The organism is Nitrospirota bacterium, from assembly GCA_015233895.1.
Lineage (GTDB): Bacteria > Nitrospirota > Thermodesulfovibrionia > Thermodesulfovibrionales > Magnetobacteriaceae > Magnetomonas.
Genome location: JADFXG010000024.1, coordinates 1 through 45992, shown reverse-complemented (window position 1 = coordinate 45992; position 45992 = coordinate 1). Strand labels below are relative to the sequence as shown.

Here is a 45992-nt window from a genome sequence, read left to right as displayed (position 1 = left end):
TCAGTGTCCCTTGTGCCATAATACGTTCACCTCGTTGGTGTTAGTTTTTTGTCTGGTAACTTATTCTAACATCCCGTATCCACGGGTGCCAACGAGGTCTTTTACTTTTTTTGTCGGTGATTCAGGGACAGTTGTTAAGGAGGATTTAAATGATACGCGTAAAATCATTAGTTGTATCTGTGTTGTCGTTGTTTCTGGTTGTTATCATGGCATCATTAACAGAAGCAGATGGCGTCAAGGAGGAGACTATTCTTAGTGTGATGAATTCGGGTGGTGTTGGTAATGGGCCAACTCAGCAAACCGTATTCAACATATCAAAGTCCTATAAAATCACCTATGTGATGACATATCATTGGAATAATGGCAGGGGAACACCAGCAGGCGGAACTATTGCACTGCGGTCAGCAGACGGTAAAATGTTCGGGCCATGGGGTGTGAGTACCACGCCTGGTCAGGGTGGTGTGCCAAATGCAAACTGGATAGCAAACCCTAATGTGGTTATTCCTGCGGGGTCATATACCGTGATTGACTCCGACCCTGCAACATGGGCTCAGAATGGGCAATCGGGTGGAAGGGGAATGCTTGAAATCAAAGGAGTTGAAGCTGAAACATCGCCTCATAGCGTGAAAAAAGAATCGCCTCAAGGCCAGAAGGGGGCTTCTAAACAAATTATTGAATCTATAAGAAATTTCCGTCTTGAAGCTATAGAAGATCCCATTGCGGCGCTCAAAAAATATAGTTCAGTCTCCAACCTCAAGGAGTTTACTGACATTGAGAGCGCTTTGTTTACCGAGACGCCTCCTGGCGTTGGCTGGAAATATTACATTGCCACCGCTACATACACCGTTGTCCACCTTATGGAACAAACACATGTTGTCCTTTTTTATCATCCATGGAGCGACACCGCCATAATAACGCTCTGGGAATACGATAAAAATCGATTCGTTATAACCCGCGCCGAACTGATACTGGGCGACTATATCCGCCAATATGGTAAGACCCCCTTTGAGGCACAGCCGCTTTGGGAACGCAACTCTGTAACCATCACACCGCTTCTGGCCATCCAGATTGCCGTTGGTGAAACGTTGGTCGCTTTTGAAAACATATTCTCTAACAGCGGGAAGGTTGATAGGAATTCACCTTTTATAAAACAGGTGCGTAGCTTCGATAAAAATACGCAAAATAAGGAGGTGGCCAGAGCCATGATTGTGGCAGCCAATCTGCGTTTTGAGCGCGCCATCACAGCACTCGTTCGTTACGAGGATGACAAGAAGTTTGAGGTTTACCGTGATGCCGCCTCCTACCTGTTGAGCAGCATCAAAATGGGAGATTTTACTCAGCTGATTGCTACCATCCCTCAGACCTCTCAGGAGACATTTGATTTCATCAAGGCCAACAATAAAAAAATTGGAATGTTCAAGGTGGTTTCTGTTCTTAAAACTCCGAATGATTGTTTTATTTTTCTCAGCCACCCTATAGACCCTAACAATGTTCTTGTGCTCTGGTTGCAGACCAGCCAGGGTAAATACGGCCTGCGTCAGGCGCACTTTATAAACCACAGTTTCTCGGCGTCCTATATCGGTCAAATGAAGGAGCTGGTTAAGATAGGGAGGCAGTTATGATGCACATTAAGAAAATACGCAGCGTGAAACCTGTACATTTTAGTTTTCCATTTCTTTTCATTTGTGTTTGCTATGTGACATTGGCCGTCAGTTGCTTAACCTCACCTGCTATCGCCCATGCACAAGGTGATGCTGTTAACAGAATCAACAATTTCGCCAACGGCAACGTAGGCGGGTCAATGATCTCCCTGACCAGGGAGGTTACAGCACATGCAGTTGACAGTTCCTCACTTGCCCAGCATGCCGCCGCATGGCGTGCCGATAAAATGGGCGCATCATCCGCCACCATTGCCAGCCATTTGGAAATCCGAGACAATCTTAAAGGTGCCAGTAATACACTTGGGTTTGGCGGCAAACTCATCGATCACGCTGGTTATGCCTCCACGGCTGCAGGCGAAATGGCTGAAGGGTCTTATTCACAGGGTTTCATCACCATAGCGGATGGCGTCGGCAAATGGGCAGTGTCAACCGTTGCCTCTGCCGCTGGTGGCGTTTTAGGCACTTCATTAGGGCCTGCAGGTACTATTGCCGGCGGGGCTGCGGCCGGTTATCTTGCCAGCGAGGCCTGGGACGCAACTGCTGCCAAAGTTACCTCCGGTCTAAAAGACTGGCTTGGTGAAAGGGAGGCCAAGCAACAGTTCAAAGAAATGTCCACTCCTAAAATGCAAGGGATGACGGCGGAACAAATCCACGAAAAATGGCTTAAGTATAAGGAACAACTGGCGGCAGGAAAAAACACCGCCCCGACGGCGAAACCCCAGGCCGCGAAAACTGATACAGCAAAAACTAACATCGTGCCAGCTCCCACCGACACTAAAAAGCCTAAAAAAGATGAGACTACGAATACACAGACATCGGGCACCGCAGACGAAGGGAAAAAGGATGCGCTTAGTGGAAACGCTCCAACTGGCTCCGGTTCAGGTCAGATTAGCGGTACCTTTCCTAATAGTCCTTTCAACGGCCTGCAGATTACTTACAGCGTAAGCGGAGCCACTGCTACTGCAAGCAAGGATTCAGACGGTTTCACGAATTCTCGCAGCATTTCTGGACGTCTTGGGACAGGACCACTCAGTGTCAAATGGACGGTAAAGGCTACAAAACCTATTTGTAACTCACAATATGGCAGTTTTTATTCAACACTTAAAGTTACGGTCTGGGTAGGTGACGTCAGAAAAGAGTTTTCCTCACCAACTAATGATGACTGTGGAAAAGCTGCTGAGTCCTATTCCGGAGAACTTTCTGTGCCATTTGCAGCAGGGGCAAAATCCGGTGGGTTCAGTATTGAAGAGACTTATTTGAATCCACGTTTTGGTAGTCGAGGATTAGTTGTCTCAGGACAACTAGAAAATAAATAGGTCTTTATTATTTTGTAGCACCACCGCTTTGTGGTGGTGCTACAGTTACCTCAAGGGGATCAGGTATAACTCTAACATCTTACTAATACGGCTCAGCCTCGCTCATCTCTTGTTTTCTGCCCTTCATTCACTATACTTATAAAAAAATTTTATAAAAAATAAAATATACTTGAATTAAAAGATAAATATTTGTTACTATAACTAATTGTAAGGAAGGGATTGGATGGTATGGATAACAATTTATTAACACCTTTAAGAGAGAAAATAGATGTAATTGACGAAAGGATTTTGGAGCTTCTAAATGACAGAGCCAGGATAGCGCTTGAAATTGCTGAAATAAAGAAAAACCATAAACTTGAATTCTATAATCCCCAAAGGGAAAGAGAGATTATTGAGCGTCTTGTAAAGACAAACAAGGGAATTTTCCCAAACGACACACTAAAGATAATATTCAAAGAGGTATTCTGCGCAACTCTTTCTCTGGAAAAGCCGCTAACTGTCGCATATTTCGGGCCACAGGCAACCTACACACATATGGCCACGATGAGATACTTCAGCTCCTCGTGCTCGTACCTGCCCACGGGCAGCATAAGAGAGGTATTTGAACACGTAGCCACAGGAACGGCCGTCTTTGGTGTCGTGCCAATAGAAAATTCCAATGAGGGCGCTATAAATTACACTCTTGACATGTTTATTGATTATGACCTCAGTGTCTATGCTGAGATTCTTTTGTCCGTTCACCACCACCTGCTCTCTAAGTGCTGTGAACGGTCTGAGATAAAGAAAATTTACTCATTTCCTCTGGTGACAGCACAGTGCAGAAAGTGGCTTGAGGAAAATATGTTAGGAATTCCGATTTTCGATGCCACAAGTACAGCACAGGCTGCCGATACTGCCTCAAGGGAGGAATGTGCTGCCGCAATTAGCAGTGATCTTGCCGCTAAAATCTATAATTTAAACTTTATCGAAAGAAATATCGAAAATATTAAAGGCAATGTGACAAGGTTTCTTGTGATTTCAAAAGATTCACAGGAGCGTTCCGGCCACGACAAGTCACTTATCATGTTTTCCGCTAAGGACCAGCCGGGCTCCCTCTACGATATTCTTACCCCGTTTAAAAAACAAAACATAAATCTCACTATGATAGAATCCAGGCCATCTAAAAGGAAGGCGTGGGAGTACATATTTTTTGCTGAATTTGAGGGACATATTGAGGATAAGAAAGTCAAAAAAGCACTCATTGCCGTTAAAAAGAAAAGCACTTTTTTAAAGATTTTAGGGTCGTATCCCCAGGTGGATACGATTGAAAAATAGACACCTTTTCAAACCATTATTTTTAAGCCGTCAATTCAGGATGAAATATTACTGTGGTAAATGGGGATCTTTAGGGTTTTGATTAAAGCACCGAAACATATAACAGATATTAATCCCTACGTGCCGGGAAAGCCCATTGAGGAGCTGGAAAGGGAACTGGGAATCAAAGGCTCCATAAAACTGGCTTCAAACGAAAACCCCCTTGGGCCCTCACCCCTTGCAATAGCAGAGGCACAGAGAGTTATTGCCACTGTAAACCGCTATCCGGACGGTGGTAGTTACCGCTTGATTTCTGCCCTGTCTCTTCACTTAAATGTCCGCCACGAGGAGATAATAATTGGACATGGCTCAAACGAACTACTGGATATAGCGGCGCGAACCTTTATGCAGCCAGGCGATGAGGCCGTAATGGGGCATCCGTCCTTTGTCGTGTATCATAATTCCACTCAGAAGGTTAACGGCGTGCCGGTTGCTGTTGCTCTCACTGCCGACAAACGCCATGATCTTAAGTCAATGGCCGCTAAAATCACAAAAAAAACAAAAATTTTATTTATAGCTAACCCCAATAACCCTACCGGCACTATTGTAACAAGAGAGGAGTTTGATGGCTTTATGGAACAAGTCAGAGACGACATCCTTGTGGTGGTTGATGAGGCCTATTTTGAGTACGTAGCGGACAGTTTTTATGCTGACAGCATAAAGCATTTTAAGAGCGGCAAGGCCATTTTAATACTGAGGACTTTCTCAAAGATATATGGGCTGGCGGGACTCAGAATCGGCTACGGCATAGCAAATCCAGAGATAATAAACGAGATGAACAAAGTCAGAGAGCCCTTTAATACCAACTCACTCGCACAGGCTGCAGCCATTGCAGCCCTTACCGATACTCAACACGTTACCGGCTCAGTTGCCATAAATGAGGCAGGGAAAGCGTTTCTTTATAGTGAACTATCTAAAATGAATGTGGATTTCACTAAGACTCAAACCAACTTTATATATATAGATGTAAAAAAAGATGCGAACGGGATATATAAAAAAATGCTGCAAAAAGGTATGATAGTACGCCCTATGGGTGAAAACGCACTAAGGGTAACTGTGGGATTACCAGAGGAAAATGAATCTTTCATTAGAATTTTCAAGGAGGTTATATAAAAGATGGATATAATAGTATTAAAACAGAGTGCTTCACAGGATTCCATAGACAACTTAGTTAAGAAAGTTGAAAGTAAGGGGCTGACAGTGAACATCTCAAAAGGTACCGAGCGAACAGTGATAGGAGTCATAGGGGATACGTCGAAATTTTCCGACGATGAGGTTAACGCTATCCGCTCTATGCACGGAGTTGAGGATGTTATGCGCATCGTTAAACCCTATAAGCTTGCCAGCCGTGACTTTAAGAAAGAAAACACAGTAATAGACGTGCGAGGGATAAAAATCGGCGGGAATAAAATACCGGTAATTGCCGGGCCTTGTGCCATAGAAGGCCGTGATATATTAATTTCGATAGCGCAACTGGTAAAGCAGGCCGGAGCCTCCTTTATAAGAGGGGGAGCATATAAGCCGCGCACATCACCATATACATTTCAGGGGATGGGTGAGGAGGGGCTTGAAATCTTAGCCGAGGCACGGGAAAAAACAGGTATGCCCATTGTGACAGAGCTAATGGATCCCAGGGACCTGCCCACTATGCTAAAGTACACAGATATAATACAAATAGGAACCAGGAATATGCAGAATTTCCGCCTCCTTCTTGAGGTTGGTTCTTGCGATAAACCTGTATTACTTAAACGCGGACTGAGTGCCACCATTAAGGAATGGCTGATGGCTGCCGAGTACATAATGTCACGCGGTAACCATAAAGTGATACTGTGTGAAAGAGGCATCAGAACGTTTGAGACTACTACAAGAAACACGCTGGATTTAAGTTGTGTTCCGGTGCTTAAGCAGTTAACCCATCTGCCGGTTATAGTGGATCCCTCACATGCTGTTGGACGCTGGGATCTTGTGCCTCCAATGTCTTTGGCTGCTGTAGCAGCTGGAACAGACGGACTTATTATAGAGGTTCATACAAATCCTGAGGAGGCATTCTCTGATGGTGAGCAATCACTAAAACCGGAGGTATTTAGTACCATGATGCAGCAGTTAAAACCAATAGCGGCAGCTGTTGGACGGGAAATATAAAGGTAAACAGGGGTTTTATTGTACTTTGAAAAGATAGCAATCCTTGGCGTAGGGCTTATGGGCGCGTCTTTTGCCAGAGCGGTCAGAACACTTGGCATCGCACGTAAGATATGCGGCTTTGGCAGAGATGAAGCCGCCCTGGTGTGGGCTACGAAAAATGGGATAATAGACTGTTATGATATGACCTTAAGCGGCCTGGCAAGTGGTGCTGACTTGATTATTCTTGCTACACCGGTTGGCACATTTGAGAGATTTGTTACAGAAATCAGTCCGCATTTAAGACAAGGCGCTATTTTGACAGATGTGGGCTCTGTAAAGGGCTCTTTAGTTTACACACTTGAAGGACTTATGCCAAAAGGTGTGCATTTTGTGGGAGCCCACCCAATTGCAGGCAAAGACCAATCCGGCATGAAAGCATCCTCCGGCAAGCTCTATAAAAATGCCCTCTGCATTGTAACTCCTACAGATAAAACCGACCTCACTGCCCTTGAAACTGTTAAAAATCTGTGGAGCAGTATAGGATGTTCGGTTAAAACACTGACTCCTGAAAAACACGACGAGATTTTCTCCTCCATAAGCCACCTGCCTCACATCGCCGCATACGCAATGGTCAATGTTGTCGCAGAAATTAATGACGGTTTTTTTGAATACGCCGGTAAGGGTTTTAAAGACACTACAAGGATAGCAGGGAGCTCTCCGGAAATCTGGAGTGACATATGTCTTCTAAACAACGAAAATATTACTTCTCACATCACTATATACATTGATAAACTAAACACAATATTAACTCATATAAAAAATTCAAGCAAAGACGGTCTCATTAAGGAATTTGACAATGCAAGAGCATTGAGAAAAAAAATGAATGACTCCTTACACACAAACATAGAGGATTGTATAGACAATGTCTGAGAACGTAACCTTGTCAAAAGCCGGCTGCTTAAAAGGAGAGCTTAGACCACCGCCGGATAAGTCCATATCACACAGGGCAGTGTTTATCTCATCTATTGCCAATGGCACCTCTTATGTTAAGAATTTCCTCAGTGCCCGTGACCCTGAGGCTACTCTAAATGCCTTCCGAGCGCTCGGAGTAGATATAACAGAGCGCAAAAATGAACTCGTTATTGCTGGACGGGACTTAAAAGGACTAAAAGAACCAGCTGATGTAATAGATTGCATGAACTCAGGAACGACGATGAGACTCTTACTGGGGGTACTTTCCGGGTGCAGTTTTTTTTCGGTGCTGACAGGGGACAGTTCCCTTAGAAACAGGCCAATGGCAAGAGTTACTCAACCGCTGAGACTGATGAAAGCTGAGTTTATGGGGCGGGAGGATGGCAGGTATCCTCCAATAGCAGTAAAAGGCGGCAAACTTACCGGAATAACATACAAAATGCCAATTTCCTCGGCACAGGTCAAGTCCTCATTGCTATTGGCTGGTTTAAATGCGGAAGGACGTACAACTGTCATTGAGTCAGTTAAGTCACGTGACCATACCGAACGTATGCTTAAAACTTTTGGGGCAAATATATCTGTTGACGGGCTTCGCATAAAAATTGATGGCACAAATAAATTAACCGGCTCTGAGATAACAGTGCCAGGGGATATATCCTCAGCCGCTTTTTTTCTTGCCGGAGCTGCTCTTGTTGCAGACTCCGAGGTAGTGGTAAGGGGTGTTGGGTTAAACAAGACAAGGACAGGGTTTCTTGATGCACTTAACAATATGGGAGCAAATGCAGCAGTTCAGATTGACGGCGACCACAGGGATGAGCCACAAGGGGATATATGTGTTAAATACACCGACGGCTTAAAGGCTATAACGCTCGGTCGCAGCGATATTCCCGCACTGATTGATGAATTCCCCATCCTGTGTGTGCTTGGACTCCGTGCTCATGGAGTTACAGAGGTACGGGGAGCTGAGGAGTTAAGAGTCAAAGAATCGGACAGAATAAAAGCGATGGTTGGTGAGTTAAGAAAAATGGGAGCCGTTATTGAGGAATACCCTGATGGAGTTGCAATAGAGGGTCCTCAGGAGCTTCATGGCGCAGTAGTTGAAAGCCACGGAGATCACCGCATAGCGATGGCTCTGTCCATAGCCGCTCTCATTGCAAAAGGAGAGACAACTATAAGTGGGATATCCTCTGTGGAAATATCGTATCCGGGTTTTTTTGAAAATTTAAGGAGATTAATCGTTTAAGCATTATGCCTAAAAAAGTGATAGCCATAGACGGCCCTGCCGGGGCCGGAAAAAGCACGGTAGCTAAGGAGCTAGCCAAACGTCTGGGGTATGATTATCTGGACTCTGGCGCTCTTTATAGAGCACTTGCCCTTAAACTTATGTTGGCAGGCCTTGACGGCGGAGCTTCTGATGATAAAATTATGAACATATTAAAAGACACACATATAGAGTTTTCTAATGGCAAAGTATATCTTGATAAGGCAGATGTCTCAGAGCGTATCAGAACACCGGAGACAGGGCATTATACGTCTGTGTTTTCATCAAAAAAGGTGGTTAGGGATTTTTTGCTGGTGTTGCAGAAAAAAGCCGGCAGCGGAGCAGACCTTGTGGCAGAGGGCAGGGATATGGCTACGGTTGTGTTTCCTGATGCCAGTAGTAAGTTCTTTATAACGGCAAATGAGGATATAAGAGCACAGAGGCGGTTCAATCAGTTAAACGGCAAAATAAGTTTTGCTGATGCCCTTAAAGATGTACAGGAGCGGGATAAGAGGGATTCAGAGCGTACGGTAGCGCCACTTATGAAAGCCCCCGATGCCATAGAGATAGACACATCCCATAAGGATATTGAGACAGTGCTAAGTGAAATAATGAGAGAACTTGCATGAAAGTAACTGTGGCAAAGCGCGCCGGTTTTTGCTTTGGCGTTAAGAGGGCGGTGGATATTGCCTTTGATATGGCTTCAAAGCGAGACGGGGTGTGCACCCTTGGCCCTATAATTCATAACCCGCAGGTGGTGGAGCGGTTAGCTGAAAAGGGGCTTAGGTGTGTGACAGAGCCTGAGCCCGGTGTAAAATCGCTGATAATCCGTACACACGGCATCCCGATTGACATGTATGAAAAGATTTCAACCACCGGACTTGAAATTGTGGATGCAACGTGTCCGTTTGTAAAAAAAGCTCAGCAATATGCTAAACTCTTAAGAGAAGAAAATTATCAGGTGATAGTGCTCGGAGACAGAGACCATCCGGAGGTAAAGTCAATCATGAGTTATGCCGGCACAGATGCTGTTGTGCTGAAAGAAGGCGAGATGCCAGGTAAACTGAAAATGAAAGTCGGTGTTGTCGTTCAAACGACTCAGCCGGTATCTGCACTGGAAAAATTACTCTCAAATATTGTAGACAAAGTCAAAGAGTTGAAAGTCTTTAATACAATATGTAACTCCACAGCGCTCAGACTTAAGGAGACAAGTGAAATATCCTCACAAGTTGACGTGATGATAATAGCCGGCGGCAAAAACAGTGCTAACACCACCCAACTTGCCAACCACTGCCGCGTTCTGGATGTAAAAACACACCACATAGAGACCTCTGACGAGCTTATACCGGAATGGTTTGACGGAGTTAAGCATGTTGGGATAACTGCCGGCGCTTCTACTCCGGATTGGATAATTAATGAGATAGTAGAAAGAATTAATCATATAGGGGGCATAACAGGTAATGGAATTACAGAATAACGACTTAGAACAGCTCTACGCCGGGACTTTTAAAAGCATAAGCCCAGGCATGATACTAACCGGCAAGGTGGTATCTAAAAAACACGACGCCATTATAGTGGATATCGGCTATAAATCGGAGGGGTTTATTCCGATAGACGACTTCACAGAGGATGAGCTTCAAGAGTTAAAGGAGGGCTGTGACATAGAAGTGCTGGTCTCCTCCATAAAAGACTCCGAGGGCACAATTACTCTTTCAAAGAGCAAAGCGAAGATTCTTAAAACCCAGAAGCGTCTTCAGCGTTCTTTAGAGGAGGGTACAGTCCTTGAGGGCAAAATTGTGGAGAAAACCAAGGGGGGCTTTTTTGTTGATATATCCGGCGTAAAGGCTTTTTTACCGGGGTCACAGTATGACGTAAAGCAGCTGAAATCGTATGACGACGCTATCGGGCAAAATTGCAGGTTTAAAGTACTCAAACTCAACAACAAACTCAACAACGTAATAGTGTCACGGCGTGCTGTGATAGAAGAGGAGAGACACAAAAAGAAAAGCACTACACTTGAGCTTATCAAAGAGGGTGAGATTCTCTCCGGTACGGTTAAAAACATAACCGATTACGGCGTGTTTGTTGATCTTGGAGAGGTGGATGGCCTTTTGCATATCTCAGACATATCATGGGGCAGGATAAACCATCCGTCGGATTATTTCAAAGTCGGCGACGTGATAGACGTCCTGGTGCTTAAGTATGAGCCGGAGACAGAGAAAGTCACACTGGGTTACAAGCAGAAAAAAGCCGACCCGTGGATAGACATTGATGCAAGATACACTGAGGGTAACACCGTTGAAGGCAAGGTTGTGGGGATAACAGATTACGGCGCTTTTGTAGAGCTTGAGGATGGAGTGGAGGGGCTTGTCCATGTCTCAGAGCTTGACTGGTCACCGAGACCCGGACATCCGTCAAAATATCTGGAGATAGGGCAAGAGGTCAGCGCTGTTATACTTAAGATAGAGAATGCTCAAAGGCGTATATCACTGGGCATTAAGCAGCTTAAACCCAAGCCGTGGGAGGTTGTAGCGCAGAAATATGCGGTTGGGCAGAAAGTAGTCGGAAAAGTCCGCACAATTACTGACTTTGGGGTTTTTGTCGGAATGCCTGAGGGTGTGGATGCTTTGATTCACATCTCTGACATATCGTGGACTAAGCACATAAAGCATCCGTCTGAGGTATTTAGGTTAAAACAGAAGGTGGAGGCTGTGGTGTTATCTCTGGAGCCTGAGAAAAAGCGGATGCTTCTGGGAATCAAACAGATGAAACCAGATCCGTGGGTAAGCGATATTCCGCAGAGATTTAAAGTCGGCGACAACGTCAACTGCAAGGTACTGCGAGTGACCGAGTTTGGCCTTTTTGTAGAAATAGAGGACAGTGTCGAGGGATTGGTGTATGCCTCAGAGGTGGTTAAAAACGGGGACGAGGATTACACTGAGGGCAGTTCCCTTGTGGCAACTATCATAAAGCTTGATTTTGAACAGAGAAAAATCGGCTTAAGTATGTTGGGGCTAAAGGGCAAGTAGCACAGAGGATGACTAAGAACAGAAAAATCATGCTGTTTTTTCTGGGACTCTTTATAACATTAGTGGCAGTGGCCTTTGTGCTTGCAACGCTTTCCAACGATGTACCGTTGGGTGAGAAGGTGGCGCTTGTTAAAGTTGAGGGGGTCATATTAAGTTCCAAAGAGACAGTTAAGGAGCTGAAAAAGTACAGGGAAGACTCATCAATAAAGGCCATAGTGGTGAGAGTAAACAGTCCAGGTGGAGCAGTGGTGCCGTCTCAGGAGATATACAGTGAGATAAAAAAGACCACTGGGAAAAAGAAAATCGTGGTGGTTTCAATGGGTTCCCTGGCAGCAAGCGGAGGCTACTACATATCTGCTCCGGCAACAAAAATCATAGCCAATCAGGGTACCATTACTGGCTCCATAGGGGTAATTATGGAGACATTAAATATCAGCGGGCTAATGTCAAAGGTTGGGGTAAACAGTGAGGTGGTAAAAAGCGGTAAGTTTAAAGACATTGCCTCCATGTACAGAGGAATTGGCAAAGAGGAGCGGGCAATTTTGCAGGGGGTACTTGATGACACACACAGCCAGTTCATAGAGGCCGTCTCTGAGGGACGCCATATGCCCATAGAGAAGGTCAGAGAGATAGCAGACGGCAGGATTTTTACCGGCAGACAGGCACTTGCCCTTGGTCTGGTTGACAAACTTGGCACTCTGCAGGACGCTATATACGAAGCCGCTAGAATGGCAGGAATTAAGGGAGAACCGCATGTTGTGTCAAAAAAGGAGGATTTCTCACTCACTGACCTGCTTTCCAGTAAGCTTAATTTAAACCTGCTGCCTGGTTTAAAGATAAATTACCTTATGAGTTTTTGATTTTTTTTGAGATAATGGCAAAGAGTGTTTTGAAATACTTGTATAGAGAAACAATGGGGGATGTATGACAAAGTCAGAGCTAATAAATGTGATTACTGAAAAAGCTCCGGGGTTGACCAGAGGTCAGACTGAAATTATCGTGGAAGCATTTTTTCAAAGCATGATGGATGCTCTGGGCAGGGGAGAAAAGATCGAAATAAGGGGTTTTGGGAATTTCAGGTTGAAAGAACGGTTGGCACGTAAAGCGAGAAATCCCAAAACTGGTGAAGTCGTTGACGTACCAGCTAAGAAAATACTACATTTCAAAATCGGCAAGGAACTTAGGGAAATGATAAATAGTAAACCCTGACGGTAAAATTTAAGTGGTAAGAAGGGAATTTATCAAAAAACTGATAAAAGGTTTTTTTATATTAACAACATCAGTTGTTGCGGTTATCACGGCGTGGTTTTTATACCCAACAGGTATAAGGCAGAAGAAATATACATTTTTTGATTTAATGGAAGAAGAGGCGCTTCCCATAAGAGGAGTTAGAAGAGTTGACTACCTTTTTAAGGCTGACCAATCAGGGTCAAAATTATCAAGAGACATGGCTGGCGTAGTCTATATTGTTAACAATACAAAGAAAATCTATGCGCTTTCGCCTGTTTGCACGCATTTAGGGTGTCTTGTCACCTATAACCGGCACAAGAATGAATTCATCTGTCCGTGCCACGGAGGACGGTATGACACGGAGGGTGTGGTGCTTGGCGGCCCTCCGCCTGAGCCTCTGACAAGATTACCCCTTAAAGTGGAAAACGGAAGGGTTTTCGTAGGATTTAAAATATGAAAGGTTGCTAAGGATGGGAAAAGTATTTGATTGGATAGACAATGTGTTTCATGTAAAGAAGCCTCACAGGAGGTTCCTTAAACGCGCTATTTTACCTGATGGGTTAAACTACTTTTATTGTCTTGGCGGGGCTGCTTTTACGTCTTATCTGCTTTTGTTAGTTACCGGTCTGCTTCTTTCTATGTACTATGTTCCTTCAGAACACGAGGCATTCTCCAGTATCGTAAAGATACAGAGAGAGGTGCATTTGGGCTGGTTTATACGCTCTGTCCATAAGTGGTCAGCTACTTTTATTATAGTGTTCATACTTAGCCACACACTGAGGGTATTCGTTTCCAAAGCGTACAGTAAACCAAAGGAGCTTAACTGGGTTATAGGCTCACTGACACTTCTGTTTGCCTTTGCCTCCGGATTTACTGGCTACCTGCTGCCGTGGGATCAAAAAGCTTACTGGGCTACTGAGGTGGGCACATCCATGGGAGGAACCGTACCTTTCATAGGACGCCACATTGTGTATCTTATACGGGGAGGAGTTGATTTAAACGGCGCAACTTTAATCAGGTTTTACAGTATGCACGTCCTGTGGTTTCCTCTTTGTATGTCACTACTGCTTTGGGCACACTTCCACATGATCAAACGGCAGGGGATAACGGTTAACCTGTAGCAGTGAAATAAACTCTATTTAATTAACTTGCTGTTTAGAATTATAGGCACTAAAATTACTGAGAGAACAATTAACAGCGTAATAGTAAGAAAAAAGTATGTCTTGCTTTTTGATGTACTCTTGACGTCATCGAGTTGAAACTTCAGAGGCTTGACACACTGAGGCAATTGCGCTTTCTTGCGAGGTTTTTTACCGTTTCCACCGTTTCCGGTATATATACTGACTGCCTCTGCAGGGTCTAACTCAAGTGATTTAACATAAGAAGTTATAAACCCCCTGATATACAGCTCTGAAGGCAAGGCGCTATAGTCCTCATACTCAAGGGCTGACAGATAGCTTATCTTAATATTAGTCCTTGACGAAATCTCCTCTAAGGAAACACCGTTTTCTTCCCGCAGTTTCTTTAGATAATCACCTATCATAATCATCCATTTATGTTCGATTATATGCTATCATAACAAAAAAAAGAAAATCAATAGGGCAAATTAAAAAATTTTGAATGGTTAACAATAAGTGTCTTAAGAAACATCAGTTACAATTTTTTAATAACTGTTGAAATTTGGTTCTGACCACAGAGTCGGAGTGATTTTTCATGGCAATTTCACGGGCTTTTTTTGAAAGAATTTGTCTTAATTCGCTATTGTTTATTAACTCAATAAGTCCCTTTTTAATGCGTTCCACTCCCCTTTGGTTAACAACATATCCCCAGCCCTCGCAAGTTGCGTACTTTACCTGAGCAACCTCCGATGGGCCATAGACCAACACAGGGGTGCCACTTGCCAGATAAAAAGGCACTTTTGTCGGCATTGAAAGTTTTATATAATTTACGCTTTTTCTGTCAAAATTCACCGGAAGCAGCAAAATCGTCGCATCCCTTAGAACATTCATACACTCATTTCCAAAGAGCGCATCATGCAGTCGCACTGCACCCTCAGATTTCGGCAGCTCATCTGAAATATCCTTATAAATGTCCAAAGCAGTGTAAATATTTAAGCTAATGTTGTAGCCGTCTTTTGACAATTCAATAACACTCCGGCAGCAATCTTTTAAGCTTTCAAGTTGAGCATACGAAAAAATAGAACCGGAATAAATCAGACATATTTCCTGAGTAACAGATTTGTCATTAGGAGGCAAGAGCAATAGTTCATCACTAACCGTGCTCTGAAAGTAATCAAATGAATACCCATACCTCTTTTCATACGCTTCTGCCATTTCCCTGCAAATAGCAACACGTCTTGAAGCGGTACTCATTATTAATTTAATGGTTCCCTCAAATTTTCTCATTGTATAGACACTAAAGGCTCCGGTCAAAACCGGCGCTATCACACCGTCATCCATGATGTGAAGGACAATGGGAATTTTAAACTTTTCGTGCACTTTAAGAACCAGCTCAGGGTACCCTATGCTGCCTGTTATCGTATAAATCACGTTGGGTTTAAACTCGTCTATCCATTTAGCTAATTTTTGAGTTAAATGAGCAGTTTCCGGAACTCCTGCACTGCCAAATATTTTTCTGCTTAGGGTACGTATTAAACTATCGTTTTTACTGCTAACGGGTTGAACATTTTTTGGGATATAGTTTATGTCTTGTTTTTTTTTTGCGGAAATTAAATTTTTAACAATGTTAAACGGAAACATTTTAGGGAGTTCGGCATCAGTCAGAAAATAATAATTTGAACAAATATCTTTTGTGACCTCAACAGTATCACCGGTTGCCACAGCAAGATTTTCCTTTGGCCAGCCGTAGAACAAATTTGAAAAAGTTATACCTGTTCCAGTTATATGGTTAAAAGCACAAGGGGAGATAATCAGAACTTTGGGATAGGCTTCTTTAACTGGCAAAGTTATTCGCCCTTTGTGAAATTAAAAACTCTGCTGTCTTAAAATCAAACTGATCGTCAATATCAATACTGTCTTCTTTTTTCATAAAATACGGCAGCACGGTATCTCCATAGAAACTCTTTTTTACCATCAGGCACTCATAAGTAGATGCATAAATGGCAGCCCCGTTACGAGCATAAAAGCGGGGTTTTAACTGTCGCAGATTCTTACTCTCATCGTATTGCATAAACGGTTGAAGATATTTTCCGTCATATTTCATAATAGAAAACGGATTACAATTGTGCGGTAATTCCACTACACTTACGACAGAGTCGGCCTCATTGTGCATCAAAAGAAGTTGCAGCGCTTCATCAATATGAATGTGGGTTCTTAGCGGAGATGTCGGCTGTAAGAGCACAATATAGTCGGGACGGTAATTTTGAGAGTTTTTTAAAAATTCCACTGCATGTGTGACAACAGGCAGCATAGGGGTATTGTCACGGGCAAGCTCAGGGGGCCTCTTAAAGGGGATCTCAATCTTTGAAAAATCCCTTGAGGCCGCCATAATTTCATCACTGTCTGTGGTAAGGATTGCTTTAGTAATGGTTTTGCTTTTCCTTATCGCTTCTAACGTATAATGTATAAGAGGTTTTCCATACAATGGTCTCAGGTTTTTTCCTGGTATTCCCTTTGAACCCCCTCTGGCAGGAATTATGGCAAGTACTTCCATTTTTTTCGCAGCCTTTCAGTACATTATTTTTTTCTGTACAGGAATGTTTGTTAAATCAGTTTCCGATAACACTTTTGCTATTTCAGTCCCTGCATTTCCATCGCCATACAGATTGTCGGCAGGGTATTTGCCGTTACTTAACTGTGCCTTAACTGCCTCAAAAATCTCCCCTGCATTATAGTCAACATCAATAATATTTAAACCTCTGCATCTGCCTGACTGCCTTGAACCTATATTTACCGCAGGAACTCCCACAATTGCGCCCTCCCGTATAGCACTGCTTGAATTTCCCAACATGCAAGCGCATGAATCCATAAGTCTTATAAAAATGTCCATAGGAAGATTCTTAAATAGATGCAGCCAATCGTCAGTTTTATGTTTTTCCCGGAATGTTCTGATTTCTTTTGAGATTTCATCAGAGCCAGCGTCAGCGTTTGGCCAAAGCATTATTACAGGCATCTTAAGTTTCTGTAAAGCCGATAATGTTTCAGACATATGTCTTCTGTTTGCTTCAAACTCAGTCGTTACCGGATGCTGCATGACAAGGAGGAATTTCTCGCGTTTGAGTGAAAAGAATCCTCCCACACCCTTATATTTTTCCCAGAAAGACTCCTCCTCAATACCCTCTCCGGCTCTGTTAGCGTCAATAATTTCCTTAACAACGTCTATACGCGGACAGCCGGTGACAAATATATGAGCAGGGTTCTCTCCCATTTTTCTTATTCTTTCTGCGGCTTTTTCATTAGCCGGAAAATGTATGTGGGCAAACTTTGTAACCGCATGCCGTATGGATTCATCTATTGTGCCTGAGACCTCACCACCCATTGTGTGCGCCAGATGAATGTTCAAATAGGCGGCAGATATGGCGGTTGACATGGTTTCAAATCGATCCCCAACGGTTACGACTACATCGGGTCGGTTATTTTGAAATATGCCGGAGAGTTTTATTATGCCAAGGCCGGTTGACATTGCCATAGTCTCAGGGGTCTCGCCCTCAATCAACATATAAAACCTGTCGTTAACGCTAAGACCGTCAGCCTCAAGAATTGGCTCTATTTTTCCGTACTTATCTAAAAGCGCCGAAGCGCCAAGGTAAATCTGAAGCTCAACCTGATTTTTGTTTTTCAACTCCCTCAGCACAGACTTTATGCTGGCATAGTTTGCTCTTGAACCCAATACTACGGCTATTTTTCGTTTTGCCATATTTAGTTAAAATCCTCAAGTGCGAATTTGTGATTCTTTTTTACCGCTCTGATTAATTTTCTGCCTGCAACTGATTCGTACTGTGCCGCAGGGATTCCATCACCTGGCTTTTTAAATGCCATATTTTCTAAAGATAGCACACTGCCCTCTGGCATATCACAAGCGGCTACAATGCTCTTTTCAAAAATTATTTTCATTTTACCAAGCCCTCTGGCTCTTTCATCTTTATCCACCCTTGTGTTAAGCATAATCTCTATTGCCCGTATGCCCTCAACAAGAGATCTCATCTGTGCTGGTTCAAGGGAAAACCTGGCATCAGGCCCGTACATCTCTTTACTTAGTGTAAAATGCCTCTCTATCACAGTGGCTCCCATAGCCACCGCTGCCAGTGAAGCGTATATGGTTTGTGTGTGGTCAGAAAGTCCCGCAGGATGGCCGTAACGTTTTGTAATCTCTGTGATTAAATTTAGACCAACCTCATCATAACCGCATGGATACGACGAGGTGCACTGAAGGACAGTCAGGTTATTGTTAAATTTTATGATAGCATTAACCGCCCTGTCTAACTCCTCCCAACAGCTCATTCCGGATGAAAGAAGTATTCTCTTACCGGTTTTTGCCGCTTTTTCAAGAAGTGGAGTGTTAGAAACCTCACCGGAGGGGATTTTATATTGTTCAACTCCGATCTCTTCAAGTAAATCAATAGCTTCAAGGGAAAACGGAGACGAGATAAAGACAAGTCCTATGGATTTAGCATGTGTTTTAAGTGCTTTCCACTCATCCATGGTAAAAGATGTTCTTTCAAAAAAGTCTTTTCTTGATTCGGACTTAAAATACTCCGGGGCTGGAGCATCGGGGAGGCTTTCGGCCTCAAAAATATGGGTTTGAAACTTAACTGCATCAACGCCGCAGCCGCTGGCACTGTCTATAATTGCCTTAGCCTGTCCAAATGACCCGTCATGGTTCATCCCTATTTCGGCTATTACAAATACTTTAAAGACACTACTTAAAATTATAGTGTTTCCTTACGGCTTCTTTAATGTCCCACGTGCAGGCAAGTCCTTTTGGAAAAGTAACGAAATCACCTTTTCCAAACTCAACTTTTTTCCCGTCTTTTGTTACAACCTCCACTTTTCCCTCTAAAATGTAGCACTCCTCCGTGCTGTCGTAAGACCAGTCAAATTTTGAAGCCTCCTTGCTCCATATCGGCCAGCTCTTAACACCAAGTTGTTTTAGCTCTTTCTCATCTGGTTTTACTACTGAAACATCCATTTCTTATTCCTCCTTTACGCATCCCCTTTAGGGGAATTGCCAATTATATTTACAACAATGCTTCTGTTTCTTGGTCTGTTGTCAAAGTCGGCAAGTACTATTTGCTGCCACGTGCCCAGATACATGGAGCCGTCCTCAAACGGGATGGTCAGAGAGGGACCGGTAAAAGCAGCCCGTATGTGGCTAAACCCATTGGCATCCCCCCATGTGGCATCATGAGAGTATGAGGACTTTGAGGGCGCTATTTTTTCATACAAATCCGTCATATCCTTAATTAACCCCGGCTCGTACTCAAAGGTGGTTATACCGGCAGTTGAGCCCACTACAAACACCGTGACAGTGCCCTGTCTGATGCCAGAGCGGGTTAATACATCTGCGACATGCTCGGTTATGTTTATTAAATCACAACGCCCTCTTGTGCTAAAGGTCAGGGTTTCGTTAATAACTGTCATGAGTTAAATTGATCCAGTCTTAGGCAAAATACCTATACCGCACTCATCTATGTGCATTTTAAATCTGTCCTTGTTTTTGTCAAATCCGAGTTTTTCACCCTCCCCTATTATGTTGCCCTTATCTATTATGACTTTGTTGAGTTTGCAGCCTTTTTTAAGATGTACATTTTCTAAAATTATGGAATCAGTTATCTCAACGCCATCTTCAATCGTCACACTGCTTCTTATGAAGGAGTGTTTAATAACTGCGCCTTTTATCGTAACCCCGTTTGAGATAAAGGAGTTTTCAATGTTACCGCTAATAATCTTAGCCGAGGGCACTAAAGAAAGCTCTGGGCGTATCGGCCATTTGGTATTTGATATATCAAATACAGGGTTTTCACCAAGCATATCCATGTGGGCCTCCCAGAAGGCTTTTATTGTCCCGACATCGCGCCAGTAGCCAATCTCCTCGCAGGGAGCGGTACCGGGAATTACGTTTTGTGAAAAATCGTATGAGTAGAGATTAACCTTATTAACCAGATGTGGCAAAATATGGCTCCCGAAATCGTTTTCGTTTCTTTTTTGAGCTTCTGCCAGAGATTCAATAAGTGTGTCGGTGTTAAAAATATAATTTCCCATTGAAATATACGCTTTTGTGGGGTCTCCGGGCATAGGTGACGGGTTTTTAGGCTTTTCCTCAAACCTCTCGATTTTACCATCCGGAGCGGTCTTGATAACACCAAAAGCTGAGGCCTCCTCAATAGGCACCGGACGTGATGCCACTGTTACTTTAGCGTTTGAGTTAATATGAAAGTCCAGCATCTGGCTTATATCCATCCTGTAGATGTGGTCGGCACCAAATATGACAACATGTGTTGGATTGTACTGCTGGATGAGGTTTACGTTTTGCAAAACGGCGTCTGCAGTACCCTGAAACCACTCAAGTCCTTTTCGCATCTGAGGGGGCACTATTGTAATAAACTGGTCTTTTGAGACAGAGGTTTGACTCCAGTTTTCCTGCACATGTTTAATCAAAGACTGAGACTTATATTGCACCAAAAGGTATGTAGAGTAAATACCGGAATTTATCATGTTACTCAGTACGAAATCCACGATTCTGTATCTTCCGCCAAAAGGCACCGATGGCTTCGATCTAATGGCCGTAAGCGGAAACAACCGTCTCCCCTCCCCGCCTGCTAAAACAACTGCTAACAACCTCTGATGCATGCTGCCTCCTATATGTTGATTTTTCAAGTTAAATCTATCTGTTTTCAACTTCTCACATGCTTCTTTCTCATACATAAACCTGACGCACACCAATACGTCAGCGGAACCACAGTAATTATAACATATAGAGTTAAGACAAGGGAAAGAGGGATTTTTAAAAATTAACGAAAAAACTTGATAATGAAGTCAATTCATGAGAGCATAGAAAAAACCGGGTATTTGCAATAAACGCACAACGTTAAATCAGTTGCAACAGCAAATCGAATGAATAAGAAAAAGTCCGTAGTCGCCTTAGAAAGAGTAGCTTTCAGTTAAATAAATGTCAACTTTTCACCTGAAAATACTTTGTCATTACTAACTCCGGCGGAATAAAAGTTTTTTGTAGGGGCAGGCCCCTGTGCCTGCCCAGTTATTATTTCTGGCATTATTGGGCGTACACAGGGGTACGCCCCTACAGTGATAATTTTCATTTTCCTTTGTAACCAAAACTCATTAATGTTTTTTTAAAAAATTGCTTCAGTTATTTGCGCCAGTTCAGGTGATCAGCAAATCCAGGCGTAACGGAGCAAATTTAATTTGTTCGGGCATGGTGCCCGATTCCTTATTGTTTTTTTAACAGAGCCCGCTTCAAGGCCGGTAAAGGTGTTTGCGCTTATCCATCGTTTTGTCCAGTGTTTAGTTGTCTGAGCACCTCGCAAACCTGCGTCAATTCTGATACGGCATTTCGGACAATAGACAAAATGGTATATTTTGTCTATTGAGAGAGGGGACAGCATTATAGAGAGTATATGTCGTAACTAAAAAATAGCCTGTTTCCTTATCCTTCTAAGTCAAGATATGAAACCAGCCTTGTGTGACGTAGTTCGACAGATGTATCTAATAAACCGGTAGCTGTCTCTACTTTCCTGTCCCTACATTTCTTTACTTTCACCGCCTGAGTCATTTTTCTACACACCTTTTTATCATACATCGCTTTCTGAAAACAATTTGAGACCGTTGCAAAAATATTATAACACCAAAGTTGAGTTCAAAAATATAACAAAATGTTATAGAAAAAGGATGAGATTGCCACACCCCCTGCGGGGGTTCGCAATGACGGCGTGGGCTGTGCGTGGGTGTACCTATCCGTCATTACGAGGAGCGATAGCGACGTGGTAATCTCATCATTATTATATTTTAGGCTGCTACTCGGTATTAATTGGGAAATACTTTTCCCCCATTTTGGGAATTTTGCAACGGTCTCAAGTTGGTATATTAATCTAATATAAAGTCGTTAATCTGAATATTCACCATTATGGAATTGTTGGACTCCGTTTGGATCATTTATGTAGGCAATTAATTCTGAAAGGATAATTGCAGTGAAAGCTTTGTCTCTAGTTGAAAGAGTTTTTATTAGGTGAGTAGCGCCATGAAACTGCCGATGCTGTACATTATCGAAGTGTAATAAACTCGTGATTGAATACCTATGTTTCCATTTACTACCCATTGCCCAAGCAACTACAAGGTCAACATCTTTTTGTTCTTTTTCATTGCTATCGAAATCATCGATCAATCCATCAAATGAATATTTATACTCTATAATCTTTGGTTTTGATTCCAATTCATCTCTAATCGATGTCTTGTCGATGCCAAGAGGGTTTTTAGACTTGTCATAAATATGATGTTCAAAAGGGTTTGTAATAAACACCTTATAAATTCCATCGTATTGTTTATATTGACTCGTAGCCATTAGTTTAATTCCTCTTATTACACCACCTGCAAGCAACTGACTAAACAATACTATAACATCCTGCTCAACTAATGGTTCAGACGTCAACGATGGGTTCTTGGTTGGTAAAAACACATCTTCACGCTTAATAACAAGAGGATGTTTATTAGCATGTTCTTCTTGTTCTTTTATCCAGTCATAAATTTCTTTTTCTGCGCTAATACTCACTGCCGCACCTGTTGATTCTTTCAAATTGCTTCGCTTTATCTTTGCAAACAAGTTGATTATTTGAGCTGATATTTTTTGTGCTATTTGAACAAGCTCAGGTTGGAATCCCTTTCTGCCTAAATCAGGGACAGTATCGTCAAAATGTACAATTACTAAAGTTAAATCTTTTAAATAAGTATATCTTGCTAAGCTTATTTCTATCAATTCTCCCTGCGGCATGTTCTTTGTTGCTATTTGCAAACCACCCCTTAATATTTTATTTTTCTTACGCAAATTTAATCTTTCGTCATTGATTTTATCCCAAATATCAGTAGTATAACAAATAAATCCGTAGCAAGAGATTTTATGCTTTTTAATAGTTGCATAGTCTTCTTTTTCAAATGCCGATTCAAATAATGCTGTTGTTAAGTCATTATTGGTCCAATAATTATAAACTCCATTTAACTGCTTAAAGCTATCTGGCAAATCTGCTGAATCTTTTCCTTTATCCAAAAGCTCTTGTTTCTTTTTCTTAATATCATTATATGATTTACATGTTGATATAAGCTTATGTGGGTATGGATATTCGCATTTTTCTAGCGTTTCTTCGCTGATGTGTCCATTGCCGTCAATTACTTTTATATAACATAAAGGATGTGTATATTCTTCGTTAAAATAAACTCCACCTAATGGTGTTTTTATTCGTAAAACCATTGACCATTGCGCCGCATCTTTTGCGTGTATGTATGCAAAATTCTTGGGTCTTATTTTCTGACCTGTCAGCTTTAAACAAAAGTTGAGCCTTGATCAATATCTCTAAAACATTCGTGTAAAGAATCGTTTACTTTTAGGACTTTCGGTCTAATAATAGTGCCGCTTGAATCCTCGACCCACTCTCTGGCACTCTGTAAGGTGCCCAGAAATGAAAAATCTGAAGTTTTAGTCCCAAATTGCAAATAATTAAATCCATATGCAATGTATGTAGCTCCAACACCCTTACTTCCGCGGTTATCACCTTTTTTATATGAAACATTTGGAGCTAAAAACCCTTTGAATTGGTCTTCTGTAAAGCCTATCCCATTATCTGTAACGCAAAGCAGATTTTCTTTCAAATCTATCATAATATAAATTGACGGCTTATAGTCACTACTTCTTGATAATCTCCTCATCTGATCTACAGCATCAAGTGCGTTTTGGATCAACTCACAAAACAAGTCATACCAACCGGTATATGAATCTAAAATGTTTTTTATTTGCCGCTTAAGCGTGGCAGCTAAACTTTCTGCAGCCAGTTCTGTGTCTAAAGGGTCCCAATTATTTTCCATCTTTTCACCCCAGTCAATAATATCATAAAACCATTAATAATCAGCTCATTGTCGGTATAACATATGATGCTTGAACAGTAACATTTCGATCACAAAATAAACAAGTTCGTTTGCTCCGGTGAGTCAACATGAGAATTAGCGCCCGGAAATCCCAATACGTATCCTAAGAATAACTCTGTAGGGCTAGACTAAATAAAGACAGCGACAATTTATGGCGATTAATATGTTTCTTGAAGATTATACAAAAAGGATTCATTCGTTTAAGATCATTTTCTGCCTTTTGGAACCAGCTTTTTACAATATCAAGCTTATCATTTTCGCTCATATATCACCCTTCCATGATGGGCGGCTGGGTAAACAACGGTGCCTATTATATCCTTGTACCGTTTAAACTCGTCAGGAGTCTTTACAATAATGTCCTTTGGCATGGATATATCACGCAGAAGTTTCCTTAAAGATACTGCCCTTTTATGTGGCATGGAAACTGTATCCATTATAACCATAATATCCAGATCACTATCTGTATTCGGCGCTCCATAAGCATAGGAGCCAAACAGGATTATCTTTTCAGGACTGCAAAAAGAGGCTATCCTTTTAACAATTTCATTAAGGGTCTCTTCACTAATAATCATAGTAACTTCTTTATAATAAGTAACAGGGGTCAAAAAATCAATGACATTGAAAAGTCTGATGGAGTTTCACTTGCAGCAGTGAAATCACCCCTCAACAGATGTTAAAGAAGCGTATTAAAGGAAAACGTAAAAAAGCACGATATTAAAGGTAATTTATGAAGAGCATTGAGAGCCGGAGGCCCCTAAGGGTGATAAGGATATTTTTTTTTGTGTTTTTTATTTTATTTCCGGCCCTCGTGCTTGTGATCTCTCCTCTTGATATGTCTGAGGCAAGTGATGTCTTTGTGCTGTTTGATACCACAGGGTTTGAACAACACATAAAGGATGCCGTATCAGGGGCAAAAATGTTTATCAATCTCCTGGATACCAACGACAGGGTTGGACTCGCTGCTTTGACCGACAATCTCTCCGTCTCCATTGCCCTCGGCAAGCTTAACAACGGCGCTCTTATGGCGTCTTTGGATAATTTGACGTCATCCGGCAGTTGCTCTAAAAATCTACACCTTGCTATAAGCGATACCATCAAGTATTTAAGTTCGATAAACCCGCCTTATAGTACCTTGACACTTGTAGTGATTTCCGGTAAATCATGTAAAGAAGAGGCTTTTAACACTGAAATTATTGACAATCTGATAGAAACTTTAAATAAAAAACAAATAAAGGTTTACGGCATCGGCATGGTCAGGAATAATCCTGCTGTTGAACTGGCAGCGGAAACCGGCGGGCTCTTCATACCGGTCGCCGAGAAAGAAAGCTATACATCAAACGCAGTGATTCTTTATGAGGCGCTCAGATCACCTGACTTAATCCCATTTCAAAGAGGTAAATTTATAGTTGACGAATCAATTTATGAGGTAACTATTGTCGGTGAAAAAATAACTAAAAACAGTAAATTATTTTTAGCTAATCCTGATGGTAAAAAATATTTAGACAATGAAAGCCCGGAATTCATTTCATGGCACTCGTATAATAAGTACGATATTATACGAATAACAAACCCTCAACCCGGCCCATGGACACTTCAATTCGTAACGGGTACGCAAAACAGGGCTTATGTTAACTCAAGCTTCAAGATAATGTCCTATTTTGATGCCCCTTATGTGCCTGTTAATGGTAAAATAGTTTTTGATGCGTGGCTTAAGATGGATAACTTATACGTTAAAGACCCGGATATCCTTAAAAGTATGGAATTTACCATGCTGAGCTCTAAAAAAGATGAAGCTGAAACAGAAACAGATTTACGCGTGGAAAAAAACGGAAATTTAAGAGGAGTTTTCCGTCCCTCTGAGGAGGGGCTCTACAGGATTATGCTAAACGCTTCAAGTAAAACGTTGACAAGAGGTAAGTCGTTTGTTGTGATGGCTGAAAAGGAATTGAACACCGCCTCTCGCACAATTAAAAGAAAGCAAAAAAAGGAGCTGACTTTTACTGAGGCCGTTGTGGTGTTTCTTTCAGTTAACCTTATTTTCTTAACTGCTGCATGGGGGTACCTAAGGAAAGATGACATCAAAGTTTATCTGAATCTGCTTTCACATACTTTCTCAAAAATATCAGATGTACAGGTTTTCATACAGCAGCTATTACACAGGAAAAGACAGGCGCACAAAAATGGTTAGAGTAAACTATATCTTTTTTTTATTCTTAATAGAGTTTTGTGTTTTGTTTTTTGGCCTTAGCATTCTTTTTTTTGTAAGGGGAAAACGCATCACGGTAAAGTTAAAAAGTGCCGGCGATGACCTTGGCGTGGCGGAATTCAGAAACACTCTCAATTCAGAGCTGGAGAGAATAACGGAAAACACAGATCAGTCTTCAGAAACTCTCGGTGAAGAGGATGTAAAACTTATAATAGAACACCACGTTAATCAGGCAAAGCAGGACTTTGTCAACGCTGCCCTTAGGTCATTAGACGAGGGGAAAGGGGATTATCAAAACCTGTGGTATAACCTCTACGGTTTGTATGAGAGTGTGCTTGAGGCAGTCTTTACAAAGCTTCAAGTCGTAAGCGGCGATGGCGCAATTCACCACGAGGAGACAGCTACTAACACACCACGGCTCTCTGAGGAACAACTACGAGCTATTTTAGCAAGCCAAAAAAGACAAATGATAGATATCCTTGGCTATAAAGAAGTATTTACAGAGCTGCTTAATGAATTTGAAAAAATAAAAGGATTCAACAATAAGATAATGGAGGCAATTGAGGAGCAGGCCGTCAATTCCGAGGAACTTCAGGTGGTGCTTATGGACTTCGAAAAAGTTAATAAATTCATAGACAAATGTCTTAAAGCGCTCGGTAAAAATATAGAAACTATAACCTCTAAGATAGATCTTTCAGAGCAAGAAAATGATTCCTCACAGATGGTATCCCAGATACTGAGAACTCAGGTAAGAGGGCAGGTTGACGACTCCAGAGGGGACATTTTTGCTAAAACCTCTTTGATGGACACCAGCAGCAAGGAGGAATTAGTTGAGGAACAAATGCAAATGTAGTATTTTGTATGTTTTATGTAATTATTTTTATTTTCAGTACATATTGATTTTAAAAGTCTTTTTATGTCAAAATTTGTTTGTATTAGCTGAGTAATATCACAAAGGAGGGAGATATTATTATAAGAAAGAGCTTAACGGCGGTGGTTTTAATCTGTGCGCTGGCTGTTGCCATAAACTCAGAGGCAGTGATGCTTGACCGCGTGGTTGCTGTGATAGATAAGGACGTTATAACGTGGAGTGAGCTGTACAGGATGATGGAATTTGAGATGTCCGACAAGTTGAAGGGGATGAAGCAGAGCGAAAAGCTTGCGTTTCTAAAGACAACAGAGAGGCAGGCGTTGGATAAGTTAATAGAGATGAAACTGATACTGTCTGAGGCGCAAAGGAGAGGGATTGCGCTCTCGCAAAAGGAGCTGGATGCCGCTATTGATGATATAAGGGTTAAGTATAAAGTAACGCCAGAGGAGTTTGCTGAACTGCTGAAAAAGGAAGGCTTCACTTTTGATGAGTATAAGAAGCGGTTTGCTGATCAAATTATCATACAGAAGTTAACGTCAGCCGAAATCTATGGAAAGGTAATGGTCTCGGATGAGGAGGTTAAAGCACGCATGAACAACATCAGCGCTGCTCCCGACTCTGGCTCAAACCCGGGGAAATACAGAATACGGTTGATTTTAATTTTAAAGAAAAATGATGCTCAGGAAGATAAAAAAATAGAAGACAAGATGGCAGAGATTTATACTGAGTTAACAAAAGGGGCTGATTTTGCAAAACTTGCAGCAAAGTACTCAGAGGGCCCAAATGTTTCAAACGGAGGTGACATTGGATTCGTCAACAAGGAGGATATGGAAAAAGATGTCGCAGACATAGTGGTAGGAATGAAAGCTGGTGAGTTTAGTAAGGTGGTTAACTCAAAGGACAGCTTTAAAATAGTGCAACTTATGGACAAACAATCGTCTGATGCACCGGATAAACATTCAGAAAGCGTCAAAAATGAGATCCAAGATGAAAAGGCAAAAGAACATTATAAGGATTTTATAAAATCCCTGAAAGACAAGAGAGTTATTAAAATATTACTATAGGCATACAGAGTTGACTTTTTGTTAATGCAGGGAGTTTTTGCAGCAACCGGAGGAACATATGACCAAAGTGGATTTGATAAACGCATTGTTTGATAATGTGGGGCTTCTCAGGAATGAATCTGAGGATATCGTTGAGACTATACTACAGACAATGAAACAGACTCTTGCCGGTGGTGAGTCAATAAAAATATCTGGTTTCGGAACATTCAATGTAAGAAAAAAGAGATCAAGGCGTGGCAGAAACCCAAAGACCGGTGAAGATATAGAGATAACACCGCGTGTGGTTGTAACATTTCATCCATGCAACAGTTTGAAAAATATTGTGGAGTAGTAAAATGTTAAAGGCAAACCAGCAAGTAAGGCCTGCTGCATCAAATGATGCAGAGCAATTAGGTGCCTTGCAGAAGTTATTTTATAAAATAGGCGAGGTCAGCAGCATAACCGGGCTAGAGCCGTATGTTTTAAGGTACTGGGAAACCGAGTTTGATTTCTTAAGGCCCCGTAAGGGTAAGTCTAAGCAACGGATGTACCAAAAGAAAGAAATCGAATTGTTGCTTGACATAAAACGGCTGTTATACGATGAACGATTTACTATTGAGGGAGTGAGAAAGAAGCTTTCCGGCAAATTTGCAGATGAGGAGGCGTTACAACCTGAGAAGATTGTAAGAGATAGAGAAGATGTCAGGGCAACGATAGAATCCATCAAGGGCCGGCTCAGGAGCCTGCTTAAGGAATTAAAAAAAGATCGGGGCGTAGCGCAGCCTGGATAGCGCACTCGCTTGGGGTGCGAGTGGTCGCCCGTTCAAATCGGGTCGCCCCGACCACTTAAGCCTTAATGGAGGCTGTGGTACTGTTAAACCCTGAATATTGGGGGTATTATGGATCTGGACAGGAAACCGGCAAAAAAAGAAAGGCGCAAGCGCCGTAATCCTATTAGCAAGTTTGTGTTTGTTGACTCTTTGGTGTGCTGGATTTTATTTGTAGTCACCCTTGTGTATATTGGTATAGCAATGCCACAACGCCCTACTATCTTTGATCCTAAGGGCTTATACAGCACAGCCCGCACATATTGGGATACTGATATGATTTCAAATGCGTTTGTTTCTATGAATGTTACCCTTGCCCTGTCTTTAATCGGACTTGCACTAAATGCTATCAGAATGAAAAGAAACTCTGACCGTATTAATTACTCGCTTTTGTTTATGGCGCTTCTTTCTCTGACAGGGATACTGATTGTTTACTTCAATTTCTGAAAAATCAGACTTCATACTGAAGATTTATCCCCAGACTAATTTTCTTTTCTTTCTGTGGTGCAGATATTTTTCAGCCGAAAGAGCAGCCAAACATCCGTTTGCAGCAGCAACAAGAACCTGCCTGACCTCAACACAAGTGACATCCCCAGCGGCAAAGACACCCTCAAGGTTAGTCTCCATCATTCTGTTTGTTATCACACACTTGTCATCACTTATATCAACGGCAAAATTCAAAAAATCAACTATAGGAGCGTTTCCATGCAGATACATAAACACGCCGTCCATTGGCAGAATCTCCTGTTTATTTGACGGCTTATCCATCAACACGATGCTTTCCACTACTTCACCGCCTCTTATTTCCTCTATCCTCTTGTTTACAAGCACCTTTATATTTTGTGCAATCAACTGAGGATTTTCAAGAAGTTTGCGATTTTCCGTCTGAGCAATAATAAACACCTTATCTGTAAAACGTCTGAGTAAAAGGGTTTCTTTTATAGCCTCATCAGACTCTCCCACTATGCACACAGTTTTATCTTTATAAAAGGCGGCATCACACACGGCGCAGTAGCTTACCCCTTTACCAAGATATTCCTTTTCTCCTTTAAGCGATGGTTTCCGTCCCATGGCTCCTGTGGCTACTATGACCGAGCGCCCCTTATAAACGCCCTCCATCGTAAACACCTCTTTTGTGGGATTATCAAGCATCGCTCCTATAACCTGGCTTTCCACGTACTCAGCGCCAAAAGATACGGCCTGCGTTCTGAAAATATCAAGGAGCTCAGCACCAGTTATAGGTGTAATAATACCTGGATAGTTTTCTATTTTATTTGTAAAAGCAAGTGCTCCTGCCGTTTTTGATTTATCCAGTACTACGGTTTTTAGAGCAAGCCGCGACGCGTATTGAGCAGCAGACAGACCTGCCGGGCCACCCCCTATTATTATACAATCGTATAAAAGCTCCTCTTCAGACATTTTTTAACACCTCTTAAAATCTTTTTATAACGTTATAGTAAGTATCTCTCTGAGCCGGGCTAAACCCTGCTGACTTAACAGCATTTATTATATCATTTTTTGTCACAGTATAGGTAACACCGGCGGCTCTAACCACATTTTCTTCTATCATAGTGGAGCCAAAATCATTAGCTCCAAACCTGAGCCCCGTCTGGGCTATTTTTAACCCTTGTGTTACCCACGACACCTGGATGTTTTTTAAGTTATCAAGATACAGCCGGCTTAGGGCAAGTACGCGCAGGTAGTCAACAGCGGTTGCAAGCTCTGACTTTTGGCCAAGCTCTGAGTCTCCGGGTTGAAATGTCCATGGGATAAATGCGGTAAAGCCTTTGCTTTCATCCTGAAGCGCTCTTATCGCATCAAGGTGGCTGACAATATCCTCACCACTTTCCACCGAGCCAAACATCATGGTGGCTGTGGTTTTCATGTTAAGATTATGAGCCTCACGCATTACACTAAGCCACGCCCCTGATTTTATCTTCTTAGGGCTGACAGCCTCACGTACCCTGTCTGACAGTATCTCTGCGCCTCCGCCAGGGATTGAGTCTAACCCTGCCGTTTTCAACTCCGTAAGAGTATCTTTAATGGAAAGCCCGCTCTTTTTTGCCATATCACATATCTCAGGAGGGGAGAATCCATGAATGTTGATTTTAAATCTTTCTTTAATTTTCTTCAGCATACTTGTGAAAAAAGAAAGGTCAAGGTCCGGGTGCAGTCCGCCCTGAAGGAGAATCTGTGTGCCCTCGCAGGCAATAGTCTCCTCAATTTTTTTAAATAATTCATCATCACTTATAATATATGCTGCCGGGTCGTCTAGTTTTTTGAAAAACAAACAAAAACTACACTCATTAACACAAACGTTAGTGTAGTTGATGTTTCTGTCAACAATAAAGGTAACAGTTTTATCAGGATGTAGTGAAGTCCTGACAGAGTCGGCAGCTTTACCAAGTTCAAGAGTTGAAGAGGTATTAAAAAGTTCCAGCGCTTCTTTCCTGGTGATTCTGGTCAAACAGTAACCTCTTCATAGAGGGCGGTTCTTTCAACTGGGATTTTGCCGGCTTTTTTTATTAAATTTTCTATCTCAGACACAGATAATTTCTCTGCAGAGACCGCCCCTGCGCTGTGGGCGATTTTTTCTTGAATCACAGTGCCGTCAATATCATTTGCGCCAAAGAGCAAGGCAACCTGCGTTAACTTTTCGCCAAGCATAATCCAGTAGGCTTTTATGTGGGGAAAGTTATCAAGAAACAGGCGGCTTATGGCAATTGTTTTAAGGTCATCAATGGCAGATGGAAAGCGAGTGCCGGAAATCCTGCCGTTTGGCTGATAAGAAAGTGGGATAAAGGCAAAAAAGCCGTTGGTTTTGTCCTGCAGGTCTCTAAGTTCTGACAGATGGTTGACTCTGTCTTCAAACGACTCTATATGTCCGTAGAGCATGGTGGCGTTGCTTTTTATTCCCAGTAAGTGGGCTTTCTCATGAATATGTAACCATTCCGAGGCTGAAATCTTCTCAGGGCACAGGGCATTTCTGACAGAGCTTGAAAAAATCTCTGCGCCTCCGCCAGGAAGCATATCAAGACCTGAATTTTTCAGGATTTTAAGGGTTTGCTCAACTCCCAAACCGTTTAGTCTTGACATATAGTCTATCTCCACAGCGGTGAATGCTTTTATATAAACGTGTGGAAAGTTCAGTTTTATTTGGCTTATAAGATTGACGTAGTAATCAAATGGCCATTTGGGGTGCAGGCCGCCTACAATGTGAAGCTCTTTAAAATACTCATCCGTGCGTTGAAGCATTTTGATAATGTCCGCAACTGTGTATTCAAAACCTCCCGTCTCTCCGGCTGAACGGCTGAAGGCACAGAATTTACACCGGTTTACGCACAAATTAGTTGGGTTAACATGGCGGTTTCTTGAGTAATAGACCTTGTCAAAATGAATCTGTTTTGACTTAAAATCAGCCAACTGTCCAATTGTAAAAATATCGTCACTGTTAAACAGTATCAGACAGTCTTCAGGGGTCAACCTCACACCGGTTGTGACTTTTTCTTGTATGCGACTAATCATACACTCTTTAAGTTTAATACATTAGGCACTGTTTATGCAAAATATAATTTTGATATAACTATAGTATAATATAAAGTATCACAAGTGTTATTAGGTAGGAGGCCGAGATGGCAGTAACTAATTTCAATACATCAACCAAAACGTTTAGAGAACTAATGGGAAACGGTCTGGTATATACTGTTCCAAGGTTTCAGAGAGATTACTCGTGGACAGAAGTGGAATGGGATGAGTTATGGCAGGATATTTTACTAACGGTAGTGCCAGATGGAGAGCAGAACCATTACATGGGTTATCTGGTGTTACAGTCTAATGACGATAAAAACTACAATATAATAGCCGGTCAGCAGCGGATTACTACCTTGAGCCTAATTGTGTTAGCCGTACTAAATAATCTTCAGAACCTTATTAAGAAAAATATTGATGAAGACAACAATAACCTCAGAGCTAATGCGTTAAGAGGTACCTACATTGGATACCTTGACCCAGTAACACTGGTTTCAAAATCAAAATTAAAGCTTAATCGCCACAATGACACATTTTATAAAACCTACATTGTGCCTCTTGTTAAACTGCCCCATCGGAAACTTAAGACTTCGGAACAATTACTTCGTAAAGCTTTTGAGTGGTTTGACAAAAAGATTGATAAGCGATTCGAAAAAAATCCCGACGGAGCTGAATTAGCTCGTTTTCTTGATATATTAGCGGACTGTCTTTTTTTCACACTCATCTATGTAAAAGATGAACTAAATGCCTTTACGGTGTTTGAGACGCTAAATGCACGGGGTGTGCGGTTATCAGCTACTGATTTGTTAAAAAACTACCTATTTTCAGTGGTTGACAGCTCAGGCAGCCATGAAAATGAAATCAGCTCGCTGGAGGATCTCTGGGAGATAATAGTTGATAAGCTTGGCAGCGAAAGCGTCCCCGATTTTCTTCGGGTTTTTTGGAATAGCTATAACCCCTTAACACGACACTCGGAGCTTTTTAAAACTATCAGAAAAAACATTAAAGACAAAGCGGACGTTTTTACATTAATACGAAGAATGGATAATAAATCAGATATCTATATAGCCTTAAGCGATGCCAACAACTCCTTGTGGACAAAAGAGCAGAGCAAGTACATAAGCCAACTAAAAATGTTCAATGTGAAACAACCATACTCCATGTTGTTAGCTGCCCTTGAGGCTTTAAACGAGGACGATTTTACAAGGATTCTCAGAGCGTGTACTATTGCCTCGTTTCGTTACAATGTAATAGGCACTCTTTCTCCAAACGAACAGGAACGAGTATATAACGCTATAGCAGAAAAAATTTCAAAAGGGCAATTGATTAATGCTAAAGACATAATCCATTCTTTACGCTCTATTTACCCATCAGACGAGCAATTCCTCACTGCTTTTACTGAAAAAGAATTCCGCATTACGCGAAACTTAAAAGTTGTTCGCTATATTCTGTTTGAAATCGAAAAACACGTTTCGGGTAAAGATTACGATCAAAACAGTGATAAGTACAATGTCGAGCATATTCTCCCAAAAAATCCTGAAGATAACTGGCAGGAGTTTACGGATGAACAAGTGGAGAATTATCTCTATAGGATTGGGAATATGACTCTTTGGACAATAGGTTCAAATCGTGACATCGGCAATAAGTCATATCAGCAAAAGAGAACATTTTATGAACAAAGCGAATTTGAAATTACAAAAGGGATTGCCTTAGATAATAAGGAGTGGACACCTGATCGGATTGTTTCAAGGCAAAAGCGGCTTGCACAGCAGGCTACGGCAGTTTGGCGGATTTCTGAGTTATCAAAAGAAAAGTAATAAACCACAGATAAACGCAATGTCTATCTGTGGTCAAAAACTATGTTACTAACAATAATTATGTTGCAGTGTTAACTATGTTGCCTACAGAACCTATGGGAGCTGAGGAGCCCTGCTGGCCCGTCAGATTCTGAATCAATGTCTGCAAAAACGTCTGAAGTGTTGGTTGACTGCCTGATGTAGTGTCTGTTGTTCCTGAGCCGTTACCATTAAAAGTCTTTATCAGATTCTGGAAAGCGCTATTTAAATCAGACGTGGCACTGTTTGTTCCAGTAGAGTTAGATGTAAGGCTCTGCAAAAGACTCTGGAGTTTTGTTGTAAGGTCACTGTAGTTACTTAATGGGCTTGCAGTTGTGCTGGTGTTACTATTAGCTGTAGTTGACGATTGAGAGCCTATTGAGCCTTGTTTAATGGCTTGAAAAAGGCTGTGCATGAAAGCATGGACAGCTTGCTTACCACTGCTTGGGCCGGATTTGCTGCCATCGTGGTCGCCGTCTGTATCGGCTACCGGAGTACCTGTCGTCGTACTGGCCGGTGGAGCGTTCGGTGTAGCAGTTGGAGTACCGGTTGGTGCACCTGCCGGTGCGCCTGTGCCCTGCCCGCCAGGAGGAGGTACGATTCCAAGCTGTTGCAAAGTCTGCATGATACTCTGCATAAAGGCATGAATTTGGCTGCCACCACCCTGACTTGCGCCCACTGCTGTACTACCGTTATTACTGCTATTATTTTGAGCAACACCAGAACTTTGGGAACTTTGGGAATTCTGCTCTGATATAGATATCTGGATACTTGTGTACGATATGCTACCGCTAATGCTGTCAACTGACATATTTACCTCCTAATTAAATGTCGCTTTAAGGAATTTTAATATATTTTCACTCACCCGCTTCGTTGTTATCTCTATTTATCGGCAAATTTTAATAAAACTTTAGTCTTTTTTAAAATTAGAGTTATGGTCTTTTAAAAATTTAAGATATTTACTTAAATCATTGCCCTTTAAGAGGTGCTCTTGTAAAAAGTATTCACCGATAGGTTTTTGGCTTTTTTGCTGCTGCCAAAGAAGCATATTACATTGAAACGGGGTTATTATTTTAAGACGAACTAAGACCTCTCCGATTTTTTCACCTTTGTTTCTGGCCCTTACTAATTCTGAAATCTTATCCTCACTAAGCCAACCCCACCGCGAGGCAATTTCACCAACCTTGTGCCGCTGCTTTGTCTGCCACACGATGGCTGCAATCAGGTCTTTCCATGATACCAGTCCTGAGTAGTATAAGTATTCACCTATTCGTAGCACTCTTCGTGGGAGGGTGCTTTGGTTTTGTGACTGATTCGAAAAGTGTGCAGAATTTTTTGAGCCCAAAGTGAAACGATCCCCTGTTGACTTAGCATTCCACGAATACTTTTCGCTGGATGCTGAGGATGTTGCAGAACCGCCATGAGTATCGAATTGACTGCTTTTGTTTTGCCATGTGTTGCCGTATCGGCTACCGCTGCCTGCTGATGATGATGTGGTGGTGCTTGCACGCTCCCTTGACTGCCATGAATTGCTATTGTAGTTAGCTGCTGTTGAGGCATAAATACCCCTTAACTGGTAGCCATTTTCTCTTAATTTTAAATACTTGCTGAGTTTTTCATAAGCCTCGGCAACACTCCGAAAATCCACATTGAGATTTCTCAGGTAATCACTGCCCAGTGCGGCCACTCTGTCGGGGTGAGTGAGAAGTGCCATTTTTCTGTATGCGCTCTTTACCCCGGATGGTTGGATGTACTCCAGGAAATTCCTGTCAACCTTTATTTCAGTGCCAAACAGTACCCTGCACGCATCATAGAGTTCTGCCTCATTAGCTACGTCAGCCATGGAATTATTCTAATTATAACTCTTTCGTTTAGTCAAGTGTTGCATCATGTAATGATGCTTAAATAATGTAAAATATTTGAAATTCAGCTGCTGATTTTGCTCTTCCTTTAAGCTGTTACTTTTCCAACCTATGACAATATTGTTTTTTAAAACCGGCAGCACATTTTCAACAACCCTCAGGAATATCTCAACAAATATCAGAGCAAAAAATAACGAAAATACTACTAATAACGTGCTTATTAAAAAACTCTTGCCTGGCCTCTTTGCTTTTTCCATGCTACAGCACTTTTAAAAAACGCAAACCCAAAACTGCCTGGGGTCGCTGACCCCAAAACCTCCGGGGAGTTGCAACCTCTTAACTGCCTGGGGTTGCTGACCCTAAAACCGCCGGGGGTCGCTGACCCCCCCTAAATCTTTACCTGACAACGTTTAGCACCGCCGCCTTCATCTTTAACCCAAAGGACGGTCTTTTTCATCCTCTCGCCCCATCCTTTTAAATCATTTGCAAAGGTTGGGCAGTCGGCAACTACCTCTAAAACATCACCGGCTTTCAACTCCGTACGCACCTTAACCGTCATTTGAAGTGTGGGCTGGGGGCACTTCATACCCTTAAGGTCTAACACAACCGTAGCCATATTTTAACTCCTTTTTTCGATTATATTACTACTGATGTTGTCTGAAATAATCGCTTTGCTTAGTGGACCAAGCGCTCTTACCGTTTCAACCATTTCAGTCAGGACGCTAATAAACCTGTCTCCCTCACCGGCTGAAACATAATCAAACCTGCACCGTTCACTCTCTATACCATGCTGATTGAGTACCCGTAATAACATTCGGTGCCGCTGCATAGCCCTGTAATTGCCCTCCTTGTAGTGGCAATCTCCGGGGTGGCAGGCCAGTATCAATACGCCGTCCGCTCCAGAGCTGTACGCCTTAAGTACAAACTGCGGGTCAACTCGTCCGCTGCACATTACCTTTACTACGTTTACATTGGGCGGATAGCTCTTTTGCGAACCTCCAGCTTTATCTGCTCCCGCATAAGAACACCAGTTACACAGAAAACCGACTATCTTTGGTTCAAAGCCCCCGCCTGCTCCGTTATTATTGTCGCTCATGCCAACACCCCTTCTATCTCAGCAAATATCGCCTCATTTGTAAAATGGTTACTGTTCATAGCACCGGCTGGGCAGGCGGCAACACAGGTTCCACAGCCCTGACAGAGCACCTCATTAACCATAGACTTCTTTTTTCCCGCATCAAATGATATTGCACGGTATGGACACAAAAGCATACAGATTCTACAGCCTGAGCAACGCTCCTCATCCACAGAGGCAGTTATCGGTTCTATCTCAAGCTGCTTTCCCTGTACAAGTCCGTTAAGCACATATCCGGCTGCGGCCATTCCCTGAGTCATCGCCTGAGCAATATTCATAGGTGACTGGCAAGCCCCTGCTATGTATATCCCTCGCACCTTACTCCTGACCGAGTCGAGCCGTCCATGAAGCTCTTCAAAAAACCCATACACATCTGACGTCGTACCCAGTACCTCATTTAGCTTACCGGTGTCTTTAGCCGGCACCATAGCCGGACACAGCACTACCATGTCCGCTTTAATTGCTGCCTTTTCATACAAAGTATTCTTTATTATGATGCTACCACCTTCTTTGTCCTCTGCAGCGGTTATTTCAAGTGAGGCGATGTTCCGGTAACGAGTAAATACCGCATTGGGGTTTTCCTTAGCGCGTTTATAAAGGAAAAATTCCTCTTTTCCGGGATACACAAGTTCCTTGTAAAGGTGGTGGATGTGCGTATCATGCAGCTTGTGCTCTACCATAAGATTAAACTTAAATGCGCTTTGGCAGCACACACCTGAGCAGTACTCTTTGTGATTACTGTCAAGGCTGCCAACACAGTGTATCAACGCTATGGACTCTGGTACCTTACCAGAGCTAGTTACAAGCTGTCCGCCTGTGGGGCCGGTTGAGGACAGCAGGCGTTCAAATTCAAAGGATGTGTAAACATCCGGCACCGTGCCAATCCCAAGTTTAGGGATTAATCCGGCATCATAAAGCGATGCCCCAACTGCCACTATAACCGCTCCCATACGTCTTTCTACAATTTCCTCCGCATCGTCATACAGTATTATCCCCTCACCCAGAGGGCATGACTGCTCACAAAGCCTGCAGTCCTCACCCTTTGCCCTCAAACACGCCGTCATGTCTATGAAGGGGACATTGGGGAGCGCTCCTGCAAAAGACAATGATATCGCCTTTCTGTCGTCAAGTCCGTTATTGAATTCGTTTTTAACATCAACCGGACACACACTGACGCACTCGCCACACCCGATACACTGGTGCAGGTCGGCATAACGCGGAGTCTTTTTTATCTGAGCAATGAAATTACCGTAAAAACCGGTTAATTCCACAACCTCTGACATCGTAAGGATTTCTATATTTTCAGCGTGTTCGCCGTGCAAGATTTCATTAAGAATAGGTTCAAGCATACACGGAGCGCACTCAAGGTTAGGGAATACCTCCTCGTAGAGAACTGGCTGTCCGCCTACTGCCGGGCTTTTTTCAACGAGTGTCACCTTTCTGCCGGTTTCAGCTATGGTGAGAGCCGCCTTTAAGCCAGCCGGCCCGGCCCCTATTATTAAAACATCCGGAGACATATCTATGGATTTTTTCTCAAGCGGTTTATGAAACCCTACCCTCTTTACCGCCCCCTTTATAAAGTGCGCGGCCTTTGCAGAAGCTTTATCTACGTCGTCCGTTACCCATGCCACCTGTTCCCTTATGTTGACCATCTGCATTAGGTAAGGGTTCATTCCGGCGCCAGTAAGCACCCGCATAAACGTGTTTTCATGTTCACGCGGTGAGCACGCTGCAATGACAATCCTGTCCGGTTTCTCTACAGCCAAATCATCGCTTAGAAACTGTTTCCCGTCATCTGAGCACATGAGATCATTAGTCTTAAAGTAAGCCACATCGCCATGTCCCTCGATTACCTGCCGTACCTGCTGAGAGTCCACTTTGTCGGATATGTTTGAGCCGCAGTTACAGAAATAAACTCCTATTTTCATACGCTTAGCCTCTTAATTGTAGTCAAAACATCATTAATAACATTGGGCAGAGCCCCTTCCACTTCACCGGATAGCTCCTCACCAAAGGAGTTGACATCTTTTGCCTCAATTGCCCATATCTGTATGTCTGAGGGCAGAGACATGCCAAGCATTTTTCCCATACTAAGTGCCATGGGAAATGTCATATCGTGGCTTGAGCCGCAATTTCTGGTCTGAGGCAAACTCTCCGGCGTTAATCTGTAAACAGTACCCGGAGCCTCTCCGGTTACAATGGAATCTATGATAATAGCCCTGTCATAACCGCTTATTTTATCCAGCAGGCGAATACCTCCGGCATAGACCTCAGACACTGAAACACAACCTCGCTCAGGTGAGACATCGTTATTAAGCCGCTCCCTGATTAACCTTGCCGCTTTTGGGCCCACACTGTCGTCACACAAAATGGGATTTCCAAGCCCTATTATTATGGTTTTTAAGTTCTCCGCCATTTTTTTTATCGTGTAAAACTACGGACTACTTCACCGTCATTGTTTCTTATGTTGACAATGAGAGGCATCTGCCCGGGCAGTGAGTGAGTGGCACAGGAAAGACACGGATCATATAGCCTGAAGGCCATCTCTATTTTATTTAAAAGTCCCTGTTCTACGATTTTTCCTTTAGTTATCAGTTTCTCTGCCGCTCGTTTTATGGACAATGTCATCGGGGCATAGTTATTGGTTGTACCCACAATCATGTTGACCATAGTAAGTACCCCTTTATCGTCACTTTCGTAGTGGTGGGTTAGTGTGCCTCTGGGGGCCTCAACACAACCAACGCCCTTGCCAACAATCCGCTCAGGAATCACTCGTACTTTGGGGGATGTAATTTCAGGGTCAGTTGCAAGCTCAAGCATATGCTCGGCGGCGTAGAGAAGCTCTATGAGCCTTGCCCAGTGCGTGACAAGCCTGTGATGAATCGGCTGATACCTGCCGTTTATCTTTTTAGAACCCAGAGTTTCATACATTCTTTCGTAGTGCTCCTGGGCTTTTGGAGTAGGCATGGAGTCTGACACATTTAGTCTGGATAGCGGAGAGGCAGCATATATGCCGCTGTCCATCCCATCAACAAAACCTTTCCAGCCGACACTCTTAATGTATGGGTATTTTAAGTATGACCACTCCTCGACATGCTCCGCTATCACGCTTGTATAGTCACGCGGGTGATACTTTATAAGCTCTTTCCCTTCAGGGTCAACAATTCTTACCATTCCGTCATAAAAGTTTACCCTGTTTTGGCTGTCCACCAATCCCATATAATATGTGTTATGCACGTAGATATCCGATGTAATAAGGTCAAGGTATGCTGAGTTTTTAAGCACTATATCGTCAAAGGCTTTAAGGCTAAAGAGTGCAAAGTCAATGTTTTCCTTTGCTATCCCCTCTATCTCCGCTCTCTCCTGTTCACTTATGGATTTGCTCCAACCACCAGGGACTCCGGCAGGCAGATGTATCCCCCGCCCTCCAATCATCTCAAGCACATGATGGTTCCGTGCCCGGCAACCGATTACCTGTTTGGCTATATCAAGGCCAACCTTATTGACTACGCCAAGGATATTTCTTTCAGCAGGGGGGGCATCCGGGCCAACGATAAAGTCCGGGCCTCCGAGAGCGTAAAAGTGAGTAGTATGGTCGGTAACATAAAATGCCATATAAAGCAGCTCTCTGATTTTTTTAGCAGCATCGGGAGGAGTTACGCCAAACAGTTCATCAAGCGCCTTAACCGAGGCCAGATGATGTGCCTCCGGACACACACCGCATATACGGTTTGTTATGACAGGCATCTCCTCAGCAAGCCTCCCTACACAAAACTGCTCAAATCCTCTTAGCTCCGGCACCTGAAAGTATGTATTTACGACATCTCCGTCGTCGTTAAGAAATATCTCAATTTTTCCGTGCCCTTCAAGCCTGGTTATAGGGTCTATTGAAATCCGCTTCATGCCTTTCTACCTCCCAAAATGGAGCCTGCCAGGCTGTATTTATAAAAGGTGCCTGAGTAATCCGGCATTGAATCTATAATAAGGTCGGCACGCCTTGCCAGCTCATCCTCACTGAGTCCCTTCTTTTCTCCAATGTCTATGATGGAACCCAAAGCTGCGACCATCTTTGCTCCCTGATCAAGCGTTCCCACTGGGGGCCCATAGCAGCCCGTGCAGGGCATATTAACCTTTGGGCACAGTGCGCCACAGCCGTCACTTGTCGCTATTCCCATACACAGGAGCCCCTGCTCAAGCAAACACGTCTCCACATCCGGGATTATCTCGTAAGTGCGGTAAATTCTCGTTATCTTCTTGTCTTCTTTCTTTCTCTCACACTCCTGACACACCGTGGAGTTACCGGCGCCCAGAAGGCTTCCCTTAGGCGGCAGCGTCTTACCCTGAATCACAGCCTCAATAACATTCCAAACCTGTTTTGGCTCTGGCGGGCAGCCAGGAATTGAATAGTCAACATCTACTACCTGCGAAAGAGTTTTCACCTTTTCGTAAAACGCAGGGATTGTCAGTTTACCTTCAGGCACTGTGGTCTCAGGCTTAGGGACAATACCAAGCGGATTATCTACAGTTGGATTGTTCAGATATATGGAATCAAAATGAGCGGCCTTTGTGTGCAAGTTGCTCAGGCCTGGAATACAGCCCTCGTAAGAGCATGAGCCAAAGGCTATGAGCACAGCGGATTTTTTCCTCATAAGGTGTGCCATTTCCTCGTTCTCTTCGGTGCGGATGGCTCCGTTAAAAAAAGTTATAGCAATTTCACCGTCTTTAAGTGCTTCAATATCTTTCTTTTTAGTATCGAGAAGACATGGGCAGAAATAAAAATCGAAATTTGCAGCCACATCAAGGATTTTTTCGTTAATATTTACTAAAGAAACTTCACATCCTCCACATGAGGAAGCCCAGTACATACTCAACTTTGGTTTTGCCGCCATATGTCCTCCTGTCATTAAAATACCTGACAACTTATAAAACAACTATGCAAAATTCTATGACAACTTTTGTATGAATGTCAAGGAAAAGTTTTGTATAATACGGTAAAGTAATTTTAACAGCAGATCAGGAAACCACCAGTCCAAAACGGAATCTGCTTAGGATATGTCTGTGAAGATGACAGCACAGCAGGCCCTGGCAGCAATAGAATTATGCTTGGTTTTTAGAGTGAGTAACCTTCAGTTAGCTCCAGGGGAAAATGCCGCGAACCCGCAGATTTGAATTATGAGTAGTGTCGAAAATGGCTAATTTTGATATAATTAAATGGGTAACAGATTCCAACCGTAAAAATGTTTGTATGGCTGTTACCAGCAAGTAAAATACGTTAGAAAGGAGTTTAAGCTATGGCTGTAACTATAAAGAGATTTATCAGTAAGGTTTTACCTGATGGGCATCTGTCACCTCCTGCTGATACTGCATGGGAGGTGGGCAATGTTTTTGAGGTAATACTGATTCCAGTTGAGGAAAAAGAAATATATGCTTATGCAGAAGGGCTTACTCAAGAGAAGGGTTTTAACAGCCTAACCGAATCCGATATTGAAAATATAATACATGAGTCAAGAGGTATTTACTGAAGAGGATAGTTCTTGATACATTTTACCTTCTGGAAAGCGTGCGCATGCGAAAATTATTTCACTGAAAAGGTGTGGTATTATAAACAATCAAGCATGAAAGGGAGGTTATCGATATGACCACAACAATTAAAGCCCGCATATCACACGGAGTAATAGAGCCTCTGGAGGAAATAGATTTTCCGGAAGGGAAAGAAGTGTTTATTACCATTACTGAAATTCCCGCCAGTAATGAAGTTGTTGATTTAAACAAAGCTGACATTTGGGAAAATGACCCTTTATTCACACTGGGTGGAATAATCAATAGTGGATTAGGAGATCTGGCAGAAGAACATGATAAGTATCTCTACTGTCAAAAAGATAAGTAACGGGATATGCGTATCGTTTTTGTTGATACTAGTGCGTTAGTGGCATTTTTTGATAAGGCTGACCAGTATCATGCAGCAGCCTTAGAGAAAATGGAAATTATTAAGAGAACGCAATTAACGCTTCTGCTGACTGATTTTGTCTTTGACGAGACGATTACTGCTATTGCCAATAAAACTAATCACAAAACAGCCGTTAGAATGGGAGAGTTTCTTTTAAGCAGTAATATCGTAGAGTTTGTCTGGCTTACAGAAGCGCTCAAAAAAAGATCGTGGGAGTACTTCAAAAAATATACAGATAAGATTTATTCTTTTACAGATTGTACGAGTTTTGTACTGATGGAAGCCAGAGAATTGCAGTATTATTTTTCTTTTGATGAAGATTTTAAAAGAGCTGGATTTATTGAGTTTACTTGCTCGATTTGATAAATAAAACAGAAAATTTATTATACCAAAATAATTTTTTTCTTGACTTATTTTTTTACATATGCTAAAGTCATTTCCATCACGGGCAGGGAGAGGGGGCAGTAAGCGTTTATGTTTTATAGTTCTCTGAAAAAGAATCAATTAAGCAGTACATCTATCTATCTATCTATCTATCTATCTATCTATCTATCTATCTATCGGCTGCGAAAATCTGTCTAAGTAAAACACTCCGTAACAACCATTCTGTAAAAAACCACACTGTAAAAAAAGAAAAACCAGTTCCGCACAAAGCCCTGCTATTTTTGGCTCCCTGCAACCTCATACAGAGCGTGAATCCAGTCATGTTTGTTGTAGGGGCAGGCCCCTGTGCCTGCCCAATTATTATAACAGCCATCAGGGCAGCCACGGGGGGCTGCCCCTACTATGACAATTTTCGTATTGGCATATTATCCACAAAGGCATTTTCATTAATTCAAATACAAAAACAAAATAAGGGAGGCATGTCATGAAAAGTTTTATTGGGAAAAAGTCGTTTAAGTATGGTGCATTAGTGGTTTTATTGGTTTTAGTTCTGGCGGTAGTTGCATACGCTGCTACGGTTCCTTACACCTTTACCTCAGGGACAACGGCTAAATCCAGTGAGGTAAACAGCAATTTTACTTACCTTGCTAACAGAAGTTGGGAACTGAGTAGTAGCAATTTGTATTATGACAATGGTAATGTTGGGATTGGAACTTCAGGTAGTGCTGGTTTCGATGGCAGTGCTCATTTGGAGATAAAAAAAGCACATCCTAAAATTGCCTTAAACAGTACAGACACAAGTAATTACGGTATAATCCTTTTTGCAGAAAATGGTGTTGATGGTGGCGGTCTTACAAGAGAGAATACTGGTATGAGTGATGCAGCCGGTATGATGGTTCTCTATTCTGATGGAAGAAATATTGATAACAATAAGATGGGGATACGTTTTGATATAGCAAGAAGTGGATTAGGTTGTACTAGTGATTGGTGCAATGCAATGATTATTAATAAAGATCTACATGTTGGCATAGGCACAACATCCCCAACCTACCCACTTCACATGGGCTCAGGCGCCTACGTAACAACCGGTGGTGTTTGGACAAATGCCTCAAGCAGAGCATATAAGGAGCACATTAAAGAGTTATCTTCTGAAAAAGCACTTGAGGCGTTTGAGCAGCTTAAACCGGTTACATTTAATTATAAAACCGATAAGTCTGATAAACATATTGGTTTTATAGCGGAAGATGTACCTGAGATTGTTGCAACCAAGGACAGAAAGGGCTTAAGCTCAATGGATGTCGTTGCTCTGCTTACAAAGGTTGTACAGGAACAGCAAAAGACAATAGCGTCATTATCAAAAGAGGTCAAAGAGCTGAAAGATAAAGTAGAAGCTGAACAATAGCTGTTAACCATAAATCAGGAGAAATCTTATGAAAAAAAATATAATACTACAGTTGTTGTTTTTGATTTTACTGCCCTCAATTGTAGTTGCAGCCAGTAGTTTATGGGACAGCTTAGTGTGGGACACAGATTCATGGGATACGTCCGATAACTCAACAGCAACTACGACCACTACATCAAGAGTCTCAACAACGACAACAACGGTAAATGTTGACAACATAACGTCATCTGCTCATTCAAGAGTCATTTACTCGTTACCATATTTCCATACCGATTCAAGCGCCGTCACTTATTGCATGTTATCTAATGAGTCATCGGATAACACAAGTGCGGTGACTTTTGCTGTGAAAGCCAATTCCTCCGGTACCCCTGCGGGTACGGTAAATACTTTTCCGTCAACACCGCTTTACTCAAAAATGACAAAAATGATTACGTTTAGCGATTATTCGGTGATGTTTGGAAACAGTACGCTTGATTTAACATCGGAACTGAGCAGTAGCGCTTATTCTTATGGCGGCGTGTTGTCAATTTATTCAACCGGAACTGCACTAAACTGTACTAATGTAACGTTAAGCTGCTTTCAGGGAACTACTAACCCAAAAAGGAACTTAGCCGGTTATGTTTGTCAGGATAACAGTACGGCGGGCTCCGGCGGAAAGAGTATTGTAGTCGGTTATTAATACCAGGTAGCCTTCAATCGCCTAACTTTGTTGGCATTGTCGCAAGCTCCTCAACGTACTAAAAGTACGCCTACGTCGCTTGCTCCTCGCCGCCTCGTTATGCTTCTGAATGCAACCCGGTATATATAATTAAAATATAAATATAAAAATGGAGGAAAATAAAATGAAAAAACTTACAGCGATATTGTTAACAATTATTTTGGCATTAGCGGTAACGGTAGT

The 45992-nt window shown here is 42.4% G+C and carries 49 protein-coding genes and 1 tRNA gene; 27 read left to right on the top strand and 23 right to left on the bottom strand.

Annotated features, from left to right (window positions below; translation table 11 throughout):
- The first annotated feature begins 149 nt into the window (after window positions 1-149).
- From HQK88_13315 to HQK88_13250, 14 genes are all read left to right on the top strand, one after another.
- Complete coding sequence (locus HQK88_13315) at window positions 150-1622, top strand: hypothetical protein (GenBank protein MBF0617781.1); 1473 nt, start codon at window positions 150-152, stop codon at window positions 1620-1622.
- Window positions 1619-2977, top strand: coding sequence for a hypothetical protein (locus HQK88_13310; protein ID MBF0617780.1), 1359 nt, complete (start codon window positions 1619-1621; stop codon window positions 2975-2977). The genes HQK88_13315 and HQK88_13310 overlap by 4 nt, the downstream gene beginning before the upstream one ends.
- 228 nt (window positions 2978-3205) lie before the next feature.
- Entirely contained in the window at window positions 3206-4291 is a 1086-nt protein-coding gene (gene pheA, locus HQK88_13305; protein MBF0617779.1) for a prephenate dehydratase, read from the top strand.
- Window positions 4292-4351: 60 nt separating this feature from the next.
- Window positions 4352-5443: a histidinol-phosphate transaminase gene (locus HQK88_13300; protein MBF0617778.1), complete on the top strand. Its 1092-nt coding sequence runs from the start codon at window positions 4352-4354 to the stop codon at window positions 5441-5443.
- Between the two features lie 3 nt (window positions 5444-5446).
- Window positions 5447-6472 carry a 3-deoxy-7-phosphoheptulonate synthase gene (aroF, locus tag HQK88_13295; protein MBF0617777.1) on the top strand — a complete coding sequence of 342 codons (1026 nt, stop codon included), beginning with the start codon at window positions 5447-5449 and terminating at the stop codon, window positions 6470-6472.
- An 18-nt stretch (window positions 6473-6490) separates the two neighbouring features.
- The gene (locus HQK88_13290) at window positions 6491-7381 is read left to right on the top strand and encodes a prephenate dehydrogenase (protein MBF0617776.1); all 891 of its coding nucleotides are present in this window, start codon (window positions 6491-6493) and stop codon (window positions 7379-7381) included.
- The gene (aroA, locus tag HQK88_13285; GenBank protein MBF0617775.1) at window positions 7374-8666 is read left to right on the top strand and encodes a 3-phosphoshikimate 1-carboxyvinyltransferase; all 1293 of its coding nucleotides are present in this window, start codon (window positions 7374-7376) and stop codon (window positions 8664-8666) included. The genes HQK88_13290 and aroA overlap by 8 nt, the downstream gene beginning before the upstream one ends.
- A 5-nt stretch (window positions 8667-8671) precedes the next feature.
- Window positions 8672-9313 (top strand): (d)CMP kinase, encoded by a 642-nt coding sequence (locus HQK88_13280; protein MBF0617774.1) that lies wholly within the window; start codon window positions 8672-8674, stop codon window positions 9311-9313.
- Complete coding sequence (gene ispH / locus HQK88_13275) at window positions 9310-10161, top strand: 4-hydroxy-3-methylbut-2-enyl diphosphate reductase (GenBank protein MBF0617773.1); 852 nt, start codon at window positions 9310-9312, stop codon at window positions 10159-10161. Before HQK88_13280 ends, ispH begins: the two co-directional genes overlap by 4 nt.
- Entirely contained in the window at window positions 10145-11713 is a 1569-nt protein-coding gene (locus HQK88_13270; protein MBF0617772.1) for a 30S ribosomal protein S1, read from the top strand. The genes ispH and HQK88_13270 overlap by 17 nt, the downstream gene beginning before the upstream one ends.
- An 8-nt stretch (window positions 11714-11721) precedes the next feature.
- Window positions 11722-12573, top strand: a complete 852-nt coding sequence (sppA, locus tag HQK88_13265; protein MBF0617771.1) for a signal peptide peptidase SppA — start codon at window positions 11722-11724, stop codon at window positions 12571-12573.
- A 64-nt stretch (window positions 12574-12637) separates the two neighbouring features.
- Window positions 12638-12922 (top strand): integration host factor subunit beta, encoded by a 285-nt coding sequence (locus HQK88_13260; GenBank protein MBF0617770.1) that lies wholly within the window; start codon window positions 12638-12640, stop codon window positions 12920-12922.
- Between the two features lie 148 nt (window positions 12923-13070).
- Window positions 13071-13400, top strand: a complete 330-nt coding sequence (locus HQK88_13255; GenBank protein MBF0617769.1) for a Rieske 2Fe-2S domain-containing protein — start codon at window positions 13071-13073, stop codon at window positions 13398-13400.
- 13 nt (window positions 13401-13413) lie between these two features.
- Window positions 13414-14064, top strand: a complete 651-nt coding sequence (locus tag HQK88_13250; protein ID MBF0617768.1) for a cytochrome b N-terminal domain-containing protein — start codon at window positions 13414-13416, stop codon at window positions 14062-14064.
- A 14-nt stretch (window positions 14065-14078) separates the two neighbouring features.
- On the opposite strand, the gene HQK88_13245 is transcribed toward HQK88_13250, so the two are convergent.
- The 11 genes from HQK88_13245 to HQK88_13195 all read right to left on the bottom strand — a co-directional run bounded on the left by HQK88_13245 (window position 14079) and on the right by HQK88_13195 (window position 24623).
- Window positions 14079-14486 (bottom strand): helix-turn-helix domain-containing protein, encoded by a 408-nt coding sequence (locus tag HQK88_13245; protein MBF0617767.1) that lies wholly within the window; start codon window positions 14484-14486, stop codon window positions 14079-14081.
- A gap of 106 nt (window positions 14487-14592) precedes the next feature.
- Window positions 14593-15906, bottom strand: coding sequence for a hypothetical protein (locus tag HQK88_13240; GenBank protein ID MBF0617766.1), 1314 nt, complete (start codon window positions 15904-15906; stop codon window positions 14593-14595).
- On the bottom strand, window positions 15896-16615 hold the full coding sequence (locus HQK88_13235; protein MBF0617765.1) for an acylneuraminate cytidylyltransferase family protein: 720 nt from the start codon (window positions 16613-16615) through the stop codon (window positions 15896-15898). The genes HQK88_13240 and HQK88_13235 overlap by 11 nt, the downstream gene beginning before the upstream one ends.
- A 15-nt stretch (window positions 16616-16630) precedes the next feature.
- A complete protein-coding gene (gene neuC / locus HQK88_13230) occupies window positions 16631-17818 on the bottom strand; it encodes a UDP-N-acetylglucosamine 2-epimerase (hydrolyzing) (protein ID MBF0617764.1) in 1188 nt (395 codons plus the stop codon).
- A gap of 2 nt (window positions 17819-17820) precedes the next feature.
- Window positions 17821-18786 carry an N-acetylneuraminate synthase family protein gene (locus tag HQK88_13225; GenBank protein ID MBF0617763.1) on the bottom strand — a complete coding sequence of 322 codons (966 nt, stop codon included), beginning with the start codon at window positions 18784-18786 and terminating at the stop codon, window positions 17821-17823.
- 34 nt (window positions 18787-18820) lie between these two features.
- A complete protein-coding gene (locus tag HQK88_13220; GenBank protein MBF0617762.1) occupies window positions 18821-19090 on the bottom strand; it encodes a cupin domain-containing protein in 270 nt (89 codons plus the stop codon).
- A 14-nt stretch (window positions 19091-19104) separates the two neighbouring features.
- The gene (locus HQK88_13215; GenBank protein MBF0617761.1) at window positions 19105-19542 is read right to left on the bottom strand and encodes a YjbQ family protein; all 438 of its coding nucleotides are present in this window, start codon (window positions 19540-19542) and stop codon (window positions 19105-19107) included.
- A 3-nt stretch (window positions 19543-19545) separates the two neighbouring features.
- Complete coding sequence (glgC, locus tag HQK88_13210) at window positions 19546-20751, bottom strand: glucose-1-phosphate adenylyltransferase (GenBank protein MBF0617760.1); 1206 nt, start codon at window positions 20749-20751, stop codon at window positions 19546-19548.
- Between the two features lie 1273 nt (window positions 20752-22024).
- Window positions 22025-23380 (bottom strand): hypothetical protein, encoded by a 1356-nt coding sequence (locus tag HQK88_13205; GenBank protein MBF0617759.1) that lies wholly within the window; start codon window positions 23378-23380, stop codon window positions 22025-22027.
- 71 nt (window positions 23381-23451) lie between these two features.
- The gene (locus HQK88_13200; GenBank protein ID MBF0617758.1) at window positions 23452-23991 is read right to left on the bottom strand and encodes an ATP-binding protein; all 540 of its coding nucleotides are present in this window, start codon (window positions 23989-23991) and stop codon (window positions 23452-23454) included.
- Window positions 23992-24302: 311 nt separating this feature from the next.
- Entirely contained in the window at window positions 24303-24623 is a 321-nt protein-coding gene (locus tag HQK88_13195) for a nucleotidyltransferase domain-containing protein (GenBank protein ID MBF0617757.1), read from the bottom strand.
- Between the two features lie 188 nt (window positions 24624-24811).
- On the opposite strand from HQK88_13195, the gene HQK88_13190 reads away from it, so the two are divergent.
- The 7 genes from HQK88_13190 to HQK88_13160 all read left to right on the top strand — a co-directional run bounded on the left by HQK88_13190 (window position 24812) and on the right by HQK88_13160 (window position 29445).
- Window positions 24812-26239, top strand: a complete 1428-nt coding sequence (locus HQK88_13190; protein ID MBF0617756.1) for a hypothetical protein — start codon at window positions 24812-24814, stop codon at window positions 26237-26239.
- Window positions 26232-27110: a hypothetical protein gene (locus HQK88_13185; protein MBF0617755.1), complete on the top strand. Its 879-nt coding sequence runs from the start codon at window positions 26232-26234 to the stop codon at window positions 27108-27110. Before HQK88_13190 ends, HQK88_13185 begins: the two co-directional genes overlap by 8 nt.
- Before the next feature lie 140 nt (window positions 27111-27250).
- Entirely contained in the window at window positions 27251-28192 is a 942-nt protein-coding gene (locus HQK88_13180; GenBank protein MBF0617754.1) for a peptidylprolyl isomerase, read from the top strand.
- A 58-nt stretch (window positions 28193-28250) separates the two neighbouring features.
- Window positions 28251-28523, top strand: a complete 273-nt coding sequence (locus HQK88_13175; protein ID MBF0617753.1) for an integration host factor subunit alpha — start codon at window positions 28251-28253, stop codon at window positions 28521-28523.
- Between the two features lie 4 nt (window positions 28524-28527).
- Window positions 28528-28962 (top strand): MerR family transcriptional regulator, encoded by a 435-nt coding sequence (locus HQK88_13170; protein ID MBF0617752.1) that lies wholly within the window; start codon window positions 28528-28530, stop codon window positions 28960-28962.
- Window positions 28939-29016 (top strand) — tRNA-Pro (locus HQK88_13165). Before HQK88_13170 ends, HQK88_13165 begins: the two co-directional genes overlap by 24 nt.
- 54 nt (window positions 29017-29070) lie before the next feature.
- Window positions 29071-29445 carry a hypothetical protein gene (locus HQK88_13160; protein ID MBF0617751.1) on the top strand — a complete coding sequence of 125 codons (375 nt, stop codon included), beginning with the start codon at window positions 29071-29073 and terminating at the stop codon, window positions 29443-29445.
- Between the two features lie 24 nt (window positions 29446-29469).
- Here the strand turns inward: HQK88_13160 and HQK88_13155 are convergent, their stop codons facing one another.
- Genes HQK88_13155 through mqnE form a run of 3 tightly spaced genes read right to left on the bottom strand, consistent with a single transcriptional unit; the run spans window position 29470 to window position 32523 of the window.
- Window positions 29470-30417, bottom strand: coding sequence for an FAD-dependent oxidoreductase (locus HQK88_13155; protein MBF0617750.1), 948 nt, complete (start codon window positions 30415-30417; stop codon window positions 29470-29472).
- Window positions 30418-30430: 13 nt separating this feature from the next.
- Complete coding sequence (mqnC, locus tag HQK88_13150) at window positions 30431-31465, bottom strand: dehypoxanthine futalosine cyclase (protein MBF0617749.1); 1035 nt, start codon at window positions 31463-31465, stop codon at window positions 30431-30433.
- The gene (gene mqnE / locus HQK88_13145; protein MBF0617748.1) at window positions 31462-32523 is read right to left on the bottom strand and encodes an aminofutalosine synthase MqnE; all 1062 of its coding nucleotides are present in this window, start codon (window positions 32521-32523) and stop codon (window positions 31462-31464) included. Before mqnE ends, mqnC begins: the two co-directional genes overlap by 4 nt.
- 107 nt (window positions 32524-32630) lie before the next feature.
- On the opposite strand from mqnE, the gene HQK88_13140 reads away from it, so the two are divergent.
- Window positions 32631-34343: a DUF262 domain-containing protein gene (locus HQK88_13140; protein ID MBF0617747.1), complete on the top strand. Its 1713-nt coding sequence runs from the start codon at window positions 32631-32633 to the stop codon at window positions 34341-34343.
- Window positions 34344-34401: 58 nt separating this feature from the next.
- Here the strand turns inward: HQK88_13140 and HQK88_13135 are convergent, their stop codons facing one another.
- From HQK88_13135 to HQK88_13095, 9 genes are all read right to left on the bottom strand, one after another.
- On the bottom strand, window positions 34402-35172 hold the full coding sequence (locus HQK88_13135; protein MBF0617746.1) for a hypothetical protein: 771 nt from the start codon (window positions 35170-35172) through the stop codon (window positions 34402-34404).
- Between the two features lie 99 nt (window positions 35173-35271).
- Window positions 35272-36204, bottom strand: coding sequence for a hypothetical protein (locus HQK88_13130; protein MBF0617745.1), 933 nt, complete (start codon window positions 36202-36204; stop codon window positions 35272-35274).
- A 9-nt stretch (window positions 36205-36213) separates the two neighbouring features.
- The gene (locus HQK88_13125; protein MBF0617744.1) at window positions 36214-36480 is read right to left on the bottom strand and encodes a hypothetical protein; all 267 of its coding nucleotides are present in this window, start codon (window positions 36478-36480) and stop codon (window positions 36214-36216) included.
- A gap of 131 nt (window positions 36481-36611) precedes the next feature.
- On the bottom strand, window positions 36612-36839 hold the full coding sequence (locus HQK88_13120; GenBank protein ID MBF0617743.1) for a sulfurtransferase TusA family protein: 228 nt from the start codon (window positions 36837-36839) through the stop codon (window positions 36612-36614).
- A 3-nt stretch (window positions 36840-36842) separates the two neighbouring features.
- Window positions 36843-37319 (bottom strand): hydrogenase iron-sulfur subunit, encoded by a 477-nt coding sequence (locus HQK88_13115; protein ID MBF0617742.1) that lies wholly within the window; start codon window positions 37317-37319, stop codon window positions 36843-36845.
- Entirely contained in the window at window positions 37316-39286 is a 1971-nt protein-coding gene (locus HQK88_13110) for a CoB--CoM heterodisulfide reductase iron-sulfur subunit A family protein (protein ID MBF0617741.1), read from the bottom strand. The genes HQK88_13115 and HQK88_13110 overlap by 4 nt, the downstream gene beginning before the upstream one ends.
- Window positions 39283-39774: a hydrogenase maturation protease gene (locus HQK88_13105; protein MBF0617740.1), complete on the bottom strand. Its 492-nt coding sequence runs from the start codon at window positions 39772-39774 to the stop codon at window positions 39283-39285. The genes HQK88_13110 and HQK88_13105 overlap by 4 nt, the downstream gene beginning before the upstream one ends.
- A 5-nt stretch (window positions 39775-39779) precedes the next feature.
- Window positions 39780-41261 carry a Ni/Fe hydrogenase subunit alpha gene (locus HQK88_13100; GenBank protein ID MBF0617739.1) on the bottom strand — a complete coding sequence of 494 codons (1482 nt, stop codon included), beginning with the start codon at window positions 41259-41261 and terminating at the stop codon, window positions 39780-39782.
- Entirely contained in the window at window positions 41258-42247 is a 990-nt protein-coding gene (locus HQK88_13095; protein ID MBF0617738.1) for an NADH:ubiquinone oxidoreductase, read from the bottom strand. Before HQK88_13095 ends, HQK88_13100 begins: the two co-directional genes overlap by 4 nt.
- A 402-nt stretch (window positions 42248-42649) precedes the next feature.
- Here HQK88_13095 and HQK88_13090 point away from each other — a divergent pair, with 402 nt between their 5' ends.
- The 5 genes from HQK88_13090 to HQK88_13070 all read left to right on the top strand — a co-directional run bounded on the left by HQK88_13090 (window position 42650) and on the right by HQK88_13070 (window position 45770).
- Complete coding sequence (locus HQK88_13090; protein MBF0617737.1) at window positions 42650-42880, top strand: hypothetical protein; 231 nt, start codon at window positions 42650-42652, stop codon at window positions 42878-42880.
- Between the two features lie 113 nt (window positions 42881-42993).
- Entirely contained in the window at window positions 42994-43245 is a 252-nt protein-coding gene (locus HQK88_13085; protein ID MBF0617736.1) for an antitoxin family protein, read from the top strand.
- Between the two features lie 6 nt (window positions 43246-43251).
- Window positions 43252-43668 (top strand): PIN domain-containing protein, encoded by a 417-nt coding sequence (locus HQK88_13080; protein ID MBF0617735.1) that lies wholly within the window; start codon window positions 43252-43254, stop codon window positions 43666-43668.
- Window positions 43669-44173: 505 nt separating this feature from the next.
- Window positions 44174-45091, top strand: a complete 918-nt coding sequence (locus HQK88_13075; GenBank protein ID MBF0617734.1) for a tail fiber domain-containing protein — start codon at window positions 44174-44176, stop codon at window positions 45089-45091.
- 28 nt (window positions 45092-45119) lie between these two features.
- Entirely contained in the window at window positions 45120-45770 is a 651-nt protein-coding gene (locus HQK88_13070; protein MBF0617733.1) for a hypothetical protein, read from the top strand.
- Window positions 45771-45992: the final 222 nt, after the last annotated feature.

Excerpts from the sequence above, each read along its gene's own strand:
- HQK88_13315 (MBF0617781.1), top strand. The coding sequence starts at position 150 with ATGATACGCGTAAAATCATTAGTTGTATCTGTGTTGTCGTTGTTTCTG.
- HQK88_13310 (MBF0617780.1), top strand. The coding sequence starts at position 1,619 with ATGATGCACATTAAGAAAATACGCAGCGTGAAACCTGTACATTTTAGT.
- pheA (MBF0617779.1), top strand. The coding sequence starts at position 3,206 with ATGGATAACAATTTATTAACACCTTTAAGAGAGAAAATAGATGTAATT.
- HQK88_13300 (MBF0617778.1), top strand. The coding sequence starts at position 4,352 with ATGGGGATCTTTAGGGTTTTGATTAAAGCACCGAAACATATAACAGAT.
- aroF (MBF0617777.1), top strand. The coding sequence starts at position 5,447 with ATGGATATAATAGTATTAAAACAGAGTGCTTCACAGGATTCCATAGAC.
- aroA (MBF0617775.1), top strand. The coding sequence starts at position 7,374 with ATGTCTGAGAACGTAACCTTGTCAAAAGCCGGCTGCTTAAAAGGAGAG.
- HQK88_13280 (MBF0617774.1), top strand. The coding sequence starts at position 8,672 with ATGCCTAAAAAAGTGATAGCCATAGACGGCCCTGCCGGGGCCGGAAAA.
- ispH (MBF0617773.1), top strand. The coding sequence starts at position 9,310 with ATGAAAGTAACTGTGGCAAAGCGCGCCGGTTTTTGCTTTGGCGTTAAG.
- HQK88_13270 (MBF0617772.1), top strand. The coding sequence starts at position 10,145 with ATGGAATTACAGAATAACGACTTAGAACAGCTCTACGCCGGGACTTTT.
- sppA (MBF0617771.1), top strand. The coding sequence starts at position 11,722 with ATGACTAAGAACAGAAAAATCATGCTGTTTTTTCTGGGACTCTTTATA.
- HQK88_13260 (MBF0617770.1), top strand. The coding sequence starts at position 12,638 with ATGACAAAGTCAGAGCTAATAAATGTGATTACTGAAAAAGCTCCGGGG.
- HQK88_13255 (MBF0617769.1), top strand. The coding sequence starts at position 13,071 with ATGGAAGAAGAGGCGCTTCCCATAAGAGGAGTTAGAAGAGTTGACTAC.
- HQK88_13250 (MBF0617768.1), top strand. The coding sequence starts at position 13,414 with ATGGGAAAAGTATTTGATTGGATAGACAATGTGTTTCATGTAAAGAAG.
- HQK88_13245 (MBF0617767.1), bottom strand. The coding sequence starts at position 14,486 with ATGATAGGTGATTATCTAAAGAAACTGCGGGAAGAAAACGGTGTTTCC.
- HQK88_13235 (MBF0617765.1), bottom strand. The coding sequence starts at position 16,615 with ATGGAAGTACTTGCCATAATTCCTGCCAGAGGGGGTTCAAAGGGAATA.
- neuC (MBF0617764.1), bottom strand. The coding sequence starts at position 17,818 with ATGGCAAAACGAAAAATAGCCGTAGTATTGGGTTCAAGAGCAAACTAT.
- HQK88_13225 (MBF0617763.1), bottom strand. The coding sequence starts at position 18,786 with ATGAACCATGACGGGTCATTTGGACAGGCTAAGGCAATTATAGACAGT.
- HQK88_13220 (MBF0617762.1), bottom strand. The coding sequence starts at position 19,090 with ATGGATGTTTCAGTAGTAAAACCAGATGAGAAAGAGCTAAAACAACTT.
- HQK88_13215 (MBF0617761.1), bottom strand. The coding sequence starts at position 19,542 with ATGACAGTTATTAACGAAACCCTGACCTTTAGCACAAGAGGGCGTTGT.
- glgC (MBF0617760.1), bottom strand. The coding sequence starts at position 20,751 with ATGCATCAGAGGTTGTTAGCAGTTGTTTTAGCAGGCGGGGAGGGGAGA.
- HQK88_13205 (MBF0617759.1), bottom strand. The coding sequence starts at position 23,380 with ATGGTTTTACGAATAAAAACACCATTAGGTGGAGTTTATTTTAACGAA.
- HQK88_13200 (MBF0617758.1), bottom strand. The coding sequence starts at position 23,991 with ATGGAAAATAATTGGGACCCTTTAGACACAGAACTGGCTGCAGAAAGT.
- HQK88_13195 (MBF0617757.1), bottom strand. The coding sequence starts at position 24,623 with ATGATTATTAGTGAAGAGACCCTTAATGAAATTGTTAAAAGGATAGCC.
- HQK88_13185 (MBF0617755.1), top strand. The coding sequence starts at position 26,232 with ATGGTTAGAGTAAACTATATCTTTTTTTTATTCTTAATAGAGTTTTGT.
- HQK88_13175 (MBF0617753.1), top strand. The coding sequence starts at position 28,251 with ATGACCAAAGTGGATTTGATAAACGCATTGTTTGATAATGTGGGGCTT.
- HQK88_13170 (MBF0617752.1), top strand. The coding sequence starts at position 28,528 with ATGTTAAAGGCAAACCAGCAAGTAAGGCCTGCTGCATCAAATGATGCA.
- HQK88_13160 (MBF0617751.1), top strand. The coding sequence starts at position 29,071 with ATGGATCTGGACAGGAAACCGGCAAAAAAAGAAAGGCGCAAGCGCCGT.
- HQK88_13155 (MBF0617750.1), bottom strand. The coding sequence starts at position 30,417 with ATGTCTGAAGAGGAGCTTTTATACGATTGTATAATAATAGGGGGTGGC.
- mqnE (MBF0617748.1), bottom strand. The coding sequence starts at position 32,523 with ATGATTAGTCGCATACAAGAAAAAGTCACAACCGGTGTGAGGTTGACC.
- HQK88_13140 (MBF0617747.1), top strand. The coding sequence starts at position 32,631 with ATGGCAGTAACTAATTTCAATACATCAACCAAAACGTTTAGAGAACTA.
- HQK88_13135 (MBF0617746.1), bottom strand. The coding sequence starts at position 35,172 with ATGTCAGTTGACAGCATTAGCGGTAGCATATCGTACACAAGTATCCAG.
- HQK88_13130 (MBF0617745.1), bottom strand. The coding sequence starts at position 36,204 with ATGGCTGACGTAGCTAATGAGGCAGAACTCTATGATGCGTGCAGGGTA.
- HQK88_13125 (MBF0617744.1), bottom strand. The coding sequence starts at position 36,480 with ATGGAAAAAGCAAAGAGGCCAGGCAAGAGTTTTTTAATAAGCACGTTA.
- HQK88_13120 (MBF0617743.1), bottom strand. The coding sequence starts at position 36,839 with ATGGCTACGGTTGTGTTAGACCTTAAGGGTATGAAGTGCCCCCAGCCC.
- HQK88_13115 (MBF0617742.1), bottom strand. The coding sequence starts at position 37,319 with ATGAGCGACAATAATAACGGAGCAGGCGGGGGCTTTGAACCAAAGATA.
- HQK88_13110 (MBF0617741.1), bottom strand. The coding sequence starts at position 39,286 with ATGAAAATAGGAGTTTATTTCTGTAACTGCGGCTCAAACATATCCGAC.
- HQK88_13105 (MBF0617740.1), bottom strand. The coding sequence starts at position 39,774 with ATGGCGGAGAACTTAAAAACCATAATAATAGGGCTTGGAAATCCCATT.
- HQK88_13100 (MBF0617739.1), bottom strand. The coding sequence starts at position 41,261 with ATGAAGCGGATTTCAATAGACCCTATAACCAGGCTTGAAGGGCACGGA.
- HQK88_13095 (MBF0617738.1), bottom strand. The coding sequence starts at position 42,247 with ATGGCGGCAAAACCAAAGTTGAGTATGTACTGGGCTTCCTCATGTGGA.
- HQK88_13090 (MBF0617737.1), top strand. The coding sequence starts at position 42,650 with ATGGCTGTAACTATAAAGAGATTTATCAGTAAGGTTTTACCTGATGGG.
- HQK88_13085 (MBF0617736.1), top strand. The coding sequence starts at position 42,994 with ATGACCACAACAATTAAAGCCCGCATATCACACGGAGTAATAGAGCCT.
- HQK88_13080 (MBF0617735.1), top strand. The coding sequence starts at position 43,252 with ATGCGTATCGTTTTTGTTGATACTAGTGCGTTAGTGGCATTTTTTGAT.
- HQK88_13075 (MBF0617734.1), top strand. The coding sequence starts at position 44,174 with ATGAAAAGTTTTATTGGGAAAAAGTCGTTTAAGTATGGTGCATTAGTG.
- HQK88_13070 (MBF0617733.1), top strand. The coding sequence starts at position 45,120 with ATGAAAAAAAATATAATACTACAGTTGTTGTTTTTGATTTTACTGCCC.